General features: G+C 67.5%; 59 protein-coding genes and 1 tRNA gene. 23 read left to right on the top strand and 37 right to left on the bottom strand.

Annotated features, from left to right (window positions below):
- The 6 genes from ACMUOO_RS03475 to ACMUOO_RS03450 form a co-directional block, all read left to right on the top strand.
- Positions 1-491, top strand: a 491-nt coding sequence (locus ACMUOO_RS03475; protein ID WP_413854867.1) for an SDR family NAD(P)-dependent oxidoreductase, incomplete at its 5' end; no start/stop codon positions are given.
- Between the two features lie 154 nt (positions 492-645).
- Complete coding sequence (locus ACMUOO_RS03470) at positions 646-1539, top strand: fructose bisphosphate aldolase (RefSeq protein WP_301918753.1); 894 nt, start codon at positions 646-648, stop codon at positions 1537-1539.
- Positions 1540-1702: 163 nt separating this feature from the next.
- A complete protein-coding gene (locus ACMUOO_RS03465) occupies positions 1703-1957 on the top strand; it encodes an FtsB family cell division protein (protein ID WP_413854866.1) in 255 nt (84 codons plus the stop codon).
- Between the two features lie 202 nt (positions 1958-2159).
- Positions 2160-3149, top strand: coding sequence for a pyruvate dehydrogenase (acetyl-transferring) E1 component subunit alpha (pdhA, locus tag ACMUOO_RS03460; protein WP_301918751.1), 990 nt, complete (start codon positions 2160-2162; stop codon positions 3147-3149).
- A gap of 15 nt (positions 3150-3164) precedes the next feature.
- Positions 3165-4541, top strand: coding sequence for a pyruvate dehydrogenase complex E1 component subunit beta (locus tag ACMUOO_RS03455; protein ID WP_301918750.1), 1377 nt, complete (start codon positions 3165-3167; stop codon positions 4539-4541).
- A 12-nt stretch (positions 4542-4553) separates the two neighbouring features.
- The gene (locus ACMUOO_RS03450; protein WP_301918749.1) at positions 4554-5861 is read left to right on the top strand and encodes a pyruvate dehydrogenase complex dihydrolipoamide acetyltransferase; all 1308 of its coding nucleotides are present in this window, start codon (positions 4554-4556) and stop codon (positions 5859-5861) included.
- A gap of 66 nt (positions 5862-5927) precedes the next feature.
- On the opposite strand, the gene cysE is transcribed toward ACMUOO_RS03450, so the two are convergent.
- The 27 genes from cysE to fabD form a co-directional block, all read right to left on the bottom strand.
- Positions 5928-6737: a serine O-acetyltransferase gene (gene cysE / locus ACMUOO_RS03445; protein ID WP_301918748.1), complete on the bottom strand. Its 810-nt coding sequence runs from the start codon at positions 6735-6737 to the stop codon at positions 5928-5930.
- A gap of 84 nt (positions 6738-6821) precedes the next feature.
- A complete protein-coding gene (locus ACMUOO_RS03440; RefSeq protein ID WP_301918747.1) occupies positions 6822-7115 on the bottom strand; it encodes a hypothetical protein in 294 nt (97 codons plus the stop codon).
- A gap of 3 nt (positions 7116-7118) precedes the next feature.
- On the bottom strand, positions 7119-7829 hold the full coding sequence (locus ACMUOO_RS03435; RefSeq protein ID WP_301918746.1) for a DUF2793 domain-containing protein: 711 nt from the start codon (positions 7827-7829) through the stop codon (positions 7119-7121).
- Positions 7822-11721, bottom strand: a complete 3900-nt coding sequence (locus ACMUOO_RS03430) for a baseplate multidomain protein megatron (protein ID WP_301918745.1) — start codon at positions 11719-11721, stop codon at positions 7822-7824. Before ACMUOO_RS03430 ends, ACMUOO_RS03435 begins: the two co-directional genes overlap by 8 nt.
- A gap of 12 nt (positions 11722-11733) precedes the next feature.
- Positions 11734-12171, bottom strand: a complete 438-nt coding sequence (locus tag ACMUOO_RS03425; protein ID WP_301918744.1) for an NlpC/P60 family protein — start codon at positions 12169-12171, stop codon at positions 11734-11736.
- The gene (locus tag ACMUOO_RS03420) at positions 12168-13058 is read right to left on the bottom strand and encodes a DUF2163 domain-containing protein (RefSeq protein WP_301918743.1); all 891 of its coding nucleotides are present in this window, start codon (positions 13056-13058) and stop codon (positions 12168-12170) included. The genes ACMUOO_RS03425 and ACMUOO_RS03420 overlap by 4 nt, the downstream gene beginning before the upstream one ends.
- Complete coding sequence (locus tag ACMUOO_RS03415; RefSeq protein WP_301918742.1) at positions 13055-13690, bottom strand: DUF2460 domain-containing protein; 636 nt, start codon at positions 13688-13690, stop codon at positions 13055-13057. The genes ACMUOO_RS03420 and ACMUOO_RS03415 overlap by 4 nt, the downstream gene beginning before the upstream one ends.
- A 10-nt stretch (positions 13691-13700) precedes the next feature.
- Positions 13701-14381, bottom strand: coding sequence for a phage tail tape measure protein (locus tag ACMUOO_RS03410; protein WP_413854865.1), 681 nt, complete (start codon positions 14379-14381; stop codon positions 13701-13703).
- The gene (locus ACMUOO_RS03405; RefSeq protein ID WP_301918741.1) at positions 14350-14589 is read right to left on the bottom strand and encodes a rcc01693 family protein; all 240 of its coding nucleotides are present in this window, start codon (positions 14587-14589) and stop codon (positions 14350-14352) included. The genes ACMUOO_RS03410 and ACMUOO_RS03405 overlap by 32 nt, the downstream gene beginning before the upstream one ends.
- Entirely contained in the window at positions 14586-14906 is a 321-nt protein-coding gene (locus tag ACMUOO_RS03400; protein WP_301918740.1) for a gene transfer agent family protein, read from the bottom strand. The genes ACMUOO_RS03405 and ACMUOO_RS03400 overlap by 4 nt, the downstream gene beginning before the upstream one ends.
- Entirely contained in the window at positions 14906-15319 is a 414-nt protein-coding gene (locus ACMUOO_RS03395; protein ID WP_301918739.1) for a phage major tail protein, TP901-1 family, read from the bottom strand. The genes ACMUOO_RS03400 and ACMUOO_RS03395 overlap by 1 nt, the downstream gene beginning before the upstream one ends.
- Positions 15320-15411: 92 nt before the next feature.
- Complete coding sequence (locus ACMUOO_RS03390; RefSeq protein WP_301918738.1) at positions 15412-15819, bottom strand: DUF3168 domain-containing protein; 408 nt, start codon at positions 15817-15819, stop codon at positions 15412-15414.
- Positions 15816-16154, bottom strand: coding sequence for a head-tail adaptor protein (locus ACMUOO_RS03385; RefSeq protein ID WP_301918737.1), 339 nt, complete (start codon positions 16152-16154; stop codon positions 15816-15818). The genes ACMUOO_RS03390 and ACMUOO_RS03385 overlap by 4 nt, the downstream gene beginning before the upstream one ends.
- Complete coding sequence (locus tag ACMUOO_RS03380; protein WP_301918736.1) at positions 16151-16747, bottom strand: head-tail connector protein; 597 nt, start codon at positions 16745-16747, stop codon at positions 16151-16153. The genes ACMUOO_RS03385 and ACMUOO_RS03380 overlap by 4 nt, the downstream gene beginning before the upstream one ends.
- 159 nt (positions 16748-16906) lie before the next feature.
- Positions 16907-18103 (bottom strand): phage major capsid protein, encoded by a 1197-nt coding sequence (locus tag ACMUOO_RS03375; protein WP_301918735.1) that lies wholly within the window; start codon positions 18101-18103, stop codon positions 16907-16909.
- A gap of 37 nt (positions 18104-18140) precedes the next feature.
- On the bottom strand, positions 18141-18695 hold the full coding sequence (locus ACMUOO_RS03370) for an HK97 family phage prohead protease (protein WP_413854869.1): 555 nt from the start codon (positions 18693-18695) through the stop codon (positions 18141-18143).
- A gap of 13 nt (positions 18696-18708) precedes the next feature.
- Positions 18709-18945, bottom strand: coding sequence for a GTA head formation protein, RCAP_rcc01685 family (locus tag ACMUOO_RS03365; RefSeq protein ID WP_301918734.1), 237 nt, complete (start codon positions 18943-18945; stop codon positions 18709-18711).
- 2 nt (positions 18946-18947) lie between these two features.
- Positions 18948-20120 (bottom strand): phage portal protein, encoded by a 1173-nt coding sequence (locus ACMUOO_RS03360; RefSeq protein WP_413854864.1) that lies wholly within the window; start codon positions 20118-20120, stop codon positions 18948-18950.
- A 113-nt stretch (positions 20121-20233) separates the two neighbouring features.
- Positions 20234-21577 (bottom strand): DNA-packaging protein, encoded by a 1344-nt coding sequence (locus ACMUOO_RS03355; protein WP_301918732.1) that lies wholly within the window; start codon positions 21575-21577, stop codon positions 20234-20236.
- Positions 21528-21821 (bottom strand): hypothetical protein, encoded by a 294-nt coding sequence (locus tag ACMUOO_RS03350; protein WP_301918731.1) that lies wholly within the window; start codon positions 21819-21821, stop codon positions 21528-21530. Before ACMUOO_RS03350 ends, ACMUOO_RS03355 begins: the two co-directional genes overlap by 50 nt.
- A gap of 204 nt (positions 21822-22025) precedes the next feature.
- Entirely contained in the window at positions 22026-23195 is a 1170-nt protein-coding gene (gene mltG, locus ACMUOO_RS03345) for an endolytic transglycosylase MltG (RefSeq protein WP_301918730.1), read from the bottom strand.
- The gene (gene fabF, locus ACMUOO_RS03340) at positions 23195-24457 is read right to left on the bottom strand and encodes a beta-ketoacyl-ACP synthase II (protein ID WP_413854868.1); all 1263 of its coding nucleotides are present in this window, start codon (positions 24455-24457) and stop codon (positions 23195-23197) included. The genes mltG and fabF overlap by 1 nt, the downstream gene beginning before the upstream one ends.
- Positions 24458-24562: 105 nt before the next feature.
- Positions 24563-25306: a 1-(5-phosphoribosyl)-5-[(5-phosphoribosylamino)methylideneamino] imidazole-4-carboxamide isomerase gene (locus ACMUOO_RS03335; RefSeq protein ID WP_301918728.1), complete on the bottom strand. Its 744-nt coding sequence runs from the start codon at positions 25304-25306 to the stop codon at positions 24563-24565.
- Between the two features lie 275 nt (positions 25307-25581).
- Positions 25582-26103, bottom strand: a complete 522-nt coding sequence (locus ACMUOO_RS03330) for a GNAT family N-acetyltransferase (protein ID WP_301918727.1) — start codon at positions 26101-26103, stop codon at positions 25582-25584.
- 69 nt (positions 26104-26172) lie between these two features.
- Complete coding sequence (locus tag ACMUOO_RS03325) at positions 26173-26406, bottom strand: acyl carrier protein (protein WP_107662634.1); 234 nt, start codon at positions 26404-26406, stop codon at positions 26173-26175.
- A 203-nt stretch (positions 26407-26609) separates the two neighbouring features.
- Complete coding sequence (gene fabG, locus ACMUOO_RS03320) at positions 26610-27347, bottom strand: 3-oxoacyl-ACP reductase FabG (protein WP_301918726.1); 738 nt, start codon at positions 27345-27347, stop codon at positions 26610-26612.
- Positions 27348-27440: 93 nt separating this feature from the next.
- Positions 27441-28370 (bottom strand): ACP S-malonyltransferase, encoded by a 930-nt coding sequence (gene fabD / locus ACMUOO_RS03315; protein ID WP_301918725.1) that lies wholly within the window; start codon positions 28368-28370, stop codon positions 27441-27443.
- A gap of 253 nt (positions 28371-28623) precedes the next feature.
- On the opposite strand from fabD, the gene rpsF reads away from it, so the two are divergent.
- The 6 genes from rpsF to ACMUOO_RS03285 all read left to right on the top strand — a co-directional run bounded on the left by rpsF (position 28624) and on the right by ACMUOO_RS03285 (position 32218).
- On the top strand, positions 28624-29055 hold the full coding sequence (gene rpsF / locus ACMUOO_RS03310) for a 30S ribosomal protein S6 (RefSeq protein WP_301918724.1): 432 nt from the start codon (positions 28624-28626) through the stop codon (positions 29053-29055).
- A 29-nt stretch (positions 29056-29084) separates the two neighbouring features.
- The gene (gene rpsR / locus ACMUOO_RS03305; RefSeq protein WP_105514010.1) at positions 29085-29312 is read left to right on the top strand and encodes a 30S ribosomal protein S18; all 228 of its coding nucleotides are present in this window, start codon (positions 29085-29087) and stop codon (positions 29310-29312) included.
- A gap of 13 nt (positions 29313-29325) precedes the next feature.
- Positions 29326-29904, top strand: coding sequence for a 50S ribosomal protein L9 (gene rplI / locus ACMUOO_RS03300; RefSeq protein ID WP_301918723.1), 579 nt, complete (start codon positions 29326-29328; stop codon positions 29902-29904).
- Positions 29905-29979: 75 nt separating this feature from the next.
- On the top strand, positions 29980-30786 hold the full coding sequence (locus tag ACMUOO_RS03295) for a phosphatidylserine decarboxylase (RefSeq protein ID WP_301918722.1): 807 nt from the start codon (positions 29980-29982) through the stop codon (positions 30784-30786).
- Positions 30783-31565: a CDP-diacylglycerol--serine O-phosphatidyltransferase gene (gene pssA / locus ACMUOO_RS03290; protein ID WP_301918721.1), complete on the top strand. Its 783-nt coding sequence runs from the start codon at positions 30783-30785 to the stop codon at positions 31563-31565. Before ACMUOO_RS03295 ends, pssA begins: the two co-directional genes overlap by 4 nt.
- 17 nt (positions 31566-31582) lie before the next feature.
- A complete protein-coding gene (locus ACMUOO_RS03285; protein WP_301918720.1) occupies positions 31583-32218 on the top strand; it encodes a class I SAM-dependent methyltransferase in 636 nt (211 codons plus the stop codon).
- A gap of 9 nt (positions 32219-32227) precedes the next feature.
- On the opposite strand, the gene ACMUOO_RS03280 is transcribed toward ACMUOO_RS03285, so the two are convergent.
- The 3 genes from ACMUOO_RS03280 to ACMUOO_RS03270 all read right to left on the bottom strand — a co-directional run bounded on the left by ACMUOO_RS03280 (position 32228) and on the right by ACMUOO_RS03270 (position 34448).
- Complete coding sequence (locus tag ACMUOO_RS03280; protein WP_301918719.1) at positions 32228-32767, bottom strand: HD domain-containing protein; 540 nt, start codon at positions 32765-32767, stop codon at positions 32228-32230.
- A 242-nt stretch (positions 32768-33009) separates the two neighbouring features.
- Positions 33010-34344 carry a trigger factor gene (tig, locus tag ACMUOO_RS03275; RefSeq protein ID WP_301918718.1) on the bottom strand — a complete coding sequence of 445 codons (1335 nt, stop codon included), beginning with the start codon at positions 34342-34344 and terminating at the stop codon, positions 33010-33012.
- Between the two features lie 19 nt (positions 34345-34363).
- Positions 34364-34448, bottom strand: a tRNA-Leu gene (locus tag ACMUOO_RS03270).
- A gap of 169 nt (positions 34449-34617) precedes the next feature.
- Here ACMUOO_RS03270 and ACMUOO_RS03265 point away from each other — a divergent pair.
- Positions 34618-35136 (top strand): Hint domain-containing protein, encoded by a 519-nt coding sequence (locus ACMUOO_RS03265; RefSeq protein WP_301918717.1) that lies wholly within the window; start codon positions 34618-34620, stop codon positions 35134-35136.
- A gap of 77 nt (positions 35137-35213) precedes the next feature.
- On the opposite strand, the gene ACMUOO_RS03260 is transcribed toward ACMUOO_RS03265, so the two are convergent.
- Positions 35214-37025 carry an NAD(P)H-hydrate epimerase gene (locus ACMUOO_RS03260; RefSeq protein WP_301918716.1) on the bottom strand — a complete coding sequence of 604 codons (1812 nt, stop codon included), beginning with the start codon at positions 37023-37025 and terminating at the stop codon, positions 35214-35216.
- Positions 37026-37202: 177 nt separating this feature from the next.
- Between ACMUOO_RS03260 and ACMUOO_RS03255 the strand changes: the two genes are divergently transcribed.
- The 4 genes from ACMUOO_RS03255 to dddP all read left to right on the top strand — a co-directional run bounded on the left by ACMUOO_RS03255 (position 37203) and on the right by dddP (position 40942).
- Entirely contained in the window at positions 37203-37541 is a 339-nt protein-coding gene (locus ACMUOO_RS03255) for a P-II family nitrogen regulator (RefSeq protein ID WP_291338147.1), read from the top strand.
- 48 nt (positions 37542-37589) lie between these two features.
- Complete coding sequence (gene glnA, locus ACMUOO_RS03250) at positions 37590-38996, top strand: type I glutamate--ammonia ligase (protein ID WP_301918715.1); 1407 nt, start codon at positions 37590-37592, stop codon at positions 38994-38996.
- A gap of 177 nt (positions 38997-39173) precedes the next feature.
- Complete coding sequence (locus ACMUOO_RS03245; protein WP_301918714.1) at positions 39174-39377, top strand: hypothetical protein; 204 nt, start codon at positions 39174-39176, stop codon at positions 39375-39377.
- 224 nt (positions 39378-39601) lie between these two features.
- On the top strand, positions 39602-40942 hold the full coding sequence (gene dddP, locus ACMUOO_RS03240; protein WP_301918713.1) for a dimethylsulfonioproprionate lyase DddP: 1341 nt from the start codon (positions 39602-39604) through the stop codon (positions 40940-40942).
- Here the strand turns inward: dddP and ACMUOO_RS03235 are convergent, their stop codons facing one another.
- Positions 40943-41353: a DUF6314 family protein gene (locus tag ACMUOO_RS03235; RefSeq protein ID WP_301918712.1), complete on the bottom strand. Its 411-nt coding sequence runs from the start codon at positions 41351-41353 to the stop codon at positions 40943-40945. It lies immediately after the preceding gene.
- Positions 41354-41424: 71 nt separating this feature from the next.
- Between ACMUOO_RS03235 and ACMUOO_RS03230 the strand changes: the two genes are divergently transcribed.
- The 5 genes from ACMUOO_RS03230 (at position 41425) to ACMUOO_RS03210 (ending at position 46261) form a co-directional block, all read left to right on the top strand.
- Complete coding sequence (locus tag ACMUOO_RS03230; protein ID WP_301918711.1) at positions 41425-42378, top strand: glycosyltransferase family 2 protein; 954 nt, start codon at positions 41425-41427, stop codon at positions 42376-42378.
- 78 nt (positions 42379-42456) lie between these two features.
- Positions 42457-43761: an adenylosuccinate lyase gene (gene purB / locus ACMUOO_RS03225; RefSeq protein WP_301918710.1), complete on the top strand. Its 1305-nt coding sequence runs from the start codon at positions 42457-42459 to the stop codon at positions 43759-43761.
- A 99-nt stretch (positions 43762-43860) separates the two neighbouring features.
- Entirely contained in the window at positions 43861-44022 is a 162-nt protein-coding gene (locus tag ACMUOO_RS03220) for a hypothetical protein (protein ID WP_301918709.1), read from the top strand.
- A gap of 73 nt (positions 44023-44095) precedes the next feature.
- Positions 44096-45181, top strand: coding sequence for a flagellar motor switch protein FliG (locus ACMUOO_RS03215; protein WP_301918708.1), 1086 nt, complete (start codon positions 44096-44098; stop codon positions 45179-45181).
- 207 nt (positions 45182-45388) lie between these two features.
- Complete coding sequence (locus ACMUOO_RS03210) at positions 45389-46261, top strand: lysophospholipid acyltransferase family protein (RefSeq protein ID WP_301918707.1); 873 nt, start codon at positions 45389-45391, stop codon at positions 46259-46261.
- A gap of 9 nt (positions 46262-46270) precedes the next feature.
- Here ACMUOO_RS03210 and ACMUOO_RS03205 read toward each other — a convergent pair whose 3' ends face one another.
- Entirely contained in the window at positions 46271-47680 is a 1410-nt protein-coding gene (locus ACMUOO_RS03205; protein ID WP_301918706.1) for an aldehyde dehydrogenase family protein, read from the bottom strand.
- Positions 47681-47786: 106 nt separating this feature from the next.
- Positions 47787-48491, bottom strand: coding sequence for a DUF1223 domain-containing protein (locus ACMUOO_RS03200; protein WP_301918705.1), 705 nt, complete (start codon positions 48489-48491; stop codon positions 47787-47789).
- 216 nt (positions 48492-48707) lie between these two features.
- On the opposite strand from ACMUOO_RS03200, the gene acnA reads away from it, so the two are divergent.
- On the top strand, positions 48708-51458 hold the full coding sequence (acnA, locus tag ACMUOO_RS03195; RefSeq protein WP_301918704.1) for an aconitate hydratase AcnA: 2751 nt from the start codon (positions 48708-48710) through the stop codon (positions 51456-51458).
- A gap of 389 nt (positions 51459-51847) precedes the next feature.
- Here the strand turns inward: acnA and ACMUOO_RS03190 are convergent, their stop codons facing one another.
- From ACMUOO_RS03190 to ccsA, 3 genes are all read right to left on the bottom strand, one after another.
- Entirely contained in the window at positions 51848-52387 is a 540-nt protein-coding gene (locus ACMUOO_RS03190; RefSeq protein ID WP_301918703.1) for a DsbE family thiol:disulfide interchange protein, read from the bottom strand.
- Positions 52380-52535 (bottom strand): heme exporter protein CcmD, encoded by a 156-nt coding sequence (gene ccmD, locus ACMUOO_RS03185; RefSeq protein WP_301918702.1) that lies wholly within the window; start codon positions 52533-52535, stop codon positions 52380-52382. The genes ACMUOO_RS03190 and ccmD overlap by 8 nt, the downstream gene beginning before the upstream one ends.
- Positions 52535-52989: cytochrome c biogenesis protein CcsA (gene ccsA / locus ACMUOO_RS03180; protein ID WP_413854863.1), on the bottom strand; the 455-nt coding region annotated here is incomplete at its 5' end. The genes ccsA and ccmD, both read right to left, overlap by 1 nt.

Here is a 52989-nt window from a genome sequence, read left to right as displayed (position 1 = left end):
CCTTCGCCGGGCGCGACTTCGACCGCGAGATGTCCTCCGTCATGGTCAACGTCGCGGCACTGACCATCCTGACCAAGCGGGCGGTCGCGCACATGCTGCAACAGGGCGGCGGGCGGATCCTCAACGTCGGGTCAACCGCGGGGTTCATGCCGGGGCCGAACATGGCCGTCTATCACGCCACCAAGGCCTATGTGCTCTCGCTCGGCGAGGCCGTCGCCGAGGAACTGCGCGGGACGCCCGTCACCGTCACCACGCTCTGCCCCGGCGCGACCGCCACCAATTTCGCCAGGTCTGCCGGCATGGAGGGGATCACGCTCTTCACGGCGCTGAAGCCCGCCGGGGCGGCCCCGGTCGCGCGCGCGGGCTGGCGGGCGATGAAGGCGGGACGGCGCGTGAAGGTGACGGGGCCGCACAACTGGCTCTTCTCCGTCGGGCCGCGCTTCGTGCCACGCGCTGTCGTTCCGAGGATCGCGGCGATCTTCCTGAAATAGGGCCGCCCGGGTCGCTGTCCGGGCCGGATTGTTTCCGGCGCGACGGCCACCAACCGCACGTTAGCGCCACCACGTTTGCATGGCGCAGGCCGGTCGCCTAGAAGCGGGGCAAGGGGCGCGGGGCCCGGATGCGGCGATATCAGCGGAGGTCATCATGGCACGGCAAGAGCAGGCGGATCAGATGCGCGGGGGCAAGGGCTTCATCGCGGCGCTGGACCAGAGCGGAGGTTCCACCCCGAAGGCGCTGAAGCTTTACGGGATCGGCGCCGATGCCTGGAAGACCGACGCGGAGATGTATGCGCTCATCCACCAGATGCGGGCGCGGATCGCCACCTCGCCGGCCTTCGACGGCAATCGCGTGATCGGCGCGATCCTCTTCGAGAAGACCATGGACGCCGAAATCGGCGGCAAGCCCGCGGCCCGGTTCCTCTGGGAGGACAAGGGCGTCGTGCCCTTCCTGAAGATCGACAAGGGGCTGGAGGAGGAGAAGGATGGCGTGCGGCTGATGAAGCCGATGCCGGGGCTCGACGATCTGCTGAAACGCGCGGTGGCGAAAGGCATCTTCGGCACCAAGGAGCGGTCGGTCATCGACGCCGCCAACCCCAAGGGCATCGCCGCAAACGTCGCCCAACAGTTCGACGTGGCCCGGCAGGTGATGGCCCATGGCCTCGTGCCGATCATCGAGCCGGAGGTCACGATCTCCATCCCCGACAAGGCGGAGGCGGAGGCGATCCTTCTTGCCGAAATCCTGAAGAACCTCGATGCGCTGCCCGCCGGTGGCGAGGTCATGCTGAAGCTGACGCTGCCGTCGGTGGCCAATCTCTACAAACCCCTCGTCGATCATCCGAAGGTGATGCGGGTGGTGGCGCTGTCGGGCGGCTACACCCGGGCCGAGGCAAACGCGATCCTGGCAAGGAATGCCGGCGTCATCGCGAGCTTCTCGCGCGCCCTGACCGAGGGGCTTTCGGCGCAGCAGACGGACGCCGAGTTCCATGCCGCGCTCGATGCCGCGATCCAGTCGATCTACGACGCCTCGGTCGCGGGCTGACGGACGCACGGCGCGAATTTTCACGCGAAGGGGATTCCCTTCGCGGTTCGGCTGTGGCATCGTCCGCGGAAACCCGCCCGACAGAGGCGGTGCGACGAGGCGCGGGACAGCGAAGATGGGCGGACCCCGGAATCGGCCGGCAATAGGAGCAGTGCTTGCCAGCATGGCGGCGCTGAGCGTCGGCTTCTATTTCACCTTCGCCGCGGTGCAGGGAAACTTCGGCGTCTTCCGCCGGGTGCAGGCCACCGCGGAGAAGGAGGCGTTGCAGGCCGAGCATGCGAGGCTGACAGCCGAGGTCGCGCGGATGGAGAACCTCACGCGCCGGCTGTCGGACACCTATCTCGACCTCGACCTTCTCGACGAACGAGCCCGCAACGTCCTGGGCCTCGTCCGTTCGGACGAAATCGTGGTGCACTGACCGCGTCCGCTTCGGGCGATTGCGGAGCGTCCGTAGCCGCGAAATTTCACAGAATGAGCATGACCTTTGGACCAAGCCCGCGCATGATGGCGGAGCGGATCGAGGGCCTTCCGTGAGGTCAAATACGTCTCGCAACCCGGGCGCAATGCGGGTATAAGTAGTTTAACGTTGAACTATCTCTTGCCAATGGGAGGGTGCAGGAATGGCAGCGCGCAAGACCGCCGCGAAATCAAATACTTCGAAGGACGAGCTGCTCGCCTACTATCGCGACATGCTGCTCATACGCCGATTCGAAGAGAAGGCGGGCCAACTCTACGGCATGGGCCTCATCGGCGGTTTCTGCCATCTCTACATCGGGCAGGAAGCCGTCGTGGTGGGCCTCGAAGCTGCGGCAGAGGAAGGCGACAAGCGCATCACCTCCTACCGCGACCATGGCCACATGCTCGCCTGCGGGATGGACCCCAAGGGCGTCATGGCCGAACTCACGGGTCGCGCCGGGGGCCTTTCGAAGGGCAAGGGCGGCTCGATGCACATGTTCTCGAAGGAGAAGCACTTCTACGGCGGCCACGGCATCGTCGGCGCGCAGGTGCCGCTGGGCGCCGGGCTCGCCTTCGCCGACAAGTACAAGGGTAACGGCCGCGTCAGCTTTGCCTATTTCGGAGACGGTGCGGCGAACCAGGGCCAGATCTACGAGACCTTCAACATGGCCGCGCTCTGGAAGCTGCCGGTGATCTTCGTGATCGAGAACAACCAGTATGCGATGGGCACGGCGCAACGCCGCTCCACCTCCACGCCCGACCTCTACACCCGCGGCGAAGCCTTCGGCATTCCTGGCGAGGTGGTGGACGGGATGGACGTGCTGGCCGTGAAGGCCGCCGGCGAAAAGGCGGTGGCGCACTGCCGTGCGGGCGACGGGCCCTATATCCTCGAGGTGAAGACCTATCGCTACCGCGGCCACTCAATGTCGGACCCGGCCAAGTACCGCACCCGCGAGGAGGTCCAGAAGATCCGCGAGGAGAGGGATGCGATCGAGCATGTGCGCGAACTGATCCTTCAGGGCAAGCACGCAACCGACGACGACCTGAAGGCCATCGACCGCGACATCAAGGCCATCGTCAACGAGGCGGCAGAATTCTCGCGCGAGAGCCCGGAGCCCGACGTGTCGGAACTCTGGACCGATATCTACGCCTGAGGGGGAGGAAGAACCATGGCAACCGAAATCCTGATGCCCGCCCTTTCCCCCACGATGGAGGAAGGAAAGCTCGCGAAATGGCTCGTGAAGGAGGGTGACAAGGTCACCTCCGGCCAGATCCTCGCAGAGATCGAAACCGACAAGGCCACGATGGAATTCGAGGCCGTCGATGAGGGCACCGTAGGCCGCATCCTCGTGGCCGAGGGGACCGAGGGCGTGAAAGTCAACACGCCGATCGCCGTGCTGGTCGAAGAAGGCGAAAGTGCTGGCGCGACGCCGGCGCCGAAGGCTGCCCCGGCCGCAGCCCCCGCCGGGGTTGCAGCCGAACCTGCCGCCGTTGCCGCGACCGCGATCTCCGCCCCCGCGGCGCCGGCCGTGGATGCCTCACCCGATTGGCCGGCCGGCACGCCGATGAAGACCATGACCGTGCGCGAGGCCCTGCGCGAGGCCATGGCCGAGGAGATGGCGCGCGACGAGGACGTCTATCTGATGGGCGAGGAGGTGGGCGAGTACCAGGGCGCCTACAAGATCAGCCAGGGCCTGCTGGACCAGTTCGGGCCGAAGCGCGTGATCGACACGCCGATCACCGAGCACGGCTTTGCGGGCATAGCCGTCGGCTCGGCCTTTGGCGGGCTGAGGCCTATTGTCGAATTCATGACCTTCAACTTCGCCATGCAGGCGATCGACCAGATCATCAACTCGGCGGCCAAGACACTTTACATGTCCGGCGGCCAGATGGGCTGCCCGATCGTCTTCCGCGGCCCGAACGGCGCGGCGGCCCGCGTCGCCGCCCAGCACAGCCAGGACTACGCCGCCTGGTACGCGATGGTGCCCGGCCTGAAGGTGGTGATGCCCTATTCGGCCGCCGACGCGAAGGGTCTCCTGAAGACCGCGATCCGCGACCCGAATCCGGTGATCTTCCTCGAGAACGAGATTCTCTATGGCCGCAGCTTCGACGTGCCGGACATGGAGGGCTTCACCATCCCGTTCGGCAAGGCCAAGGTCTGGCGCGAGGGCACCGATGTGACGCTCGTCTCCTTCGGGATCGGGATGAGCCATACGCTTGAAGCTGCCGACAAACTCGCTGCCGAGGGCATCAGCGCCGAGGTCATCGACCTCAGGACGCTGCGCCCGCTGGACACCGGGACGGTGATCCGGTCGGTCATGAAGACCAACCGCTGCGTGACGGTCGAGGAAGGCTGGCCGGTCTGCTCGATCGGCAACCACATCTCGGCGGTGCTGATGCAGGAGGCGTTCGACTGGCTCGACGCGCCTGTCATCAACTGCACCGGCAAGGATGTGCCGATGCCCTATGCCGCGAATCTTGAAAAGCTGGCGCTCGTGACCTCCGACGAGGTGGTCGCTGCGGCAAAAAAAGTCACCTATCGCTGAGGGGGAAGAGACATGGCAACCGAAATCCTGATGCCCGCACTTTCGCCCACGATGGAAGAGGGCACGCTGGCCAAGTGGCTGGTCAAGGAAGGTGACGCGGTCAAGTCCGGCGACATCCTGGCCGAGATCGAGACCGACAAGGCGACCATGGAGTTCGAGGCGGTCGATGAAGGTGTCGTCGGCCGCATCCTCATCGCCGAGGGGACCGCGGGCGTGAAGGTCAACACGCCCATCGCGGTGCTGGTGGAGGAGGGCGAGAGTGCTGGCGCTGCGCCGGCGAAACCTGCGGCCGCTGCTGCTCCGGCGCAGGCAGCCTCGGCCCCGGCAGGCTCAGCGCCTGCCGCCCCTGCTCCTGCCGCCAGCGTGACCGCCCAGGCGCCATCGGTATCTGGCGGCGCGCGTGTCATCGCCTCACCACTCGCCAGGAGGCTCGCAAAGGAAAAGGGAATCGACATCGCGGCGCTGACGGGTTCCGGACCGCACGGCCGGATCGTGAAGGCGGATGTCGAGGCAGCCGGCACGGCGGCAACGGCGGCGGCGCCGGCAACCCCGGCCGCAGCAGCGCCTGCTCCGGCTCCCGTGGCCGCGGGTCCGTCGGCGGGCATGGTCGCCAAGCTCTACGAAGGCCGGGCCTACGAGGAGATTACCCTCGATGGGATGCGCAAGACCATTGCGGCGCGGTTGACCGAGGCCAAGCAGACAATCCCGCATTTCTATTTGCGCCGCGAGGTCCAGCTTGACGCCTTGATGAAGTTCCGCGGGGAGTTGAACGCGGGCCTGGAATCGCGCGGGGTAAAGCTCTCGGTCAACGACTTCATTATCAAGGCCTGTGCCGTGGCCCTGCAGGACGTGCCGGATGCCAATGCCGTATGGGCCGGCGATCGCATCTTCCGGATGAAGGCCTCCGACGTCGCGGTCGCAGTCGCGATCGAGGGTGGCCTCTTCACGCCGGTCCTGAAAGATGCCGACAAGAAGACGCTGTCGACGCTCTCGGCCGAGATGAAGGACCTTGCCCAGCGGGCTCGGACCCGCAAGCTCGCGCCACAGGAGTACCAGGGCGGCAGCTTCGCGATCTCGAACCTCGGCATGTTCGGCATCGACAACTTCGACGCCGTCATCAACCCGCCGCACGGGGCGATCCTCGCCGTCGGCGCGGGCGTGAAAAAGCCGGTCGTGAAAGCAGACGGCACGATCGGCGTTGCCACAGTGATGTCGATGACGCTCTCGGTCGATCACCGGGTGATCGACGGGGCGCTCGGGGCCGAGCTTCTGAAGGCGATCATCGGGTATCTGGAAAATCCGGTCGCGATGCTTGCCTGACCGGAGGTGGAAAAACGAATGGGGCTGGGCCTTGGCCCGGCCCCTTCTACGTCTACAAGAACAACGTCAGACACCGTCGTCGATCAACTGGTCCATCGTCAGCGCCGGCTGCTCGCAACCGGCCTCACCCACGATCTTCGCGGGCACACCGGCCACGGTCTTGCACGATGGCACGTCATGCAGCACCACCGAACCCGCGGCGATCCGGGACCGCTCGCCGATATGGATGTTGCCGAGGATCTTCGCCCCAGCGCCGATCAGCACTCCGTTGCCGATCTTCGGATGACGGTCCCCGTCCTCCTTGCCGGTGCCGCCGAGGGTCACCGAATGCAGCATGGAGACGTTGTCCCCGACGACCGCCGTCTCGCCGATAACGATCGAATGGGCATGGTCGATCATGATCCCCTTGCCGATCCGGGCATTGGGATGGATGTCCACGCCGAAGACCTCGCTCACCCGCATCTGGACGAAGTAGGCCAGATCGCGCCGGCCCCGTGTCCAGAGCCAGTGACCGATGCGAAAGGCCTGCACCGCCTGGAAGCCCTTGAAGAACATCATCGGTTGCATGAACCGGTGGCATGCAGGGTCGCGGTCATAGACGGCGACGATATCGGCCCTTGCTGCCTGGCCAAGCGTGGGATCGGTCGCATAGGCCTCGTCCGCAATCTCGCGAAGTATCTGCTCGCTCATCTCGCCCGAAGCGAGCTTCAGCGAGAACCTGTAGGAAAGCGCACGCTCGAGCGTCGCGTGGTGCAGGATGCCAGAGTGGATGAACCCGCCGAGGAGCGGCTCGTCCCGAACTGCGGCCTTCGCCTCTTCGCAGATATGCGACCAGACGGGATCGACGGTGGCGACCTTTGGATGCCGTTCTGCCATGATCCAGACCCTCCGTGCTTCGTGGTGCATCCATACCAGATAGGGCGTGGCACGAAAACGGGAAGTACCGCCAGTCTCCTCAATTCACCGTGCCCGTTGGCGCCAATCGAGGATCGTCTCGATGACCGTGCACATGGCCTCGAGATATCCCGAATCGGACAGCCGCGGCTCGCCCGCCCGGCCGCACTCGGTCAGCGCTGCCGCCATGAGGCTGCCGTTGCCCCAAAGCGGATGCGCCCTGCCGCAGTTTTTTCGGAAGCGGTCGGCCGCATGCGCCTTTTCTAGCATCGCGCGTACGGCGGCAGGCTGCACCACTGTAGGCAGACTCCAGACGGCACGCGCTGCTGCCGAAACATCGCCATGGGTAATCGCCCGCACGCCTCAAAGATCCGGAAGCGCGATCTGAAGGCAATGGACCGCAATCCGGACCGCGCCTCCCGCGAAGGTCCCGCCCACGGCATCGAGCTGCAGCGCCTCGGGTACGTAGAACGCCGTGGGCTGACCGAGAACTCCGCGGACGAAGGAACCCGCCGCGGTCCCCAATCCCATGCCAAAGCGCCCCGGAGCGCCGGGATTTCCCAAAGACCAACTGGCGAGCGTCCCGGTGATCGCAGACGTCACGCGCGCCGTGGCCCCTATCACGACCGAGTTCGCAGGGATCATCACGGCCGTGGTCGAAACCGCGCCGGCCGTCACCACATGCTCGAGTTCCACCACATGGGCGGAAAGCCCAGCATTGGCAGGCGAAAGTGTCAGCATCCCGCCACGCCAGGCGCTGCCGTCGAAGATCGCTTCAACGCCCTCGTCAAGGATCATAACACGCCAACCGCGTCTCGGGACAGCGAAGTCCCAGCCGCCATTCGTGCCGATGGCGATCCTGCCGTCCTGACCACCCCACTCGTTCACGGCGCCGGCCGGCACGCCGTAGACGGCCCCGTCAATGACAACCGTCGGCGGCGTGGCCAGCGAACGGGTGAGCATCGTCAGATTCACGAGACCGTCAAGCCGAGCCAGGGCCTCATTCACCGTGACATGCTTCTGCGCCTGCGCCGGCTGCAGCAGCGGCAGGCCGAGTTGATTGGTGTTAGACATCGATCACGATCCTCCTGAAAAGGCCCGGCCCGAAGCTGTCTGACAACTGGGCCACATGGATTTCGAAGGGCGGTGCGGCGCCGTCCGCGGCCTGCATACCGCCCGGATACGTCCATCCGGGCTGGCCGAGCGTGACTTCACGGAGAACCGACGCTCCCTGAACCACCCTGAGCAGATAGGCTTCCGTCGTCTCGCCCACCGGCACGTCGACCCCGGACCAGCTGTCGCCATCGACGCGCGTCCTGCGAATCCACGACATGGCCAGATCGCCGCCAGCCGTTCGCCGGGCAGACACATGCACCGGCGCCAGTGGCCGCAGCCCGACCCCCGCGAAAGCCTCGACCAGATGGACATAGGACGGGTCGTCGTAGCTTCGCCGTGACGGACCGATCCTGTAGTGACGCGCGAGGTCGCGCTCGGAAGCGCCAATCTCGATCTGTTTCGGGGCACCGTTCATCAGGACGACGTGGCTCCCGACCGGCCAGACGGGCGGCATCGCGGCATCGGTCCCGGCCTGCCCGCGAAGCCGCAATGTCAGGTCATAGCTGCCGGGCGCGACCAGCACCGCGTCCGCAAACTGGAAGAGCTCCCAGTTGGCAGGGCTTCCATCGCCGATGGCCATCAGGTTCTGGCCGTTCAGAAGCCGATCCGGGTCCACCGAGTCCAGCGCGCCGGACACCTTCACCCGCAACGCAGGTCCGCGGTCCCAGATGCCAGGCGCAGCCGACGAAAGCGCCGTCTGCGTCCGCCCGATGACGGATCGCGTCGCCAAAATCCTCTTGAGCGCATATCCCGCGTCCGTGTCAGAGGAATAGACGGCCACGGATCCGGGCCAGGGACTGGCCGACACCGCCAGATGCGGTTGGTGCGGCACCTCGTTCCCGCTCATAAGTGGCAGGTCCATAAACAGTGGAAGGACGGGTGCCGGGGCGACAAAGGTCCTCGGCGTGACCCGCTCCTCGGCCTCGTCCGACGGCTCATAGACGGCAGGTTCGACCCGGACGGCCTCTATCCCCAGGGCCCCCGCCTGCTCGACCCGGTCGATCCGGTATAGACCCCCCTCAAGCGTCACCACATCGCCCGCGCCGAGATGGCCAAGCGAAGGAGCCAGTGCGAACCTTGCACCGTCACGTGACACGCGCGCCTCCGCCAGCCAGCGCTCGACGATCCGCTGCCCCTCCGACCGCGTCAGCGCCAGCGAAAGCTCGGACTGGGCGACGCCTCGCGTCTCCTCGTCAGGAAAGATCGCCTCGACTGCACGTGCCTCGTAGTCCCCCTCGGCCTCGACGTAGCTGAGCCGAACCCTGCCGGCCATTTCCGCCTCGGTCGCCCGGGACGTCTCCACCCAGCCATCTGTCCCTTCGCTGACGGCGAGCGCATCGGATCCGATCTCGGCGACGGAGACCCCGTCGCGCATCCGGAACCGCAGTTTGCCGTCGCGCTCCACCGCCTCGAACCCGTATCCGAGCATCAGCGGCTGCAAGGCCGCACGGCCGGTACCGATGTCGGCCACAGAGTATCCGCGCACAAGCCCGTAAAGCCCGCTGACGTCGATATCGGCGACATCCGACCGGCCACAGATTTCGGCCACCACGCTCGACAACGGCTGCGCAGAGACGCGCCCCGTAATCCAGTGCCCACGCGCATAGTTATCCCCGTCCGCCCAAGTGGCGGTATTGGCAGGAAACTGCGGGAAGGGGCGCGCGTCCCAGGCCCAGACGTGTGCGCGGTCCATGTCGACCATCGACCCGCCGTATTCCTCCGACACCGGGTTCCTGGCAGGATCGCGCCAGAAGTCGATCATCGCGCGCAGGTACTGCATCTGGATCAGGTCGTCACGCCGCCCGTTGGAGTAACTGGGCAGCAGCGATTCCGATGATTTCGGGTCGAGGAACTTGTTCGGCTCGTTCGTGCCCTTGTCGATTGCCGCACAACCGAACTCGGTGAACCAGATCGGCTTCGACTGCGGCACCCAGGAGCTCGGCGCTCCCTTGACGCCGCCGATCCGGTCGTGGTGCACATTCTCCCACCACGATCTTATGTCTTTCACCCGCCAGACCCAGGCTTCATCATAAGTGCCATCGGTGATCGGCGTGCGGCGCTGTGCATCGCGTTCGGCCGGGCTCGCGTAGAACCAGTCGTAGCCCTCACCGCCCTCGATATTCGCCTTCAGATAGTCGATGTTGTAGACGGACCCCCAGTGCGCGTCGGCATGGTCCTGCCCGTCGCGCCAGTCGCTTAGGGGCATGTAGTTGTCGATCCCGACGAAGTCGATCTCCGGATCGGCCCAGAGCGGGTCCAGATGATAGCGCAGGTCACCCTCTGGCGTCTGATAGCCGAAATACTCCGACCAGTCCGCCGCATAGCCGATCTTCGTTGCAGGCCCAAGGATAGCGCGCACCTCGGCCGCGAGCGCCCGCAACGCCGCCACAGCCGGAAAGCTGTCCCCGGTAGTCCTGATCTGCGTCAGCCCGCGCATTTCCGACCCGACGCAGAAGGCATCGACTCCGCCTGCGGCCGCGCAGAGATGGGCATAGTGCAGGACGAAACGCCGGTAGGACCATTCGGCCGGTCCGGTGTAGCTGACGGTCGTGCCGCTGACCGCGAAATCCGACGCCTGCGCCGTGCCGAAGAAGGCCGCCACCTCGGCAGTCGCGGCGCTCGTCCTGTCCGGCGTTCCCGGCCGCCCCGGTGCCACGGACAACGTGATCCGCCCGCGCCAGGGCAGCACCGGCTGGTATGGGTTGCCCGTCCACGGGTCGGCCAGTCCGTTGCCGGCCTTCTGCTCCATCAGGATGAACGGATAGAAGACGACATGCTTCCCTGCCGTTCTCAGCGCCGAGATCGCCTCGACGACGGACTGGTCGGCAGGCGTTCCGCCATAGACCGGCCGCCCGGCATCCCGGATCACCTCATCGGCCGCCGCCCGGGCGATGCCGCCTGCCCGCCAGGGCATGCCAACGCCGTCCGTGGCGTTGTCCTCGACCTTTGGCTTCAGGTTGCACGCTCCGCACCGCAGATCGTCGCCGAACCACGACACGACGAGCGAAACCGAGCCGCAGCCGGGCAGTTCCTCGCCAAGGCTCTCCAGCGACACCGCAAAATCGGTCTTGCCCGCGGGGGAGTGGATGTTCGCCGAAACGTTTTCCCCGAGCCCGGCCGAAAAGTGGACCGGCGTCGTGGCCAGCGTGTACTCACCCGTCCCGGGGATCAGCGCGACACCGCTTATCCCGCGCACCAGGTCGGGTACGGAGTCGATCTGCCGCCCCTGCGCCGGGCGCTGCACCTCGAACGAGAACTGCGGTACACGGTTGCCGAACGCGCCAAGATCGAGGTCCTCGAAGACCACATAGGCGATGCCGCGATACGCGGGCACCTCGCCCGCGCCTTCGATTGCCTCCATCTTCGGATCGGGCAGCTGATCTTCGGAACCGGTGTAGACGCGCAGTGTCACGTCATCGCTGCCGATCTCGACGCCGTCGGCCCAGATTCGGCCGACGCGCGTGATCTCGCCCTCGCAGAGCGCGACGGCAAGGCTGACCGAATAGGAATACTCGGTGACCTTCGGCGTCGGCGGCGTCCCTTTCCCGCCTCCGCCCGAAGTCGTCGCGGTCTCAAGGAACCGCGAAGCCCAGATGACCTGCCCGGACACGCGCATCCGGCCCCAGATCTGACCGACCGGGGCGCCCTCCGAAGCTCCCGTCAGGCGGAAACGGTCGATCCGCCCGGTCTCCACCGGCTGCGAACCCGGACCCATCAGACGTTGGTCGATGATCCGGCCGAAAGTCGCGCCGACGGCGCGGCCGATGACGGCACCGGAAAGACCGAGGATCGATCCGCCGAAGCCCGCACCGATGGAGGCGCCGGCCGCGGACAGCAATATGGTGGCCATCAAGGCTCTCCTTCAGGGAAATGCGAAGCGCGCCACGACCCGCCGCGCCCAAGGGGCGGACAGCGCACTTTCCACCACTTCGTGCCCGGAATAGGCATGGATGAACGTGGGCCGGCGGCCGCATTCGGCGGCGATGCCCAGATGTTTCGCGACCGACCCGCCGCGCATGCGGAACAGCAACACCTCGCCGGCACGAAGCGGAGCCTGGGGATCGCAGGGGCGCAGATGCCGCCGCGCCGCCTGCCAGAGCCGCTCGGCCCCGTCGGGCTCGGACCAGTCCGCGGTATAGGCGGGCACCGGCTCCGGCTCCGCGCCGTAAAGCTCGCGCCAGACGCCTCGCAGAAGTCCCAGGCAATCCGTGCCTGCACCCTTCGTCGACGCCTGGTGCCGATAGGGTGTCCCGACCCACCCCCGCGCGATCACCACCGCACGCCTCGCCCGGTCGGTCATCCGCGCCGGCTCCCGCCGTCGTTCAGGGCCGCCCCGACGGGGTAGGACATCAGCCAGTCCTCGCCCGGAATATCCGGAAAGCCACGGAAATTGTCGTAGTTGGCGAACTTCAGGCGGCAAGTATCCGGCCGTTTGTCGCAACCGGCCTCGATCCGCACCAAGTCACCGGGCGCGGGCGCCGCTCCCAGAGCCTGCCAAAGCTCCACCTCACGGATGTCGCCGGCCCTCAGCCGGTCGTTCTTCACCGCTCCCACAATGCCCGCCGCCGTGCCGCTCAGCACGGCGAAGCGACCCTTCTCGAACCACCGGTCGTCATAGCCCCCGAACTCGGAGAATCGGAAGACGCGTGCCCCCGTGACCTCTTGCACGACACGCTCCTCCGAATAGCCAGGCTGGCGCAGGTCGAACCGGCAGCGCCCGTCGCCGAGAATGGCCGAACAGCGTGCGTGGTAGACGAGCCCCTCCGCATGGTTCAGACCTTCGGAAAGCCCGCGCAACTCGGCATTGAAGCTGCCTCCCCTCCGCACGACCTCGCCCAGCGTGCCACGAAACTGCAGCACGCGGACCGACACGTCGGCCCAGTTCACCAGCCATGACCGCACCTCGGCGCCGTCGTATCGCCCGGCAAGGATATCCCCCTCGGTGATGGCCTCGGACTTGAGCGCCCCGAAGGCCTCGCTGTTGTCGACCGACAGCCCGGTGGACTGCTGGATCGCCTTCGCTGTGAGACCCGAGTCGGCGCGAAAGAGTATCCCGTCAAACGAAAGGTCGCGGTCGTGGTCGGTGAACCCGATGACCACGCCATCCCTGCGCGTCACCGCAAAGCAGCGCGCAAGCGTGGTGACGCCCGTCGCCAGATGGTCCTTCAGAGCTTGCGGGTAGGTCATCCGAGCCGCACCTCCACCACCGGCACCTGCGGCACGTCGCCAGCCTGGAACGACGCTACGGAGACCTGGATGCGATCGGTATCGAAGCGCACGGGCACATCGAACTCGAAGCCGGCGGTGATCCGCTCGCCGACGGCCGGCGCGGTCGCGAAGGTGACGCTGCCGGTTGCCGCGTCCACCTGATAGTGTACGCCTTCCTGCAGCTCGTCCCCCTGAAGCCCGATGCGCACCGTGCCCGAAACCGGCTTTCTGATGATCCGTCGCTGCGCCGCGCCGCCCGATGCGTAGGTCTTGACGAGCTGGTGCGCCACGGTCACCCCATCGCCGGTCGCGATGACCTGGTCCTCGTAGCCGACGCTTTCGGACGGTTTACAGGACTTGTAGTCCGACCAATCCTTCCAGCGGAACCCGAAGAGCTGACCCTGCCGCGCCTCGAAGAACGCGATGAGATCGGCAATATCGTCGAGCGAGCGCAACCCCAGCCCCGCGTCGTAGCGGCGGCGCGCCTCGGCCCAGGGCGTGTTGCGCTCCTCAAACCCGTTCGTCAGCGCGACGACCTCCGTGCGCCGTTCCGGACCACCGACCGACCCGAAACTCAGGTTCGCGGGGAACCGTACGTCGTGAAATGCCATGTCGCTCTCCTCACCGGTTCCTGTCGCCACGGGCGAGCGCCCGCGCCATCTGCGCGGCGATCTGGCTCTGGCTGCGGGCAAAGCCCTGCACATCCGGCGTCGTGACGTTCATGACGATGTTGACCGGCCGCCCGCCGCCCTGCGCCTGGACGCCAAGCCGCCCGTCCGCGCCACGGGTCAGCGGCATGATCGCCTCGGGTCCCGCCTCGCCCATGAGGCCGCGTCCGCTCCGCATCGGGAATGTCGTCGGCGAAGACACGACACCGCCCCGCGCGAACGGCATCACTCTGCCCTGGGCGAAGCCGCCCCCTTTCTCGAACGGGAACAACCCGCTCAGAAGCCCGTTCAGCCCGTTTGCAACCGCGCCGCCCAAGGCGTCCTGCACCGGCTTCATCGCGACGCCATAGACGCTGTCGGCCATCGACTTCGCCACCTGGCGCAGCGCGTCCGACAGCTTCATCCCGTCGAAGACAAGTCCGTCGAATGCCCGCCGCAAGCCGCCGCCGATGCTCTTCGAAAGCGTCCCCACCTCGCGTCCGGTGAAGATCATGCTCTCCCGCATCCGCCCCAGTTCGGCGTCGAAGGCCGTCGTCATCGCCTGCGCCCCGGCCAGGCTCGTCTCCAGCGCGGCAGCCTGCGTCGCCAGCCCCTCGATCCCGTCAATTCCGTCCAGTCCGTCCGTCACCGGCATCTTCGTCGTCCTTCCTTTCCTCGGGCACCCGGTCGGGCCAGGCGCGGGCAAGTGCGTCCAGCCGCGCCCGGTTCAGCGGGGGAACGGCTTGCGGATCGCCGAGCATCAGCATCAGCTCCGCCGGAGTGAGTGCCCAGAATTCCTTCGGGGTAAGGCCTAACCTGCCAAGACCCGCGCGCATCAGCCCCGGCCAGTCGAGCCCGCTCATCCGCCCTCGGGCACCGTGAACGCCCGCGCCAGAAGCTCGGCGGCGACCCGTGCCGCCTCTACCGGGCCGCCGCCGATCTCGACCCGCAGCAGGTCATCGGCCGTCCCCTCCCAGCCGCCGCCCCTGAGGCCGGCGACGATCAGCATCAGCACGTCGCGGGCCGAAAACCGCCCCGCCTCGAACCGCTCCACCAGTTCTATCAGCGTGCCCGTACCGAGCCCTGCCTCCAGTTCCGCCAGCGAGCCGAGCGTCAGCTTGACGACGTGGCGCTTGCCGTCGAGCCTCAGCCCGACCTCGCCGGCCCAGGGATTGACCATCAGATCGCCGTGAAGATCAGCGCGCCGGCCGAGGCGAGCGAAAGCTCGTAGGTTGCCTCGCCGTTGTAGCTGCCCGCATACTCGATCGCAGTGATCTGGAACGGTCCCTCGACGATGCCGAAATCCGGAATGATCACCTGGAAGGTCTCCACCGTGCCGGCAAAGAAGATCTGGCGCGCGCGGTCGTCGGTGGCGCTGTCCACGAAGACGCCCGACCCCGAGACATTCGCGGACCGTACGCCTGCACCGCCGAGCAACTCACGCCATCCGCCCTGGCTCTCCAGGCTGGTGACATCCACTGTCTCGGCGTTGAAACTGATCCGCGTGGCTCTGAGTCCCGCGATCGTGGTGAAAAGCCCGCCCCCCGTCAGGTCGAGCTTGATCAGAAGGTCCTTGCCATTCTGCGCAGCCATGTCCGTACTCCGATTTGTCTGTGTTCAGGGTCGCCAAACGAACGACGGCACCCGAGATTGCACCATTCTTGCGGGCGCGGCCGAGTTGCCGCTCAGTCCTCTATTCGCGCCCGGAACGTCAGATCGATCCGTCGCATGTCGGCCTTCTCGACCCGCCGCGCCCGCGCCTTGAGAAACCAGAGACCGACGAGTCGCCCTCGCGCGAGAACCAGCGTCGCACCCGTCAGCGCGTCGGAGACGGCCGCCGCGGCCGCCTTGGCGTTCTGGAACCCCGCCTGATCCGTCACGACCGAGACGACGAATTCATGCAGTGCCCCCCGACCCACCTGGTCGGAAGCGTCCTGCACGTCCTCCGGCCCGATCGAGACATAGGTCCCCGGCACGATCCCCGGCGGCACGGAATCGTAGATCGCGCCATTCACCAGCGCATCGAGCGCGCTGTCCGCAGTCAGGCGCTGATAGATCGCCGCCTGCAGGGCGGCCGCCGCTCCGTAGCTCATGCCAGGACCTCCTCCTGCGCAAAGCAGGTCAGGTAATGCCCTTCCGCGTCCTCCTCCGTGACGGCGGTGATGCGGAAGATGCGCGCCCCCTCGCGAAACCGCTGCTCGGGTTTAGGCCGCGACGCGGCGCCCTGCGGCGCGGCGCGCACCGTGATCCGGTAGCCCACGCTCGACAGCGTGACGAACTCGCCCGCCCGCTCGTGTCCTGCCCCAGCCTCGACCAGTCCCCAGAGCGTGCCCAGTGCCACCCAGGTCAACCCATGGCCGCCCGCACCGTCCGGGACCCGCTGCGCCTCTTCCAGCACCAGCTTCCGGCTCAGCCTCGGCGCGCTCATGCCGAACCTCCGCCAAGCACGCGCACCGTTCGCCACCGCTCGATCAGCGCCATTACCCCGAAGGGCATCGCCTGTCCCGCGCCCGCCTCATGGCGGAACTCGTGGTACTGCGCGGCTAGAAGGAAGACCGCCTGCGCCAGATCGGCCGGCACGTCAGCCCAGACCGGGCCGAAGCCCGCCGTGAAGACCACCTCGACAGAGCCGCCGACCGGGATCCCCGGCAGCAGCGCGCCGGCCGCGACGAGTTTTGGCCGCTGCACGTCACGCACCAGACGGTAGCGCGCCGGGTCGATCAGTTCGGCCAGCCCGTCTCGGTCGCGGAGCGTGACCGAGACCAGCGCGCTCACCGGCGCCAGCGGCAGGGCCTGTGCATCCGGCCAGCGCCACGCATCGAGTTCGAGAAGGAACTCCCGCGCCACCAGCGCCTTGCTGACCCGCCCCTCGATCGCCGACACCGCGGCCCGCAGGTAGCTTTCCGCAAGCGCGTCCTGCACGGAGTCGTCGGCAAAGCCCGTGCCGAGCCTGAGATGGTCCTTGAAATCTGCCACCGGCAGCGCCGCCTGCGGCACCCCCGTCACTTCGCTCAGCATCATGTTCGTCTCCGGAAGTCACGCCCTCCCCCTCGGGGTTCGGGCGCGGGTCGGCCCCGCGTTGCTCGGACGGAGGGAGCAGCTAGACAACACGGGGGAAGTAGAAAGGGCGACCCGCGCCCGTCCGACCGGGACCCGAAGGCCCCGGCCGATCCGCGTCTCTTACGAGATCGCGAACTTCAGAAGCTTGATCGCGGCGAAATCGCTCACGTCGCCGCCCACGCGCTTGGAGGCGTAGAAGAGGACATGCGGCTTGGCCGAGAACGGATCGCGCAGCACACGCATGTCGGGGCGCTCCGCCACGGTGTAACCCGACCGGAAGTCCCCGAAGGCGATGGCATAGGCGTTGGCACCGATGTCCGGCATGTCCTCCGCGATCAGCACCTGATAGCCCATCAGCCGCGCAGGCTCGCCCGCGGCGAGCCCGTCCGACCACAGGAAGCGGCCGTCGGCGTCCTTCATCTTGCGCACGGCACCCGCCGTCTTCGAGTTCATCACGAAGGTCGCATTGGCGCGGTATTCCGCGTTCAGCGCATAAACGAGGTCGATGATCGAATCCGAGGCATTCGTGGCCGCGAAATCACCCGCCGCGCCCGTGGGCACATAGCCGAGCGATCCCCAGGCCCAGACGCCGTTGTCCACGGTGGTGTGGGTCAGGAAGCCCTTCGGCTTGTCCACGCCATCACCCGCCACGAAGGCCTGCGCCTCGGCCCGGGCGAAGCGGTCCGCGATGCGTTCGGCCAGCCAGCCCTCCACGTCGAAGGCACTGTCGTCCAGCAGGCGCTGGCTCGCCTTCGGCATCGCGGCAAGCTCGTGCAGCGGGATCGAGATGCGATCGATCTGCGGCGTCCCCGTCTCGGCAAGCGCCGCCGTCTCCGTCGCCCAGCCTGAACCGAGGTCCGTGTGGTCGACCAGAACGTCGAACGAGGTCGCCTCGACGTTGACCACGTTCGAGATCGAGCGCAGCGACGACGTCGCCTTCAGCACGCCGCGGATGCGATCCGATGTCTCGGGATCGACGAGGAACCCGCCGTCGGCGTTCACCTGCGTGTTCAGCGCCTTGCCTTCGAGGACAAGCCCGCGCAGACCGTCGTCATCGCCGGACCGCAGATAGGCCGAGAAAGCCTTCTTGTGCGGCACGTCGAGATCGACGGCGGTGGACAGCGCCGGACGACCGGCGGTGAAAGATTTGCGATCCAGCATGGTCAGTCGCTCTTCCTGTTGTTGCAGCTTCGATGTCATCTCGTCCTGAAAGCCCTTGAACTCGCTCAGAAACCCTGCGAGCGCATGCCTCACCTCCTCGGCCGGAGCGCCGGACACGACTTCCCCGGCCCGAGCCTTCGTCTCGGTCGTCTTCATTCCCATCACCTCACATCAGGGGTTGGTCGGGCGGGCCTCAGCGCCCCGCCAGCGTCCGGCGTGCCTCCTCGAACAGCGCCGCCAGGTCGCGCAACGTCTCCGCCCCGAGCGTCTCGCCCTTGGCGGAAACCCGCGCCTCGGGGAGCATCGGGAAGGTGACCAGCGACACCTCCCAGAGCTCCACTTCGCGAAGGAGCCGCTGCCCCTTCGCATCCTTTTCCGCCGTCACCGTGCGGTAACCGATCGACAGCCCGTCGATCGCGCCCGCCGCGACAAGGGCCGCCGCATCGCGTCCCTTCTCGATCTCGGTCAGGATGCGGCCCTTCACGCGCAGCCCCCGGCCGTCCTCGGCGATCTCGTCCCAGACCCCGATCGGCTGCGTCGCGTCATGCTGCCAGAGCATCCTGACGGCGCGGCTCTCCGCCTTCAACCGGGCCAGCGACTTGCCGTATGCGCCCGGCATCACCACGTCGCCGCCCTGGTCGGTCAGCCCGAAGAGCGAGGCATAGCCCTCGATCCGGCAACCCTCGGTCAGCGTGACCGCCTCGCCGATCCGGCAGAACTTCTTCTCCAGCCCGTATTCGCTTGTCATCATGTGCCCATTCCTACTTCGGCCCGAATTCGATCAGGGACTGCACCGCCTGGCTCAGGATCACCCCGACGACCCCGAAGACCGTCATCCAGAGCCGCTTTTCCACGCCGCCGACCATCGCCTCGATCCGCTCCAGCCGTTTCTCGACCGTCTCGAACTGCAAGGCCATGATCCGCTCTGTCGCCTCGAAGCGGTGCTCGTGTGCGCATTGGAAAGGCTCCTTGAGGTAGCGTGATCCCGGCCCCGCCATCGTCAACCCCCGGCTGCGAGCGGCGGGAGGCCGAGTATGCTGCGCTTCTCGGCATCGGTCAGGAACGACGCCTCGCCCACGCGCTTCCACTGCTGGTCGCGCTCGGCAGCCAGCGCCGGCACCTGATCGAGGTCGGGCCTGAGCTCCACCTGCTCGCCGAGATGGGTGGAAAGCCAGTAACTCACCGCCGCCGTGACGCGCGTGGCAAGCGGCAGCACCGTCACCCGGTAGAAGGCGCGGTTCGCCTCCTGATAGTTGGCATAGGTCGCCTCGCCCGGAATGCCCATCAGCATTGGCGGTACACCGAACGCCGTGGCGATCTCGCGCGCCGCCGCCTCCTTGGTCTTCTGGAACTCCATGTCCGAGGGACTGAACCCCATCGGCTTCCAGTCGAGCCCGCCTTCCAGAAGCATCGGCCGTCCGGCGTTGCGCGCGCCCTGATGGTGCATCTCCATCTCGTTCACCAGCCGGTCGTATTGGTCGCCGCTGAGCTGCCCCTGCCCGTCCGCTCCCTTGTAGACGATCGCGCCCGAAGGCCGCGCGGCATTGTCCAGAAGCGCCTTCGACCAGGCCGAGGCCGCGTTGTGGACATCGATCGCCACCGCCGCCGCCTGCATGGGCGACAGGCCGTAGTGGTCGTCCTGGGGATGGAACGACCTGATGTGCAGGACCGGATCGACCGGCCCTGCCATGTCGAACCGGTGCTTCCGTCCCCCGACGGTGTAGTCGTAGGCGACAGGCCAGCCATCCGCGCCGGGCACGAGACTCATCCGGTCGGATCTCAGCACATGCAGTTCGGTCGGCAGACCCGCACCGCCCACCGCCTCGACATAGCCATTCCCGCTGAGAAGGAGTTGGCCATAGAGCGCCTCGAAAAGCTCCGCCCGCCCCTGCCCCGCGTTCGGCCGCCGCATCAGGTCGATGACCGGATGAGCCTCATAGCGCCGTGCGCCGTCCTGGCAGACGAGCGGCAGCGCCGCCGCCGCCTCGGCGATAAGCTTCACCGCCCGGAACCCCACCGGATTGCCGGAAAACCCCGTCCGGGTCAGGCTGACCGTGTCGCGCGGGGACCAGATCACCCGGCCCGACGATCCCCAGGCGATCACCCGGCCCGTAGCCGAGGCCTTCTGCTCCGGCACCGCGCCCTCGGCGCGCCGGAAGATGTTCCATGCCATCGAATTCCTCCTCGCTGGGCCACCGCAAGCCAAGCTCCCGGACGGCGCCGGCTTTCATTGTGGTCCAAATACTCTCGGGGGGTGTTGGGTGGCAGACGCCTCCCCGCCCTCCGTCACAGACTCCTGACCTGCGGTCGCCGCCATTTCGCGGCCGGCTCCACCATCAGGTCCGTCAGCGCCCAGACGAGCGCGTCCACCCGGTCGGGCGATCCCTGCCCCTCATAACCCGCGACCGTCATCCGGCACATCTGGTCCTCGAGCGCGTCGAAGCCCCTGACGTGATGCACCCGCCCCTGGTCGTAGAGCGCGGCCACCGGTTCGGCCCGCGCGGTCTTCCCACGTGCGGCGCGCGCCGCGCGGAACGGCACCAGCGGGTCGATCTGCCGGACGACCGTCTCGACGAGATCGCCGCCCTGGTTGACCTCCGCCACAAGCCTGTCCGCGCCATGCCGGTCCATCGCCGCAATCGCCGCCCGCGCCCAGTCTGCCGGCGAGGCCGCCCGCACGCTCGCATCCTCCAGGACGTAGGCCCGCCAGTCCGTCGGCGGCCCCTCGGCCACGACGCCGGCCACGACGATCCCGCACTCGTCCGAACCCGCGTGCCCGGTGACCGGCGGATCGACCGCCACGACGATCCGGCTCAGCCCTTCCGGCGCCGCCTTGCGTCCGGCGTCAAGCCGCGCGGTGGACCAGAGCGCGCCCTCCGCATCTTCCAGCAGGACGCCGTCCAGTTCCTCGCGCGCCGTGCGGGTGCCGGCATAGCGCGCCCGTACCTCCTCGAGGAACGAGGCCGCCAGATAGGCGCGGTTCGCCTCGGTCGGCGCCTGCGTCAGCACCGTCGAGGGGTTCTTCAGGATCGCCTTCAGCACGCCCACGTTGCGCGGCGTCGTCGTCACCACCTGCTGCGGATGCTCGCCAAGCCTCAGCGCGAACTGGAGCATGTCCCAGCTCTCCTTCGCCTTCTTCCACTTGGCAAGCTCGTCGACCCATGCCGCATCGAACTGCGGCCCCCTGAGGCTGTCAGGATCGAAGGCCGAGTAAAGCTCCGCGACCGCCCCGTTCGGCCAGACAAGCCGCTTGCGCGTCGCCTCCCAGACCGGCTTGCGGTCGGGCGGCGAGCAGGCGAGTATCCCGCTCTCGCCAAAGACCATGACCTCGCGCGCCTGGTCGATCGTCTCGCCCACCAGCGCCACGCGCCGCGCCCGGCCCGGGTCGGCGGCACGCGCGCCCTCGACCTGGGCGCGCACCCACTCCGCCCCGGCGCGGGTCTTGCCCGCCCCGCGACCGCCCATGACGACCCATGTCCTCCATGCGCCCTCGGGCGGCAGCTGATGCGGCAGCGCCCAGAACTCGAAGAGCCACGGGAGCGCCATCAAGGCCGCGTCGCTGAGGCCGGCCAGGAAGGCGTCAACCGTCTCCGGCGTCGCGGAGGCGAGCCAGCCTGCGGCCGATCTCAACGCGGGCGGCGTCGAGATCGAGCGCCCGGTCGCCGCCGCCTCTGCCACCGTCTTCCTTGAGTTTCGCAACTTTCGCCCTTTCCTCGAACACGATCTGAAGGGCCGCGCGGAGGTCCCTGATCACCCGCACACCGTCCTTCAGGTCGCCCGGATCGCCCTTCCGCAACCTGTCCATCGCCGTGTGGATCTCCACGACGATCTGATCCAGAAGCCCCATCGCCTCGGTGACGAGGGGCCTCGCCAACGGCTCTCCGGCCGGTGTCTCAACGATCATGCAGTTTCTTGCCCGCCTCTCATGCCGCCCGCACGAGAGAAACGAAAAAGCGGCCCCGGGGTGCCCTCCCCGCGCCGCTCTCCCACTTCTTCTAGCTTGCCCGAAGGAATATCCCCGACCGCGCGCAAAGTCAAGAAAATAAGTGTAATCAGAAGGTTAATGGCGCGCGCGGCATCAGTTCCCGCTCGTGCCCTGTTCCTGCTGCTGGGCCTCGATCGCCCGCCACTTCGCCACGTTGTCGTTGTGCTCGGCCAGCGTCGTCGCAAAGACATGACCGCCCGTGCCATCGGCGACAAAGAAAAGGTAGTCGGTCGTCTCGGGCTTCAGTGCGGCGGCAATGCTCTCGCGGCCGGGGTTGGCAATGGGCGTCGGTGGCAGGCCGTCGATCACGTAGGTGTTGTAGGGCGTCCGTCCCCTCAGCTCGCTCTGCCTCAGACCGCGCCCTAGCACGCCTTGCCCCTTGGTGATCCCGTAGATCACCGTCGGGTCGGTCTGAAGCTTCATGCCATCCCGCAGGCGGTTCAGGAACACGCTCGCCACCCGCGGCCGCTCCTCCGGAAGCCCGGTCTCCTTCTCGACGATGGAGGCCATGATCAGCGCCTCATCCGGCGTCGCGTAGGGCAGTCCCTCGGCCCGCTCGGGCCAGAGCTCGGCCAGCACCGCCTCCTGCCGCGCCCGCATGTCGTCGAGAAGCGCCTTGCGATCGGCACCCCGCGCCACCTCGTAGCTGTCGGGGGCCAGATAGCCCTCGGCCGGTACCTCGCCCGGCTCGCCGGCCAGGAACTCCGCCCGCTTCAGGGCCTCGACGACCTGCCAGCTGGTGACACCCTCGGCGAGCGTGACGCGGAATCGCACGTCGGGGTCCTCGGCGCGGGCCAGGTAGTCCGCGGGCGCCTCGCCGGCGGCGGGGTCGAACTTCACCACCTCGACATAGGCATTCGCCGCGGGGTCGAGCTCGCGAACGATCACGTCCGCGGCGGCCACGCCGATCCGGTAGTTCACCTCCGTGCCGCAGGTGGACTGCCCGCTCCGCGTCACCGTGTCCACGATCTCACGCATCGAGGCATTGGGCTGGATGAGGAACGACCCCGCCTTCAGGCCTCCGGCCTTCTCTTCATAGTCCGCACCCACGCGGAAAATGTACGCGGAGCCGATCGCGCCGCGCGCCGCAAGATCGGCGGCGACGGTCCGCATGTTGGCCCCCCGCTCCACCTTGAAGCATATCGCTTCGGCAAGCGGCCCCGGACCGGCATACTGCCGCTGACCCCAGGCCACCGCACCGGCCGCCGCCACCAGGATGAGGATGGCGATGGTCAGGAAATTGGAGGCGATGTTGCGCCACATCAGTCCGGAATCCGGCGAAGGACGAGCGAGGCGTTGGTCCCGCCGAAGCCGAAGCTGTTCGACAGTGCGATGTTGATTTCACGCTTCACCTCCCTGTTCGGCGCCAGGTCCAGCTTCGGCTGCACCGCCGGGTTGTCGAGGTTGATCGTCGGCGGCGCCACCTGATCGCGGATGGCCAGCACGCAGAAGATCGCCTCCACCGCCCCCGCGGCTCCCAGAAGGTGCCCGATCGACGATTTCGTCGACGACATCGTCGCTTTCGCGGCCGCGTTGCCCATCAGCCGCTCCACCGCGCCAAGCTCGATCGTGTCGGCCATGGTCGAGGTGCCATGGGCGTTGATGTAGTCGACGGCGGACGCCTCGATCCCGGCCCGCTTCAGCGCCGCCGACATGCAGCGGAACGCGCCGTCGCCATCCTCGGACGGCGCGGTGATGTGATAGGCGTCGCCGGAAAGCCCGTAGCCGATCACCTCGGCATAGATCCGCGCGCCCCGTGCCTTCGCGTGTTCGTATTCCTCCAGCACCACGACGCCCGCCCCCTCGCCCATCACGAACCCGTCGCGGTCCGCGTCATAGGGCCGGCTCGCCTTTGTCGGATCGTCCGCCCGCTTGGTCGAAAGCGCCTTGCAGGCATTGAACCCGGCGATCCCGATTTCCGAGATCGGGCTTTCCGCGCCGCCCGCGACCATCACGTCGGCATCGCCCCACTGGATCAGCCGCGCCGCGTCGCCGATGGCATGGGCGCCGGTCGAACAGGCCGTCACGACCGCATGGTTCGGCCCCTTGAACCCGTAGCGGATCGAAACCTGACCCGAGATGAGGTTGATGAGCGCGCCGGGGATGAAGAAGGGCGAAACCCGTTTCGGCCCGCGCTCCTTGATCAGCACCGCCGTCTCGGCGATCGAGGTCAGCCCGCCGATCCCCGACCCGATCATCACGCCCGTGCGCAGCCTCTCGTCTTCCGAGGGAGCCTCCCAGCCGGCGTCCCTCACCGCCTGGTCGGCCGCGGCCATGCCGTAGAGAATGAAGTCGTCGACCTTGCGGCGGTCCTTCGGCTCCATCCAGGCGTCTGGATTGAAGGTGCCGTCGCTGCCATCGCCGAAGGGGATCTCGCAGGCATAGGTCGTGACCACGTTCGACGTGTCGAACCGGGTGATCGGCCCCGCTCCGGACTGGCCGGCGATCAGCCGTGTCCAGGTCTCCTGCACCCCGCAGGCCAGCGGCGTGACAAGGCCCAGCCCGGTAATGACAACCCGCCGCATCGCGTACCCCATTCCTCCTGCGTCCGGCCCTAGATACACGGGCCGGACGCGGACCGGCAAGGGCCGTTCCGACGCAAAGGCGGGCTCACGCCTCCCGGCCTCTGGTCACAGGAACGCGGCCACATGCGCGGTGTCGGACCGCGCCGCCGCCAGCGCCTCCCTGAGGTCGATGGTCCGGTTGAAAAGTGCCCGGCCGACGATGGCGCCCGACACCTCGCCCAGAAGTTTCAGCCGTGCGATGTCGTCGATTGTCCGCACGATCCCGCTCGCGATCACCGGAGTCCTGGTGCGCTCGGCGATGGCCGAGACGAGCCCGAGCGACGCATCCGATTCCCGGATGTCAAAACCGATGTCGGTGACGATGATCGCGGCGAAGGGCGTGTCGCGGAATGCATCAATGAAGGCCTCCGGCGTGTGGGAGGACTGCATTTTCCACATGTGCGTCATCACATGGCCCTTCCAGACGTCGATCGACAGAACGATCTGGTCGGGGTGACGCGTTGCCAGCTCCTTCACCAGATACGGGTTCTGCGCGGCGAGAGTGCTGACCACGATCCGCCCCGCACCCAGGTCGATCCATTCCTCGATCCGGTCGCGCGAGCGGAAACCGCCGCCAAGCTGCACCGGAATCCCGGCTCCCCGAATGATCTCAAGGATCAACTCGCGGTTGACGTTGCTGCCCTGCATCGCGTCGAAATCGGTGACATGCATCCACTCGGCCCCGGCATGGGCGAATTCCTGCGCCTTGGCGACCGGATCGACATGCCAGATCGACGGCTCCTCGACTCGCCCCCGCGGCAGGCTCACACAGTGGCCGTTCAGCAGTTCCATCGTTGGATAAAGGATCATCGCGCGCCTCCTTTCCGGCGCCGCGCGACGGCCGTCCCGGCGCTCTCCGGCGTTCCCGCCGGTCCAGGATGCCATGCCCTTCGCGCGCGCCCCCGCTCCCCGATCCTACCGCCACAGCGGGCGCAGCCAAAGCCCGAATCCGGGCCAAGGCGGCAACCGCGCCCGCGCCGAACGGAGCGAAAGCATGATGCGCGAAGGCGTCCTGCGCGGAAGGGTCGGAAGCGGGGATCACGGGGCCTCCTTCTTCGCCCACGCAAGGGCACGAGCCCTCGGCATCAGCGCAGGTCGCGCGCCAGCAGGATCACCGGGTCGCCCATGTCCTCCGCCTGCCGCAATTCCCGGTAGCCGAGCCCATGCGCCACGGCGAGCGAGGCGGCATGGCCGACCTCGATCATCGCCCGGCTCCGCCCGCCGAAGGGCTGCGCGTCGAACCAGCGATGCGCGGCCCCCACGGCCTCGCGCCCAAAGCCCTGCCCGTGGACGGATGAGGTAAGCACCCAGCCCGCCTCGGGCGCGTCGTCGAAATCGGGACCGAGACCGCGCATCGCTGTGAAGAACCCAGCCTGACCGAGAAAGGCATTGTCGGCCCTGCGAAAGATGCCCCACTGGCCGAATCCTTCGATCGCCCAGCTTCCCGCAATCCTGAGGAAGACCGCCCAGCTCTCGGCCAGGGGGCGCGGCTTGCCCCCGATGAAGCGCACGACCCCTGGCTCCTGCCAGATCGCCGCGAGCGCCGGGAAGTCCCCACGCGCCATCCCGCGCAGGATCAGCCGCTCCGTTTCGATCACCGGCACCATCGCCGCGCCCTCCCCATAACGAAAAACGGCGCCCGAAGGCGCCGTCCGCTGAACCGTTCCGATGCGCGATCAGGCGGCTTCGGTGATGAACTTCACGGCGTCGCCGAAGGTCTGGATCGTCTCGGCCGCGTCATCGGGGATCTCGATGCCGAACTCTTCCTCGAAGGCCATGACGAGCTCGACCGTGTCGAGGCTGTCGGCGCCGAGATCGTCGATGAACGAGGCGTTCTCGGTCACCTTGTCCTCTTCGACGCCCAGATGCTCGACGACGATTTTCTTCACGCGATCGGCGATGTCGCTCATGTCACTTCCTCAATAACAGCGGATGTCCCGCTTCCTGGTCCCTTGCTCGTTCCGAGCGGTTCTCCCCCGCCAGAAAGCGAAGGTGCCGGCAACGCTTGGGTTCCGTCCCGGCTGATCGTCGCCGCCTATACCACAGTCTATTCCCGAGGCAAACGCTTTCGCAACCGCGATCCGAACTGTCCGCCCCGCCGCTCCGCGCGACCTCAGATCATCGCCATCCCGCCGTTCACATGCAGCGTCGCGCCGGTGACGTAGCCGGCCTCCGGGCTGGCGAGATAGAGCGCCGCCGCCGCGATCTCCTCCGGCGTGCCCATGCGTCCAGCCGGGATCTGCGCGGCGATCCGCGCCTTCTGCTCGTCGTTCAGCTTGTCGGTCATCGCGGTGGCGATGAACCCCGGCGCGATGCAGTTGACCGTGATCCCCCGGCTCGCCACCTCCTGCGCCAGCGCCTTCGACATGCCGGCGATGCCGGCCTTGGCCGCGGCGTAGTTGCCCTGCCCGGGATTGCCCGTGGTGCCGACGATGGAGGTGACGTTGACGATCCGCCCCCAGCGCGCCTTCATCATCCCCCGAAGCACGCCACGGCAGAGCCGGAAGGTCGAGGTGAGGTTGACGTCGATGACCTGCTGCCACTCGGTGTCCGACATCCGCATGAAAAGGTTGTCGCGGGTGATCCCGGCGTTGTTGACGAGAATGTCGAGCCCGCCCATCGCCTCGGCCGCCCGCTTCGGCAGCGCCTCCACCGCACCGGCATCCGAAAGATCGCAGGGAAGCACGTGCGCGCGATCACCGAGTGCGGCGGCAAGTTCGGCCAGCGGCGCCTCGCGGGTGCCCGAGAGGCCCACCACCGCGCCGGCACCATGCAACGCCCGCGCGATCGCGCCCCCGATCCCGCCCGAGGCGCCTGTGACAAGCGCGGTCTTTCCGGTCAGATCGAACATGGCCTCATCTCCTTCATCCGTCCTGCAAGTCTCCCCGGGGGTGGGGGCCCGAGCGAGGCCACCCCCGGCCGCCGCCACGCGGCGCAGCCGAACTCAGCCCTTGGCCGCCGCCACGTCCTCGGGCGTGCCGACCGCCCGCGTCTCGGCATCCTTCGCGATCCGCCGGATCATGCCCGACAGCGCCTTGCCCGCCCCGATCTCCCAGAATTCGTCGACGCCCTGCGCCCCCATCCATGCCACCGACTCGCGCCAGCGGACCGAGCCGGTGACCTGCTCCACCAGCAGAGACCGGATGACTGCCGGGTCGCTCACCGCCCGGGCGCGCACGTTGGCTACCACGGGCACCGCGGGCGCCTTGATGTCCACCGCGTCTAGCGCCTCCGCCATGGCGCGCGCCGCAGGCTCCATGAGCGCGCAATGGAAGGGCGCGGAAACCGGCAGCAGCACGGCGCGCTTGGCGCCCCTCGCCTTGGCGATCTCCAGCGCCCGCTCGACCGCGGCCCGGTGTCCCGACACGACGACCTGCGCCGGGTCGTTGTCGTTGGCTGCCTGGCAGACCTCGCCCTGCGCCGCCTCCTGCGCCACCTCGCTCGCCGTCGCGAAGTCGAGGCCAAGGAGCGCGGCCATGGCACCCACGCCGACCGGCACCGCCGCCTGCATCGCGCGCCCGCGAAGCCTGAGGAGCCGCGCCGCGTCGGCGACGCTGATCGCACCGGCCGCGCAGAGCGCCGAGTATTCGCCGAGCGAATGGCCCGCGACGTATGCCGCCGAGGTCACCGGAATGCCCTCCGCCTGAAGCGCGTGAAGCGCCGCGATCGAGGTCGCCATCAGCGCTGGCTGGGCGTTCTCGGTCAGCGTCAGCGTCTCGATGTCGCCCTCCCAGATCAGCGCCGAAAACCGCTCTTCCAGCGCCGCGTCGACCTCGTCGAAGACCGCCTTCGCCGCCGGATAGGCTTCGGCCAGGGCACGGCCCATGCCTACGGCCTGCGCCCCCTGCCCGGGAAATACGAATGCGCGCGTCATGGTCCCTCCTGCCCGGAATTTCCCCACCTCTACCCGCAGCGAAGCGATGGGACAAGCGACGCGGGGGCGCTGCCCCCGCACCCCTGAGGTATTTGCGGCAAGATGAAAGGATCGGGCCGCCGCGCTTGCATCCGGCGCGTTTTCCTCTATAAGGCCGCATCCTTCCGCATTCACGGGAACCGGCGAAGCCTCTCGTGGCGGGGCGCGGAAGGGTCACCCCGCCTATGAAGCCGCCTGAGACGAAAGGGACCACATGCCGCTTTACGAGCATGTCCTCATCGCGCGCCAGGACCTGTCCAACGCGCAGGCCGAAGGCCTCATCGAACACTTCTCCACGGTTCTCGCGGACAACGGCGGCAAGGTCGTCGACCACGAGTACTGGGGCGTGAAGACCATGGCCTACAAGATCAACAAGAACCGCAAGGGCCACTATGCCTATCTCCGCTCCGACGCGCCCTCGGCCGCGGTGCAGGAGATGGAGCGCCTCGCGCGGCTCCATGACGACGTCATGCGCGTGATGTCGGTGAAGGTGGACGCGCACGAGGACGGGCCCTCGGTCCAGATGCAGAAGCGCGACGAGCGTGACCGTGGCGATCGCGGTGACCGTGGCGATCGCGGTGACCGTGGCGACCGCGGGGATCGTGGCGACCGCGGGGATCGCGGCGACCGCCGCGACCGGCGCTGATACTGGACCTGAGGAAAGGATCACAAACCATGGCGAACAAACCGTTTTTCCGCCGCCGCAAGGTCTGCCCCTTCTCGGGCGACAACGCGCCGAAGATCGACTACAAGGACGTCCGTCTGCTTCAGCGCTATATCTCCGAGCGCGGCAAGATCGTGCCCGCCCGCATCACCGCCGTCTCGGCGAAGAAGCAGCGTGAGCTCGCGCGCGCCATCAAGCGCGCCCGCTTCCTCGCCCTTCTGCCCTATGCCGTGAAGTAAGGGAGACAGGACAATGCAAGTCATCCTACTGGAACGCGTGGCCAAGCTTGGCCAGATGGGCGAGGTCGTCAAGGTCAAGGACGGCTACGCGCGCAACTTCCTCCTGCCGCAGGGCAAGGCGCTGCGCGCCTCCGAGGACAACATCAAGTCCTTCGAGACCCGCAAGGCCCAGCTCGAGGCGCAGAACCTGGAAACGCGGAAAGAGGCAGCAGCCGTCGCCGCGAAGCTCGATGGCCAGACTTTCGTCGTGATTCGTTCGGCCTCCGACGCCGGCGCCCTCTACGGCTCGGTCACGCCGCGCGATGCCGCCGACGCCGCGACCTCGGCGGGCTTCACGATCGATCGCAAGCAGGTCGTGCTGACCCGCCCGATCAAGGAACTGGGCATCCACGAGGTCGAGGTCGTCCTGCACCCCGAGGTCTCGGCCCAGATTCGGCTGAACGTCGCCCGGTCGGCCGAAGAGGCCGAGTTGCAGGCGACTGGCAAGTCGATCCAGGAACTCGCCGCCGAGGCGGAAGCCGCGGCCGACTTCGAGATCGCCGAGCTCTTCGACGACATCGGCTCTGCCGCGCAGGAAGAAACGGCGGAGTAATCCGCCCCAGGCGCCACAATCCGACCGCGCTGGCCCGTCCGGCGCGGTTTTCTTTTTCCCGGCCCACCCCGGCGGTTGCAACTATGTCGTATTCCGGTCACAAGGCGTCGCAATGCGCCGGCGACTCGGGGAACGCCGCCCCCGCCACGAGGCGCGTGCGTCACGCGGCCCGGACAGGAGGAACGCCCCATGTCGATGATCGCGACCGTGGTGAAGCCCATGCACCGCGAGGGCTATCGCTTCGTTCCGGTCTTCGCGGTGGCGACCCTGGTACTCTTCTTAGTCGCCCAGCCGCTCGGCTGGATCGGCGTCGGGCTCACCCTCTGGTGCTACTACTTCTTCCGCGACCCCGAACGCGTGACGCCCGCGCGCGAGCGGCTGGTGATCTCGCCGGCCGACGGCGTCGTCCAGATGATCGGCGATTTCGCCCCGCCGGAGGAACTCGGCCTGGGCACCGCGCCGATGACCCGTATCGCCATCTTCATGAACGTCTTCAACTGCCACGTGAACCGCGCGCCGGTCTCGGGGCGGATCGAGAAGATCGCCTACCGGCCGGGCAAGTTCTTCAACGCGTCGCTCGACAAGGCGAGCGCGGACAATGAACGCAACGGCCTCGCCATCCGCCTGGAAGACGGCCGCGCCATCGCCGTCGTGCAGATCGCCGGCCTCGTCGCCCGCCGCATCGTCTGCGAGGTGAAGGAGGGCCAGGCGCTCCTCGCCGGCCAGCGCTTCGGCATGATCCGCTTCGGCTCGCGGCTTGACGTCTACCTGCCACAGGGTACCGCGCCCCTCGTCGCCGTCGGCCAGACCGCCGTCGCGGGCGAGACCGTGCTCGCCGACTTCGCCTCGGCCGAACCCCGCCGGGCAGGAGCGGTGCGGTGAGCGAGGAGGACCCCGACCTCCCGCGCGAGGCGGAAGGCGACAGCCTGCCCTTTCTCACCCTCGTCCCGAACATGGTCACGACGCTCGGCCTATGCGCGGGGCTCACGGCGATCCGCTTCATCATGTCGGGGCAGTTCCTGATCGCGGTCTGGCTCGTCCTCTTCGCCGTCGTCGTCGACGGGCTCGACGGGCTCATCGCCCGGCGCCTCAAGGCCACCAGCGACTTCGGCGCGCAACTCGATTCGCTCTCCGACTTCCTGAACTTCGGCGTGACGCCGGGGTTTCTCGTCTACCAGATGGCGCTCGTACCCGGCGAAAAGTCGGGCGGCTGGATCTTCGTGCTCGTCTATGTCGTCTGCTGCTGCATGCGGCTGGCACGCTTCAACGTGGCACAGTCGCGCGCGGCCCTGAACGGCGACGCGAAGCCAGCCGGTCACTTCACGGGCGTGCCCGCCCCCGCCGGAGCGCTGATGGCGCTCCTGCCCGCCTTCCTGACCTTCGAGACGGGGATCGACGTCAGCGCCTGGCCAACCCTGGTCGAACTCTACATCGGCGCGGTCGGCCTCCTGATGGTCAGCCGCCTGCCCACCTTCTCCCCGAAGTCGATCCGCGTTCCGCGCGAGAGGATTGCCTGGGTCATGGTCGGGCTCGCGCTCGTCACCGGGATCATGCTCGCCGAGATCTGGCGCGCCCTCATCTCCATCGTCCTTCTCTACGCCGCGTCGCTGTTACATTCGGCGGTGAAAATGCTCCTGAACCGCCGTCGCGGACGGCCCTGATCCCCGAGAGGCAGAATTTGGAACTCGCGGCCGTCAAGACGTCCTACCGCTACTGGGCGCCGATCTATGACTATACCTTCGGGCGGATCACCGGACGGGGACGCCGGCGCACGGTGGACTACATCAACCGCCGCGCGGGCCGGGTGCTGGAGATCGGAGTCGGCACCGGGCTCTCGCTCGACCGCTACGCGACGCATCTCCAGGTGACCGGAATCGACGTCTCGGCCGACATGCTCGACAAGGCGCGCCGCAAGGTCGCGGAGCGGAAGCTTGCCCACGTGGTCCGCATCTCGGAGATGGACGCCCGCACGCTCGCCTTTCCCGACGGTCATTTCGACACCGTGGTGGCCATGCACGTGATCTCGGTCGTGCCGGAACCCGAAAAGGTCATGGAAGAGATGGCCCGCGTCTGCAAGCCGGGGGGTGAGGTTCTGATCGTCGGCCATTTCGCCCGCGACAAGGGTTTTCTCGCGGCACTCGAACGGCTCTTCGCGCCCCTCGCGAACGTGATCGGCTGGCACTCCGACTTCGAACTCGGCCGCATCCTGGGCGTGCGCTCGCTGGAGGTCACCCGAACCATGCCGATGCCGCCCTTCGGCATCTTCACCTTCCTGATCCAGCGGAAGGCGGAAGCAGCGCGGGCAGCTGCCTGAGGCGCGCGCTCAGCGCGGCCCGACCGTCACGCGCGCGCTTTCCAGCACCGTGCGGAACGCCGCCGCCGCAGCTTCCGGCAGGTCGCGCAGACCCGCGACGACCTCTTCGGCCCAGTCGAGATATGCGATCCTACGCGTCTGCGGCCAGTCATGCGGCGGCGTCTCGCCCACCGAGCGGACGTTGCCGATCTTGTCGCAGAGCTTGACCAGCGCGGCCCCCGGCGACTTGGCCCGCGCGGTCGCGACCTGAAGCCGCTTGCGTTCTGCCGCATCGAGGTTCTTGTCGTCGGTCACTTCCGCGACGATGGCGGCGACGCGGGGCCCGAATACCGTCTCGATCTCGGCGAGGCTGGTCGGCGGGCAATCCTCGACCGTGTCGTGAAGCCAGGCCGCCGCGACGACCTCGTCCTCCCCGCCGAACCCGGCGCCGAGGAAGGCGACCTCCTCCAGGTGCCTCCAGTAAGGCGTCCTGGCCAGGTCCTTGCGGGTCTGGCCGTCATGGCGGGCCAAGGCGAAGGCGCGCGCCCGCGCGACAATGGATGTCTCCATTCGCTCTCCTTTCCTGCGCGGGGCCGGGATCGCACCGGTTCCGATCGCACGAAGCGAGCCGGAAACGGCCGCTGGGGCCCCTGGCGCAGGTTGCTGATGTTATTGGGGAAGGGCACCGAAGTGCCCGAATTCACCGTAGCAATTCGCGCGCGCCGGTCAAGTGTCATCGCAGTGCCGAAACGAAAAGGGCCGCGCCCCGCGGCACGGCCCGTTCCCTGTCGCCTCGCGCAAGCGAAGCCGTCTCACATCTCGTCGAGCGCTTCGACGGCCTTCTGGAGCTTGTCCTTGGAGACTTCCTTCTCCGTCACCTTGGCGGCGGCGAAGACGAGGTCCACGACCTTGTCCTCGAAGATCGGGGCGCGCAGCTGCTGCTGCATCTGGGGATTCTTCTGGACGAACTCGAAGAAGGCGCGCTCCTGGCCCGGGTACTGCCGCGCCTGCGCCAGAACCGCCTGCGTCATCTCGGCGTCGGTCACCTCGACCTTCTCCTTGCGGCCGACCTCGGCCAGGAGAAGCCCCAGCCGCACCCGGCGCTCGGCAAGCTTGTTGTGCTCGTCCGTCGGTTCGATCGAGCCGTGGTTGTGGCCATGCTCCTCGGGGTGCTCGTCGTGCCAGAGCTGGTGGGCGATCTGGTGCGCCTCGGCCTCCACGAGGCTCGGCGGCAGGTCGAACTTGACGAGCTTGTCGAGCTCGTCGAGAAGCGCCCGCTTCATCACCTGACGCGCCGCGCCCGCATATTCCGCTTCCAGCCGCTCCGAAATCTGGCCCTTAAGCGCCTCGAGGCTTTCCGCCCCGAACCGCTTGGCAAGCTCGTCGTCGATCTCGGCCGGCTTCGCGCCCTTCACGGCCTTCACCGTGCAATCGAAGACGGCTTCCTTGCCGGCGAGGTGCTTGGCGCCGTATTCGGCCGGGAAGCTCACCTTCACCGCCACCTCGTCGCCGGCCTTGGCGCCGACAAGCTGGTCCTCGAAGCCGGGGATGAAAGACCCCGAGCCGAGTTCCAGCGGATAGTCCTCGCCCGCGCCGCCGTCGAAGGCCTCCCCGTCGATCTTGCCGACGAAGTCGATCACGACCTGGTCGCCTTCCTTGGCCTTGGTGCCCTTCTTCTTGTCCTCGAAGCTCTTGGCCGACTTGGCGAGGTTCTCGAGAGCCTCGGCCACAGCCTTTTCGTCAGCCTTCACCACGAGCTTCTCAAGCTTGATCTTGGCGAGATCCACGTCCGGGATTTCCGGCAGCGCCTCGTAGGACATCTCGACGATGACGTCGTCGCCCTGCTTCCAGGTCTCGCCGCCCTTCATCTCGACCTTCGGCTGCAGCGCCGGGCGGTCGCCGGTCGCGTCGAAATGCGACTTCATCGCGCCGTCGATGGCATCCTGCATCGCGTCGCCCATAAGCCGCTCGCCGAACTGCTTTCTCAGCATCGCCATCGGCACCCTGCCCTTGCGGAAGCCCTTCATCTCGATCTCGGGCTGCGCCTCCACGAGCTTCTCGGTGACTTTCGCGTCAAGATCGGCGGCCGGCACGGTAATCGTGTAGCTGCGCTTCAGACCGTCCTTCAGGGTCTCGGTGACCTGCATTCCTTCGTCCTTTTCCTCGTGGTGCGGGTGAAGGGACTTGAACCCCCACGCCTCTCGGCGCCAGAACCTAAATCTGGTGCGTCTGCCAGTTCCGCCACACCCGCAATGCCGGGGAGCGGCCCCGTGCTGGGACCGCTCCCGAAATCCGCGCCCTTCTAGCAAGGTTCGCCCGCGCATGCGAGGGGAAAAAGCGCCCCAGAAATTGCTCGCCGTGAACGCATTCTTGACATATTCTGAAAGAAAAAATCGAGGCAGCACATATAGGGGGACCCCATGTCGCAGAAGACGACGGGGCTTGTGCACGGCGCGGAAGACGCCGGCATGCGCCAGGTGGCATCAGGCAATTCGACGACAGGCATCGCGGCCGGGACGGTCGTGTTGACGCTGGACGGGGCGTTGCCCGTCGATTTCATCGAACCCGGCGACCGGATCATCACCCGCGAGGGGATGCGCGTCGTGCGCGAGGTGCGCGTCACGCGCTACTCCGGCCCCGCGATCCGCATCGCCGCGGCCGCGCTCGGCCGGGACCGGCCGGAACAGGACCTGATCCTGCCCGCCGAAACCCCGGTCCTCGTCCGCGACTGGCGGGCCGAGGCGCTCTTCGGCGCAAGGTCTGCCGTTGTGCCGGTGGAGCGGCTCGCGGATGGCGAGTTCATCGCCCCGGTGGCGGCGCTCTCGCTGCGGCTCTACGACCTCAGGTTCGACAGCCCCCAGGTGGTCTACGCCGAAGGGCTGGAGATCGCCTGCCCCGCGCTCGGCGCGGCGGACGCGACGCGGCTCGCAGCGGAATGACATCCGGCCGGTCGCCGGCCCGGTGGCGGCGGAAGCCTCCGGCGGGAGTATTTGCGCCACAATGAAAGCGCCGGCGCTCAGAGCCCGAGGTCGCGAAAGACGGCGGGAAGCTGTTCGGGCAGATCCTCCGCGATCAGTCCGGGGCCGAACTTCCGCGCGCATTCGACATGGAGCCAGGCGGCGGTTTCGGCCGCCTGCACCGGCGCGAACCCGCGCGCCAGGAGCCCCGCGATGAAGCCTGCGAGCACGTCGCCGGAGCCCGCCGTGGCGAGCCAGGGGGCCGCGCGGTCGTAGTGCGCGGAGTTGATGCTGCACCGCCCCGAAGGGTCGGCGATCACCGTGTCGGGCCCCTTGTAGAGAACGGTGCAGCCAGCGCGGGCGGCGGCCGCGCGGGTGGCGTCGACCTTGGAATAGGCGGGGCCCTTGGTGGCAGGTTCCGCCAGCTTCGCGGCGATGTCGGGGAAGAGCCGGGCGAATTCCCCGGCATGGGGGGTGAGGACGCAGCCTTCGTGCAGGGCGGCGAAGAGGTGCGGTTCGCGGGCGAGGATCGTCAGCGCGTCGGCGTCGAGGACGAGAGGGCGGCGTGCCCCCCTCCCTTCTTCCCTCCCCACGAGGGGGAGGGAAAGCGCCTGATCCTCGGGCGCCCCGCCCGATGCCGCGCGGCCCCCCTCCCCCTCGTGGGGAGGGGATGGGGGTGGGGGGACTTGGGCCGAAGCCCCGAGCGCCGCCGCCACCAGCGCCACCTCCCTCTCGCCGGTCCCGAGACCCGGCCCGAGGCAAAGCGCATTGATCCGCCCGTCCTCCAGCACCCGCCCGAACGCATCGGCATCCGCCACCGGCCTCAGCATCACCGCATCGAGCCTAGCTGCGTGCTCCGCCAGCGCCTCGGGCGGACAGCCGACGGTGACGAGCCCTGCCCCGATCCGGAGCGCCCCCCGCGCCGCGAGGCGGGCGGCCCCGCCTTTGCCGGGCGGCCCGGAGAGGATCAGGGCGTGGCCGTGGGTGTACTTGTGGGGGGTCTCGTGTTGAATATTGTCTTTGTCCAGACGCAGACGACGCCATCCAAGGTGGGACATTTCCAGACCACCTACGACCGCAGCGCCCTGAGGCGTCCAGCCAACGGGTCTTAGACCCAACCCCTTTACGACCACTTTCCTACAAAAGAGCGGAGAATGCGCCATGAAATGCCCGAACTTGGGCGAATGAAATGAAACCGTAAGATCACAACGAAGTGGCTTGAATGACGGCCCCCGAGTCAGCCGCCATTCAGGCGGCGCATTCTTGGTGAAGACATGCGCACGCTCAAGCGGAGGAGGCTCGAACAATAGTCGACCACTATCCCCGTCGATGCCAGTTGGCAGGTCAACTGCAACAACCTTTCCCGGCTGTTCATAGACCAACTCATTGAAGGACACCTCTATGCTTCGAAGCCACTCTGCAAGCTCAATCGAAATAGGGCGGCTAAGGCCTGTTCCAAACAATGCATCAATCCAGACGTTCGGGTGATCTTCGTCGTGTAGCATCCAAATGAACGAACGCTTGGTCTTATCGTCAATCTGGCGAACCTCCCCTATCCCCCTCCACCGCTCGTAATTCGCCCGCGCATCCGGCGGCAGCTTCTCGGGGTCGCCGTAGAGGAAGACCTCGACCTCCCAGCCCCACTCCTTCAACAGCCGCGCCACGACGAACCCGTCGCCGCCGTTGTTGCCCGGCCCGCAGAGGACCACTGCCCGGTGCGAGGTCGCGCGCAGCTCCGGCCATTCCTCGAAGATCGCCTCGACCACGCCGCGCCCGGCGCGTTCCATCAGTTCAAGGCCCGTCACCTCGCCGGAGGCGATCGCGGCCGCCTCGATGGCGCGCATCTGGGCGGCTGTCAGAAGCTCGGTCATGGCTTTCCCCGCAAAGTTCTCAAACTGCCCGCCTCGCAACCAATCTGCACAAAATTCAGGCACGACCACAGGATTCCCCGGCCCGCCCAGCGCCCCGGAACCCTAGCCAATTGTCCCTGCCCCGCGAAAGTGGTGACAGGGGCGCGACTTGAGAAAAAGGCAGGGAGAGTCGGCCCCATGAAGAAGATCGAAGCCATCATCAAGCCCTTCAAGCTCGACGAGGTGAAGGAAGCCCTTCAGGAGGTCGGGGTTCAGGGGCTTTCGGTGATCGAGGTCAAGGGCTTCGGCCGCCAGAAGGGCCATACCGAACTTTACCGCGGGGCCGAGTATGTCGTCGACTTCCTGCCCAAGGTGAAGATCGAGGTCGTGCTCTCGGACGACATGGTCGAGGCCGCGATCGAGGCCATCGTCTCGGCCGCCCGCACCGACAAGATCGGCGACGGCAAGATCTTCGTCTCCCCCGTCGAACAGGTCATCCGCATCCGCACCGGCGAGACCGGCGAGGACGCGATCTGAATCCCGGGCAACCGCCCGCCCCACGCTCCAGGAGAAGGACAGCACGAGATGAGCGTAAAGAACGCCCTTAAGCTCATGAAGGACGAGGAGGTCGAATATGTCGACGTCCGTTTCACCGATCCGCGCGGGCGGCTCCAGCATGTGACGCTGATTGCCGATCTCGTCGACGAGGACTTCTTCGAGGAAGGCTTCATGTTCGACGGCTCCTCCATCGCCGGATGGAAGTCGATCGACCAGTCCGACATGAAGCTGATCCCGGACGCGAACTCGGTCTACATCGACCCATTCTACGCGGAAAAGACGATGTGCATCCACTGCAACGTCGTCGAGCCGGACACCGGCGAGCCCTACAGCCGCGACCCGCGCGGCACCGCGGTGAAGGCCGAGGCCTACCTCAAGGCCTCCGGCATCGGCGACACGGCCTATTTCGGGCCGGAAGCAGAGTTCTTCATCTTCGACGACGTGCGCTATTCGGTGGCGCCCAACAAGGTCTCCTACCAGATCGACGCGGAGCACGCCGCCTGGAACACGGATGCCGAATTCGAGACCGGCAACCTCGGCCACCGGCCGACCTACAAGGGCGGCTACTTCCCGGTGAACCCCGCCGACGAAGGCCAGGACATCCGCTCGGAAATGCTCTCGACGATGAAGCGGATGGGGCTGAAGGTCGACAAGCACCACCACGAGGTCGCGACCTGCCAGCACGAGCTCGGGCTGATCTTCGGCGGGCTGACCGAACAGGCCGACAACATCCTGAAGTACAAGTACGTCATCCACAACGTCGCGGCGGCCTACGGAAAGACCGTGACCTTCATGCCGAAGCCGATGAAGGGCGACAACGGCTCGGGCATGCACGTCAACATGTCGATCTGGAAGGACGGCAAGCCGCTCTTCGCGGGCGACAAATACGCCGACCTCAGCCAGGAGGCGCTCTGGTTCATCGGCGGCATCCTGAAGCACGCCAAGGCGCTCAACGCCTTCACCAACCCCGGCACGAACTCCTACAAGCGGCTCATTCCGGGCTTCGAGGCGCCGGTGCTGCGCGCCTATTCCGCCCGCAACCGGTCGGGCTGCGTGCGCATTCCGTGGACCGAAAGCCCGAAGGCCAAGCGTGTCGAGGCGCGCTTCCCCGATCCCTCGGCCAACCCCTATCTCTGCTTCGCCGCCCTCCTGATGGCCGGCCTCGACGGGATCAGGAACAAGATCGACCCGGGCCCCGCGTCGGACAAGGACCTCTACGACCTGCCGCCCGAGGAACTGGCCGAAATCCCGACCGTCTGCGGCTCCCTGCGCGAGGCGCTGGAGGAACTGGAGAAGGACCACGACTTCCTCCTCGCCGGGGATGTCTTCACCCGCGACCAGATCGACGGCTACGTCGCGCTGAAGTGGGAAGAGGTCTACGCCTACGAACACACGCCGCATCCGATCGAATACCAGATGTACTACAGCTGCTGATCGGTAGCGGAAGGATCGGAAAGGGCGCCTCCGGGCGCCCTTTCTCTTTGCGCACCGCGGGGCCGGTCCGCCCGGTGTCGCGCCCCCCTTGCGGCCGACCACGAAAGTGCGCCGTATGCGGCCGAATTTCGCCCAGATTCGCGGTCAAACTGGCGGAAGGGAATGAAGGGGGCTGGCATGGATGCTACTCTCATCGGATCGACAGGGGCAGCGAAGCCGCCGGCGGCGCTCGTCCTTCATGGCGCGATCGCTCCCTGCAAGGGCGTGCGTCGCCTGGACTGGATCGAGGCCACGATGCGAGCCTGCGAGGTCCCGAGTGTCGTCGACATCGCCAAGCGCCCCGATGCGGGGCAACGCCTCACCCGGCTCCTCGGGCTCTGACCCTGCGGCTTGGACCGGTCGGTGGCTGGCCGGCTGGCGCACGGCGGGGGGCCCGGTCCCCGGCGCAAGGTAAAGCAAATCCCGCAGGATCGCGTCCATGGGCATCCGCCAGCAGGGCCATTGCGGCCGTCATCGGCGGAAACGGACGCGCTCCGCGTCGCATTCGGGACGGACCGGCCGGCGCCTGGCATCGGATGCTCGCCGCGCGAGGGAGGAGGCCCGGCATGACCGAACGTTACAGCGACCGCCGCAAGATCGACCCGACGAAGGGCGCGACGCTGCCCGACGGCACACCCAACGACAACGACCGGGTGGAGATCGGGCCGACCCAACTTTCCTTCCGCGAATGGGAGGCGGCAGGGCTCGCCCTGCCGAACCTTGCCGCGATGCGCGAATTCCGCTGGCGGAGGCTCACCGACGCCATCGTCGCGCGCGCCTGGGGCGGGCTTCTTCTCTTCGATCCCCTGAACATCCGCTACGCGACCGACACCACGAACATGCAACTCTGGAACGCCCACAACCCGTTCCGCGCCTGTCTGCTCTGTGCCGACGGGCACATGGTGATCTGGGAATACAAGAACGCGCCCTTCCTCGTCTCATTCAACCCGCTGGTGAAGGAACTCCGCTCCGGCGCCTCGTTCTTCTATGCCGTCTCCGGCGACCGGGGCGCGGCCGACGCCACCTCCTTTGCCGGACAGGTGGAGGAGGTGATGCAGGCCCATGCAGGCGCGAACCGCCGCCTCGGCGTGGACAAGATCCAGATCCACGGTCTGCGTGCGCTCGAACGCGCGGGGTTCGAGGTGATGGAGGGCGAGGAGCTGACCGAGCGCACCCGCGCAATCAAGGGGCCGGACGAGATCCGCGCCATGCGTTGCGCCCATCACGCCTGCGAGGCGGCGATTGGCGAGATGGAGGCGTTCACCAGAGAAAACGTACCGAAAGGTCGTGTCAGCGAGGATGATATCTGGTCGGAATTGCACAAAGGGAACATCCGCCGCGGCGGCGAATGGATCGAGACGCGGCTTCTCGCCTCCGGCCCTCGCACGAATCCGTGGTTCCAGGAATGTGGGCCAAGGATCGTCCGGCCGAACGAGATCGTCGCCTTCGATACCGACCTCATCGGCGCCTACGGCATCTGCATCGACATCTCGCGCACCTGGTGGGTGGGCGATGCCAAGCCCACCAACGCCATGATCTCGGCGATGCACCACGCGCTCGACCACATCCACGACCATCAGGCGCGGCTGAAACCCGGGGTGCCGATCCGCGACCTGGTGTTCGGCGGTCACCGGCTGGAAGACCAGTACTGGGCGCAGAAATATTCCTGCAAGATGCACGGCGTCGGGCTTTGCGACGAATGGCCCTATGTCCCCTATCCCGACGCCTGGGCCGAGGGTGCCTTCGACCACGTGATCGAGGAAGGCATGGTGATCTGCACCGAGGCGCTTGTCAGCCCCGAGGGCGGCGAGTTTTCCATCAAGCTCGAGGATCAGGTTCTGGTGACCGCAACCGGCTGCGAGAACCTGACGACCTACCCCTTCGATCCGGCGCTGCTCGGACGGTAGTCAGTCCAGGGTGCGCGAATAGACGCTCACCATCGTGTAGTCCTTCCGCGGCCCCCGAACCGTCCATTCCGCGTGCCACTCCGGCCAGCCCGCGAAGTCGTAGCACACCCGGTAGTCGTCGGGATCGCACCAGTGCCGGGCCTCGGGCAGGTCGGGGTCGAAGGTGTGGAACGGCCGCCCGTCGCCGTGCTCGACGACGATCCACGCCCCCTCCTCGCGCCAGAGGTAGTCCCTGACCGCCAGCACCTCGGGTCCCGTGCCAATCCTGAGTCGACCCTCCTCGCGGTAGGCGAGTCCCTCCGCCACCGGGCGAAACTCGGCCTCGCCGGTGAAGAGCCCGCTCATGCCGCCCAGACGGTCCTCGATCCGCCGCTCGATCCGCCAGCGCCCGGAGAAATCCTGAAGCCTCATCGCCATCCCCGATTGCATCCGTCGCCCCAGCCCCGGCATAGTGCCGCGACCGGCCCGCCGCTGCCAGAGCCATGCCAGACCCGACCGTCCACCTTCTCACCTGCATCCGCAACGAGGGGCCGTTCCTCCTCGAATTCGTGGCCCATCACCTCACGCTCGGCTTCGACCGCATCTTCATTGCCGCGAACGACTGCGACGACGGATCGGTCAGGCTTCTGGCGGCCCTCCAGTCGGCCGCCCACATCGACTTCCTGCGTCACAGCGTTGCCTCCGGCAAGGTGCCGCAGGCGGAAGGCTACGCACGCCTCCGCGACCGCTTCGACGTCGACGCGGCCGACTGGCTGATGATGCTCGACGTGGACGAATTCGTGAACGTCCACATGGGCGACAATTCGGTGAAGGCCCTCCTCGCCGCCGCGCCCGCAGACGTCGACGTCATCGCGCTCAACGCCATGACCTTCGGGCCGGGCGGCGTGGCGCAATGGCACCCCGGCCCGGTCACGCACCAGTTCCTTCACCGCCTGCCCGAGGGCCACAAGGCCAACGGCGCGCTGAAGACCTTGAGCCGCAATCCCGGCCACTACGGCGCGATCCACAACCATTCGCTGACCCGCTACCATGGCCCGAAGGCGCGGCTTACCGTCATGCGCGGCGACGGCAGCCTGCGCGGGATCGACGCGGGGGGACCGCTCTGGCGCGAGTTGCGCCATGTGCCCCGCGCCGAGATCCGCCACGCGCTGGCCCAGTACAACCACTACGCCACCAAGACGCCCGACGCCTACCGCCTGCGCCAGCTTCGCGGCCGCGGCGCTGGCCCGATGGGGGAACCGAACCTCCGCCACGACGCCAGCTATTTCGCCGACCGGGCGTCCGGGCTGATCCGCGACACCACGATCCTGCGCTATGCAGACCGCCTGGCCGCGACGATGGCGGCGATGCTTGCCGATTCCGACATACGCCACTGGCACCACCATGCCGAGCGCGTCTTCGCGCGCCGCCTCGCCGCTCTCCCGCCCGCCGGCTGAAACTGCCCGCCTTGCCAGCGCCCCCGGCGCGGTCTAAGGGACGCCCGCGCCCCCCCCCCGTGCCGAAGGAAGCCGCCGATGATCCCCCGCTATTCCCGCCCCGAAATGGTCGCCATCTGGTCGCCCGAGACGAAGTTCCGCATCTGGTACGAGATCGAGGCCCATGCCTGCGACGCGCAGGCGGCGCTTGGCGTGATCCCGAAGGCGAACGCGCAAGCGGTCTGGCGCGCAAAAGACGTTGAGTTCGACGTGGCCCGCATCGACGAGATCGAGGCGGTGACCAGGCATGACGTCATCGCCTTCCTCACCCATCTCGCGGAACACATCGGCGCCGAGGACGCGCGCTTCGTCCATCAGGGGATGACCTCGTCGGACGTGCTCGACACCACGCTGAACGTGCAACTCGTCCGCGCCGCCGACATCCTGCTGGCCGACATGGACCGGGTGCTGTCCGCGCTGAAGAAACGCGCCTACGAACACAAGGACACGATCAGGATCGGCCGCAGCCACGGCATCCATGCCGAACCTACCACGATGGGCCTCACTTTCGCGCGGTTCTACGCCGAGATGGACCGAAACAAGAACCGGCTGGAGAAGGCGAAATGGGAGGTGGCGACAGGTGCCATCTCCGGCGCGGTCGGCACCTTCGCCAACATCGACCCGGCGGTCGAGGAACATGTCTGCAAGATGATGGGTCTGCGCCCCGAGCCGATTTCCACCCAGGTCATCCCCCGCGACCGCCACGCGATGTTCTTCGCCACCCTCGGCGTGATCGCCAGTTCGATCGAGAACATCGCCATCGAGATCCGCCACATGCAGCGGACCGAGGTTCTGGAGGCGGAGGAGTTCTTCTCCCCCGGCCAGAAGGGGTCGTCCGCCATGCCGCACAAGAGGAACCCGGTCCTGACCGAGAACCTGACCGGCCTCGCCCGCCTTGTCCGCATGGCGGTGGTGCCGGCGCTGGAGAACGTGGCCTTGTGGCACGAGCGCGACATCAGCCATTCGAGCGTTGAGCGCGCCATCGGCCCGGATGCGACGATCACGCTCGACTTCGCGCTGGACCGGCTGGCGGGGGTGATCGAGAAGCTGGTGATCTACCCCGAGAACATGGCGAAGAACATGAACAAGTTCAAAGGCCTGATCATGTCTCAGCGGGTTCTTCTGGCGCTGACCCAGGCGGGCGTCAGCCGCGAGGACGCCTATCGGCTGGTGCAACGGAACGCGATGAAGGTATGGGAGAAGGGCGCGGATTTCAGGACCGAGCTGCTGGCCGATCCCGAGGTTACCGCCGCCCTTTCGCCCGCCGAGATCGAGGAGAAATTCGACCTCGGCTATCACACGAAGCACGTCGACACGATCTTTGCCCGGGTCTTCGGCGGTTGAGCCCACACGATTGCGTGAGAGCGAGCGTTTCCGCTACGGAAACGCTTGCCCGCATGGCGGCACGGCTGGCACCCTCATCGAAGACAGAAGGAGGATGCCATGCCGATCAGGACGCTTGCCGCCGCCCTCGCCCTTCTTGCCGGCCTTTCGCCTGCCTTCGCGCAGGGCGGCTGCAGCCACGAGCGCCAGGCCCAGATCAGCTGCGCCCAGGGCCAGAGCTGGGATGACGCCGCCCAGAAATGCGTGACCGTCGGCAGCTGAACCGCGGCGCGTAACCCCGGCTTAACCGCCTTGCGGGAAACTGCGACCCGAACCGCAGGTCCCGGAGGTCGGCATGTCGGCACTCACCACACGGCTTTCGCCGGGCGCGGCAGCGGCAGCCACCGCTGTGGCAAACGACCGGCCGGTTCCGGGCCAGATCGGCGGCAGGCAGAAGGCGGCGATCATCGTCCGGCTTCTGCTCGCTGTCGGCGATCAGGTGCCATTGCGCGACCTCCCCGACCATCTTCAGGCGGCGCTGACCGAACAGATCGGCCGGATGCGCGTTGTCGACCGCGCGACGCTCGATGCGGTGGTGGAGGAATTCCTCGCGCTTCTCGACTCCATCGGGCTCAGTTTTCCCGGCGGGATTGACGGCGCGCTGCAGATGCTCGACGGCCAGATCTCGGCGACGGCGGCGGGCCGGCTGAAGCGGCTGTCCGGGGCCTCGTCCAAAGCCGATCCGTGGGACCGCATCGCCGCGCTGGAAAGCGAGAAGCTGCTTCCCGTCCTCGCCGAGGAAAGCGCCGAGGTGGGCGCCGTCATGCTCTCCAAGATCGCCGTGTCGCGCGCGGCCGAACTTCTCGGCAAGCTCCCGGGCGAACGGGCGCGCCACATCGCCTACGCGATGGGCCAGACCGGCGAGATCGACCCCGAAACCGTGCGCCGCATCGGCCTGTCTCTGGCCGTTCAACTCGAATCGCGCCCGCTCCGCGCCTTCGAGGCCGAGCCGCACGAAAGGATCGGCGCCATCCTCAACGTCTCGCCCGCGACGACGCGCGACGAGGTGCTCTCAGGGTTGGCGGAGGCGGATCAGGGCCTTGCAGAGCGGGTCAGGAAGTCGATCTTCACCTTTGCCGACATCGCCGAGCGGATCGAGGGGCGCGATATCTCCAGGGTCATCCGCGGTGTGGAGCAGGCAGCGCTGGTGAACGCCCTCGCCGGTGCGCGGACCGGGGCCGATGCGGCTTCGGCCGAGTTCATCCTCGCCAACATGTCGCAACGCATGGCCGCCACCTTGCGGGACGAGATGGCCGAGCGCGGCAAGGTGCGCGAGAAGGACGCGGAGGCCGCGATGACTTCGATCGTCTCGGCGGTCCGGACACTGGTCGATGCCGGTGAACTGGTGCTGCGCATGACCGCGGACGCCGAAGAGGACTAGGCCGCCCGGGAAAGCCACGGCCCCGCCGGGCGCCCCCGGGGAGCGTTCCGGCGGCGCGCGCCTCCTCGCGCCATGGGCGGATGGCGGACGGTCCGCGGCCGAGGCCGACGGGTTTTCGGCGGCTTGAGATCGGCGCGCCGCACCTCTATGTCTGGCCCCTGACGCGCGGCCCCGAGCGAGCGGCCGTGCCGCAGAGCACGGGACACGATGGCCGACACCCCGCCGAAACCGACACTGCCGGACCGGCTGACCGATGCGGCCTTCCGCGCGATACTCGCGATCGCGCGGGCGCTGCCCTATGAACGACGGGTCCCGCTGGCGGGCTGGATCATCTCGCGGCTGGTCGCGCCCCTCGCCGGCTGGCGCCGGCGCATCCGCGAGAACCTCGCCCTCGTCTGTCCCGACCTGCCCCCGCATGAGGTCGAGCGGCTTGTCCGCGCCGTGCCCGACAACGTCGGCCGGACGATGATCGAGCTCTACTCGGGTGACGACTTCCTCGCCCGCGTCCGCGACCTGCCGATCACCGGTCCCGGCGCAGCGGCCCTTTCCGCCGCCCACGGCGCCGGAAGGCCGGTGATCCTCGCCACGGGGCATTTCGGCAACTACGACGTCGCGCGCGCGGCGCTCATTGCCCGCGGCTACCGGGTCGGCGCGCTCTACCGGCCGATGAAGAACCCGCTCTTCAACGCGCATTACCTCGATGCCATATCGACGATCGGCACCCCGCTCTTCCCGCGCGGCAAGCCCGGCATGGCGGCAATGGTCCGGTTCCTGAAATCTGGCGGCATGCTCGGGCTCCTGATGGACCAGCACATGCGCCACGGCGCTGCCACCACCTTCTTCGGCCATACCGCCTTCACCGCCACCTCGGCGGCCGACCTCGCGCTGCGCTACGAGGCCGATATCGTCCCCGTCTACGGCGTCCGGCGCGACGACGGGATCAACTTCGACATCGTGACCGAGGCGCCAATCCCGCGATCGGACCCGGAGACCATGACCCAGGCGATCAACGACAGCCTAGAACGGATCGCACGCCGCCACCTGGACCAGTGGTTCTGGATTCACCGCCGCTGGAAGTGACGCGCGCCGTCAGCGCATCATGTACCAGGCGAAGAGCCGCTCGAACCGTCCGCCCGTCCGGCCGAGCGGGATGAGACTGCGCAGCGGCTCGCGGAAGACGCCGCGCGCATGGGTCATCGCCTCGAACCCCTCGCGGCCGTGATAGGCACCGATGCCGCTCGCGCCCACGCCGCCGAAGGGGAGGCTGTCCACGGCATAGTGGGTCATCACCCCGTTGACGGTGACGTTGCCGCTTGTCGTGCGCGAGAGCACCTCCGCCCCGCCGGCCCTGCCGCCGTAGAAGTAGAGGGCGAGCGGCCGCGGGCCGGCTGCGACCTGCCCGACCGCCTGCGCCAGATCCCCGTAGGTCTGGATGGGCAGGACCGGCCCGAAAATCTCCTCCCGCATCAGTCGGCTGTCGGGCGATGCGCCGGAGACCACGGCTGGCGCGATCGCCCGGCCCTCCCCAGGCGCGCCGCCGATCCAGCGGACCTCGGCCCCCGCCGCTTCGGCCTCGGCGACCAGCGTCCGAAGCCGGTCCGCCCTTGCGGCGTCGATGATGCCCGTCATCCCGCCACGCGCGGTGAAGGCGCGCCCCAACTCCTCCACAAGCCGATCCCGGAAGGCCGGCGCATCGGCCCTGTGGACCAGGACATAATCCGGCGCGATGCAGGTCTGGCCGGCATTGGCGATCTTGCCCCAGGCGATGTCGCGCGACGCCTTGGCGAAGTCCGCGTCGCGGCCGAGGATCACGGGCGACTTGCCGCCAAGCTCCAGCGTCACCGGGACGAGGTTCCGCGCCGCGGCCTGCATGACCTTGCGCCCCACCCCGGTCGATCCGGTGAAGACGAGGTGGTCGAACGGCAACCCGGCGAAGGCCGCCCCTGTCTCCGGCCCGCCGAGCACGACGCCCACCTCGTCGGCGGGAAAGATCTCCGCCAGCAAGGTGGCCATTGCCTCGGCCGAGGCCGGGGCGAGTTCGGAGGGCTTGAGCATCGCCCGGTTGCCGGCGGCGAGCGCCGTCGCCAGCGGGATCAGCGAAAGGCCGAAGGGATAGTTCCAGGGCGCCATGATGCCGACCACGCCCTTCGGCTGGCGGATCACCCGCGCGCGGCCGGGCCAGAGCGTCACGGGCACGGCGCGGCGGTCAGGCCGCATCCAGCGGCCGAGGTTGCGCGCGAGATGCCGCGTGGCCTGGACGACGGGACCGAGGTCGAGGATCAGAGTCTCCTCCGCCCGACGTTGGCCGAAGTCCTCCGCCGCGGCGCGCACGAGATCGCGGCTCCGCGCCTGCACCGCCCGGCGAAGCATGCGAAGCCGTGCCTGCCGCGCCACGAGGTCGGGCGGGGGCCCGGCCAGAAAGGCGGCGCGCATCGCATCGACCGTCGCCCGCAGCCCCGCCTCATCGTTGCCGACGGCCCGGCCCATCGCTTCCGTCATCGCCCGCGTCCTCCGCCTGCCCCGACCGGCCGAGGAAGCCACCGCAGCGCGCGCCCGTCAACGCAGGCGGCGGGAACGATGGGCATGACGCTGCGGCACGCCCCGGCTAGCGCAGCACCGCCGCGGCGAGCACCGGGCCCGGCCCCGGCTCCTGCAGGATCACGACCACGGGATCGCCGCCCGGCGCATCCATGGTGAGCGAGAGGTCGGCCCGCCCGTCCCACTCGGCGACACGCCGCCACTCGGTCACGATGTTGCTGTAGTCGATGACCTTGCCGGCGTTCTCGCCCTGGCGGATTTCCACCCGTTCATGGCTCCGGTAGCGCACAAGCTGAACGACCGCGCCCCTCGGCAGGGGCGCCGCCCCGGCGGTGACGCGGACGCCCTCGCCCACACGGTCGAGGCGCAACGCGACGGGGGCGGCCTGCGCCGCGTGGCGCGCCACCAGCTTCGCAAGTTCGGCCGCGCGGACGCCGACGATGTGATCCATCCCGTCGACGATCATCTGCGGCGTGTAGATCGTTCGCGCGCCGGCCACCGCCGCATAGGCGCGCTGGCGCTTGGTGAAGGCCGGGTTGCCGAAGGTGTCTTTCCAGCCGATGTAGTCCCAGTAGTCGACATGCAGCGCCAGCGCGATCACATCGGAGCGCCCGGCCATCTCGCTGAGGAGATTGTCCGCCGGCGGACAGGAGGAACAGCCCTGCGAGGTGTAGAGTTCCACGACCACCGGACTTTCGGTGGCAGGTTGGGCAAGGCCCGCTCCCGCGAGCGTCAGCCAGAGGCCGACCGCGGTCGTAATCGTCCGGCGCATGAGTGTCTCGATCCCCTTTTGGCCCTTGATAGTCGAGAGCACGGTCCGACGCCAATCAAGCCTTTGCGACAGCGTGCGGGGGGGCACCGCGCCCCTTGCGGATAATTGTGCACAATGGTATACAAACTTCGCGAAATCGCTTGAACGCCTTCTGACGTTGCGGCATTAGGCGTGCGACCCACTACCGAGCCAGCCTCAGCCCGAAGGGAGATTCCCATGCCCATCGTCACCGGACAGGACACCGCGAAGACGCGCAAGACGCTCAGCGTCGCCGGCCAGACAGTAGCCTACTACTCGATCCCCGCGGCCGAGGCGGCCGGTCTCGGCCAGTTCTCCCGGCTGCCGGCGGCGCTGAAGGTCGTGCTGGAGAACATGCTGCGCTTCGAGGACGGCGGCCGCACGGTGTCCGTGGACGACCTCAAGGCGTTTTCCGACTGGGGAAAGGCGGGCGGCAAGAACCCGCGCGAGATCGCCTATCGCCCTGCGCGGGTGCTCATGCAGGACTTCACCGGGGTTCCGGCCGTGGTGGACCTCGCCGCGATGCGCGACGGGATCAAGGCGCTCGGCGGCGATCCGCAGAAGATCAACCCGCTCAATCCCGTGGACCTCGTCATCGACCATTCGGTGATGATCGACGAATTCGGCAACCCCCGCGCCTTCCAGCGCAACGTCGATCTGGAATACGAGCGCAACATGGAGCGTTACGTGTTCCTGAAATGGGGCCAGAACGCCTTCCAGAACTTCCGCGTGGTGCCGCCGGGGACGGGCATCTGCCACCAGGTCAACCTCGAATACCTCGCCCAGACAGTCTGGACAGACACCGACCAGAACGGACTGACGGTCGCCTACCCGGACACGCTCGTCGGCACCGATTCGCACACGACCATGGTCAACGGCCTTGCCGTCCTCGGCTGGGGCGTCGGCGGGATCGAGGCCGAGGCGGCGATGCTCGGCCAGCCGGTCTCGATGCTCATCCCCGAGGTTGTCGGCTTCAAGCTGACGGGCAGGATGATGGAGGGCACCACCGCGACCGACCTCGTCCTGAAGGTCGTGCAGATGCTTCGCAAGCACGGTGTGGTGAACAAGTTCGTCGAGTTCTACGGGCCCGGCCTCGACCACCTGCCGCTCGCCGACCGCGCGACGATCGCCAACATGGCCCCGGAATACGGCGCCACCTGCGGCTTCTTCCCGATCGACAACGAAACCCTGCGCTACCTGCGACAGACCGGGCGGGACGAGGCGCGCATCGCGCTCGTCGAGGCCTATGCCAAGGAGAACGGCTTCTGGCGCGGGGCCGACTACGATCCGATCTATTCCTCGACCCTGCACCTCGACATGGCCGAAATCGTGCCGGCCATCTCCGGCCCGAAGCGCCCGCAGGACTACACGCCCCTCAACATGTCCGCGAAGAGCTTCTACAAGGTGGTGAGCGAATTCCGCGGCGTCGATACGACCGAAGCGGCCAAGGACATGGCGTCGGAGGGCGACACGATGACCGCGCCCAACGATGTCCGCAAGACCGCCGCCGTCGATGGCGAAAGCTACAAGCTGCGCGATGGTTCGGTCGTGATCGCCTCGATCACCTCCTGCACAAACACCTCGAACCCCTACGTGCTGATCGGCGCGGGGCTTCTCGCCCGCAAGGCGCGCGCGCTCGGCCTCACCCGCAAACCCTGGGTCAAGACTTCGCTCGCCCCGGGATCGCAGGTCGTGTCGGAGTATCTCAACGCCGCCGGGCTGCAGGAGGATCTTGACGCGCTCGGCTTCAACCTCGTCGGCTACGGCTGCACCACCTGCATCGGCAACTCCGGCCCCCTGCAGCCGGAAATCTCGAAGGCGATCAACGACAACGACCTCGTCGCGGTCTCGGTCCTCTCGGGCAACCGCAACTTCGAGGGCCGCATCTCGCCCGACGTGCGGGCGAACTACCTCGCCTCGCCGCCCCTGGTCGTTGCCTATGCCATCGCGGGCGACATGAACATCGACCTGACGAGCGAACCGCTCGGCACCTCGAAGGACGGCCAGCCGGTCTATCTCAAGGACATCTGGCCCTCGAACAACGAGATCGCCGAGCTTGTCCACGAGGTCGTGACCCGCGATGCGTTCCAGAAGAAGTACGCCGACGTCTTCAAGGGCGATGCGAAGTGGCAGGGCGTGAAGGTGACGGAGTCGGAGACCTACGACTGGCCGCCGACCTCGACCTACATCCAGAACCCGCCCTACTTCCGGGGCATGGGCAAGGAAAAGGGCGCGATCCGCGACATCGAGGGCGCGCGCATCCTCGCGCTCCTCGGCGACATGATCACGACCGACCACATCTCGCCGGCCGGCTCGTTCAAGCCGACCACGCCCGCGGGCAAGTACCTGACCGAACGCCAGGTCGCGCCGAAGGACTTCAACAGCTACGGCTCGCGCCGGGGCAACCACGAAGTCATGATGCGCGGCACCTTCGCCAACATCCGCATCAGGAACGAGATGCTGGACGGCGTCGAAGGCGGCTACACGCTCGGCCCCGACGGACAGCAGACCTCGATCTACGACGCCTCGATGGCCTATCAGGCGGCCGGCGTGCCGCTGATCGTGGTGGGCGGCATCGAATACGGCGCGGGCTCCAGCCGCGACTGGGCGGCGAAGGGCACGAACCTTCTCGGTGTCAAGGCGGTGATCGCCGAGAGCTTCGAGCGCATCCACCGCTCCAACCTCGTCGGCATGGGCGTGATCCCCTTCGAGTTCACCGGCGGTGACACCCGCAAGTCGCTCGGGCTGAAAGGCGACGAGGTGATCTCGATCGCCGGGCTCGAAGGCGACCTGAAACCCCTGAGCGTGGTGCCCTGCACGATCCGCCATGCGGACGGGACCGTGAAGACAATCCAGATCAAGTGCCGGATCGATACCGAGATCGAGGTCGAATACGTCGAACACGGCGGCGTCCTGCACTATGTGCTGAGGAACCTCGCCAAGGCGTGACGCGCCTCCCGGATGCGACAATCGCCCCGCCCGGACCCTCCCCGGCGGGGCGTTCTTTCCGGGGAAGCCCACGATTCGGCTCGCTGCGGGCCCTCGATTGATCGGGTGTTGGCAATGATCCCCCGGCTTTGCCGTCCTTGTCGCGGCTCCCGCCATTGGGGCGGAACCAAGGTCTTCAAAAACCTCCTTATTTCATGGGGGATTTGTGAAAACGGCGATATCCGCGCTTCGTCGCGGCTGACGCTCGGGGTATCAACGGCGCATGAGGACGGTACGGACGAAACTGCACTTCATGCCGAGCATGCCGCTTCTTGAGGCGGCGGCTCTTCTTATCCTGATCGTCGCTTCGCAGATGCGTTGACGACCCGGGCCGTCGCGGGCTTAAGCAGCTACTCCGCGGCGGCCCTTTCCATCGCAGGCCGTATTTCGTTTTCCATCACGCGCTCGGTGATCGGGCCGGGAAAGCGCAGGACGACATTGCCGTCGCCGTCGATCACGAAGGTCTCGGGCACGCCGTATAGCCCCCAGTCGATCCCCATGCGGCCGATTTCGTCGGCGCCGATGGCGGCATAGGGATTGCCAAGCTCCGCGAGAAAGCCGAGCGCCGCCTCGGGCTTGTCCTTGAAGTTCACGCCAAGGATCGTCACGCCCTCGGAGCTGACCTTCTCAAGGTTCGGATGCTCGACCCGGCAGGGTGCGCACCAGCTCGCCCAGAAGTTCACGAGCTTCACCTTGCCGTCCCTCAGGTCGACGTCGGCGAAGGTCGGCAGGTCGCCGAGCCGCGCCATCGTCACGGCCGGCGCCGGCTTGCCGACGAAGGTCGAGGGCAACGCGTTCGGATCCTCACGGTTCATGCCCCAGATGAACATCGCGGCGAGCCCCGCGAAGATCACCGGTGGCAGCGCCATCAGCGGCGAAACCCTAGCCATTGCGCCCCATCCGTTTTTCCTGCGCCTCGAGCCGCCGGCGCATCTCGGCCCCGCGCCTGAGCGTGACCCAGACGAGCGCGAGCAGCAGCGCGATCGTCACCCCGTAGGCGCCGAGGACGGTGCCGGCATATTTGCCGAGTTCGACCATCACGCCATCCTTTCCCGCGCCTCGAGCGCGCGGAGCCGGCGTGCCCGGATCTCCGTCCGGGTGCGCAGCAGGACGAGCGCGACGAAGAGCAGCACGAATCCCGCCATGGTCACCCAGAGCGGCCAGGCGAAGACATCCGCCACGTGTTCCTCCTTGTCGAGCGAGAGCGAGGCGCCCTGGTGCAGGCCCTGGTTCCAGAAGAGGACCGCGTAGCGGCTGAGCAGCGCGAAGACCGAGCCGACGAGACAGAGGACCGAGGTGAGGTCGGCGGCGGTGTCAGGGTCCTCCACCGCTTCCCAGAGCGCGATATAGCCGAGGTAGAAGAGAAAGAGGATGAGGAACGAGGTGAGCCGCGGGTCCCAGGCCCACCAGGTCCCCCACATCGGCTGGCCCCAGATCGCCCCGGTGAAGAGCGCGATGAGCGTCATCGTCATGCCGATCGGCGCGGCGGCCT

This window comes from Albidovulum sp. (genome assembly GCF_041919395.1).
Classification (GTDB): domain Bacteria; phylum Pseudomonadota; class Alphaproteobacteria; order Rhodobacterales; family Rhodobacteraceae; genus Albidovulum.
This window is presented reverse-complemented; position numbering and strand designations above follow the sequence as displayed.

What these genes read in the sequence shown, in the direction of transcription:
- ACMUOO_RS03280 (WP_301918719.1), bottom strand. Translation starts at nt 32,767, where the DNA reads ATGGAGACATCCATTGTCGCGCGGGCGCGCGCCTTCGCCTTGGCCCGC.
- mltG (WP_301918730.1), bottom strand. Translation starts at nt 23,195, where the DNA reads ATGTGGCGCAACATCGCCTCCAATTTCCTGACCATCGCCATCCTCATC.
- ACMUOO_RS03425 (WP_301918744.1), bottom strand. Translation starts at nt 12,171, where the DNA reads ATGACCGACCGGGCGAGGCGTGCGGTGGTGATCGCGCGGGGGTGGGTC.
- ACMUOO_RS03380 (WP_301918736.1), bottom strand. Translation starts at nt 16,747, where the DNA reads ATGATGCTGAGCGAAGTGACGGGGGTGCCGCAGGCGGCGCTGCCGGTG.
- ACMUOO_RS03205 (WP_301918706.1), bottom strand. Translation starts at nt 47,680, where the DNA reads ATGACGGAAGCGATGGGCCGGGCCGTCGGCAACGATGAGGCGGGGCTG.
- cysE (WP_301918748.1), bottom strand. Translation starts at nt 6,737, where the DNA reads ATGGCAGAACGGCATCCAAAGGTCGCCACCGTCGATCCCGTCTGGTCG.
- ACMUOO_RS03420 (WP_301918743.1), bottom strand. Translation starts at nt 13,058, where the DNA reads ATGACCTACCCGCAAGCTCTGAAGGACCATCTGGCGACGGGCGTCACC.
- ACMUOO_RS03415 (WP_301918742.1), bottom strand. Translation starts at nt 13,690, where the DNA reads ATGGCATTTCACGACGTACGGTTCCCCGCGAACCTGAGTTTCGGGTCG.
- ACMUOO_RS03235 (WP_301918712.1), bottom strand. Translation starts at nt 41,353, where the DNA reads ATGAGGCTTCAGGATTTCTCCGGGCGCTGGCGGATCGAGCGGCGGATC.
- glnA (WP_301918715.1), top strand. Translation starts at nt 37,590, where the DNA reads ATGAGCGTAAAGAACGCCCTTAAGCTCATGAAGGACGAGGAGGTCGAA.
- ACMUOO_RS03330 (WP_301918727.1), bottom strand. Translation starts at nt 26,103, where the DNA reads ATGGTGCCGGTGATCGAAACGGAGCGGCTGATCCTGCGCGGGATGGCG.
- ACMUOO_RS03365 (WP_301918734.1), bottom strand. Translation starts at nt 18,945, where the DNA reads ATGGCGGGGCCGGGATCACGCTACCTCAAGGAGCCTTTCCAATGCGCA.
- ACMUOO_RS03375 (WP_301918735.1), bottom strand. Translation starts at nt 18,103, where the DNA reads ATGAAGACGACCGAGACGAAGGCTCGGGCCGGGGAAGTCGTGTCCGGC.
- ACMUOO_RS03370 (WP_413854869.1), bottom strand. Translation starts at nt 18,695, where the DNA reads ATGACAAGCGAATACGGGCTGGAGAAGAAGTTCTGCCGGATCGGCGAG.
- ACMUOO_RS03325 (WP_107662634.1), bottom strand. Translation starts at nt 26,406, where the DNA reads ATGAGCGACATCGCCGATCGCGTGAAGAAAATCGTCGTCGAGCATCTG.
- rpsR (WP_105514010.1), top strand. Translation starts at nt 29,085, where the DNA reads ATGGCGAACAAACCGTTTTTCCGCCGCCGCAAGGTCTGCCCCTTCTCG.
- ACMUOO_RS03210 (WP_301918707.1), top strand. Translation starts at nt 45,389, where the DNA reads ATGGCCGACACCCCGCCGAAACCGACACTGCCGGACCGGCTGACCGAT.
- ACMUOO_RS03465 (WP_413854866.1), top strand. Translation starts at nt 1,703, where the DNA reads ATGGCGGCGCTGAGCGTCGGCTTCTATTTCACCTTCGCCGCGGTGCAG.
- ACMUOO_RS03220 (WP_301918709.1), top strand. Translation starts at nt 43,861, where the DNA reads ATGCCGATCAGGACGCTTGCCGCCGCCCTCGCCCTTCTTGCCGGCCTT.
- ccmD (WP_301918702.1), bottom strand. Translation starts at nt 52,535, where the DNA reads ATGGTCGAACTCGGCAAATATGCCGGCACCGTCCTCGGCGCCTACGGG.
- ACMUOO_RS03190 (WP_301918703.1), bottom strand. Translation starts at nt 52,387, where the DNA reads ATGGCTAGGGTTTCGCCGCTGATGGCGCTGCCACCGGTGATCTTCGCG.
- ACMUOO_RS03450 (WP_301918749.1), top strand. Translation starts at nt 4,554, where the DNA reads ATGGCAACCGAAATCCTGATGCCCGCACTTTCGCCCACGATGGAAGAG.
- dddP (WP_301918713.1), top strand. Translation starts at nt 39,602, where the DNA reads ATGACCGAACGTTACAGCGACCGCCGCAAGATCGACCCGACGAAGGGC.
- rpsF (WP_301918724.1), top strand. Translation starts at nt 28,624, where the DNA reads ATGCCGCTTTACGAGCATGTCCTCATCGCGCGCCAGGACCTGTCCAAC.
- ACMUOO_RS03405 (WP_301918741.1), bottom strand. Translation starts at nt 14,589, where the DNA reads ATGAGCGGGCTCGACTGGCCGGGGCTGATGCGCGCGGGTCTTGGCAGG.
- pdhA (WP_301918751.1), top strand. Translation starts at nt 2,160, where the DNA reads ATGGCAGCGCGCAAGACCGCCGCGAAATCAAATACTTCGAAGGACGAG.
- ACMUOO_RS03360 (WP_413854864.1), bottom strand. Translation starts at nt 20,120, where the DNA reads ATGGCATGGAACATCTTCCGGCGCGCCGAGGGCGCGGTGCCGGAGCAG.
- ACMUOO_RS03410 (WP_413854865.1), bottom strand. Translation starts at nt 14,381, where the DNA reads ATGCCGGTGACGGACGGACTGGACGGAATTGACGGGATCGAGGGGCTG.
- ACMUOO_RS03430 (WP_301918745.1), bottom strand. Translation starts at nt 11,721, where the DNA reads ATGGCCACCATATTGCTGTCCGCGGCCGGCGCCTCCATCGGTGCGGGC.
- rplI (WP_301918723.1), top strand. Translation starts at nt 29,326, where the DNA reads ATGCAAGTCATCCTACTGGAACGCGTGGCCAAGCTTGGCCAGATGGGC.
- ACMUOO_RS03435 (WP_301918746.1), bottom strand. Translation starts at nt 7,829, where the DNA reads ATGTCTAACACCAATCAACTCGGCCTGCCGCTGCTGCAGCCGGCGCAG.
- ACMUOO_RS03245 (WP_301918714.1), top strand. Translation starts at nt 39,174, where the DNA reads ATGGATGCTACTCTCATCGGATCGACAGGGGCAGCGAAGCCGCCGGCG.
- fabF (WP_413854868.1), bottom strand. Translation starts at nt 24,457, where the DNA reads ATGCGGCGGGTTGTCATTACCGGGCTGGGCCTTGTCACGCCGCTGGCC.
- fabD (WP_301918725.1), bottom strand. Translation starts at nt 28,370, where the DNA reads ATGACGCGCGCATTCGTATTTCCCGGGCAGGGGGCGCAGGCCGTAGGC.
- ACMUOO_RS03215 (WP_301918708.1), top strand. Translation starts at nt 44,096, where the DNA reads ATGTCGGCACTCACCACACGGCTTTCGCCGGGCGCGGCAGCGGCAGCC.
- purB (WP_301918710.1), top strand. Translation starts at nt 42,457, where the DNA reads ATGATCCCCCGCTATTCCCGCCCCGAAATGGTCGCCATCTGGTCGCCC.
- ACMUOO_RS03455 (WP_301918750.1), top strand. Translation starts at nt 3,165, where the DNA reads ATGGCAACCGAAATCCTGATGCCCGCCCTTTCCCCCACGATGGAGGAA.
- acnA (WP_301918704.1), top strand. Translation starts at nt 48,708, where the DNA reads ATGCCCATCGTCACCGGACAGGACACCGCGAAGACGCGCAAGACGCTC.
- ACMUOO_RS03255 (WP_291338147.1), top strand. Translation starts at nt 37,203, where the DNA reads ATGAAGAAGATCGAAGCCATCATCAAGCCCTTCAAGCTCGACGAGGTG.
- ACMUOO_RS03470 (WP_301918753.1), top strand. Translation starts at nt 646, where the DNA reads ATGGCACGGCAAGAGCAGGCGGATCAGATGCGCGGGGGCAAGGGCTTC.
- ACMUOO_RS03400 (WP_301918740.1), bottom strand. Translation starts at nt 14,906, where the DNA reads ATGGTCAATCCCTGGGCCGGCGAGGTCGGGCTGAGGCTCGACGGCAAG.
- fabG (WP_301918726.1), bottom strand. Translation starts at nt 27,347, where the DNA reads ATGTTCGATCTGACCGGAAAGACCGCGCTTGTCACAGGCGCCTCGGGC.
- ACMUOO_RS03385 (WP_301918737.1), bottom strand. Translation starts at nt 16,154, where the DNA reads ATGAGCGCGCCGAGGCTGAGCCGGAAGCTGGTGCTGGAAGAGGCGCAG.
- ACMUOO_RS03230 (WP_301918711.1), top strand. Translation starts at nt 41,425, where the DNA reads ATGCCAGACCCGACCGTCCACCTTCTCACCTGCATCCGCAACGAGGGG.
- ACMUOO_RS03390 (WP_301918738.1), bottom strand. Translation starts at nt 15,819, where the DNA reads ATGAGCTACGGAGCGGCGGCCGCCCTGCAGGCGGCGATCTATCAGCGC.
- ACMUOO_RS03260 (WP_301918716.1), bottom strand. Translation starts at nt 37,025, where the DNA reads ATGACCGAGCTTCTGACAGCCGCCCAGATGCGCGCCATCGAGGCGGCC.
- tig (WP_301918718.1), bottom strand. Translation starts at nt 34,344, where the DNA reads ATGCAGGTCACCGAGACCCTGAAGGACGGTCTGAAGCGCAGCTACACG.
- ACMUOO_RS03265 (WP_301918717.1), top strand. Translation starts at nt 34,618, where the DNA reads ATGTCGCAGAAGACGACGGGGCTTGTGCACGGCGCGGAAGACGCCGGC.
- ACMUOO_RS03200 (WP_301918705.1), bottom strand. Translation starts at nt 48,491, where the DNA reads ATGCGCCGGACGATTACGACCGCGGTCGGCCTCTGGCTGACGCTCGCG.
- ACMUOO_RS03335 (WP_301918728.1), bottom strand. Translation starts at nt 25,306, where the DNA reads ATGATCCTTTATCCAACGATGGAACTGCTGAACGGCCACTGTGTGAGC.
- ACMUOO_RS03395 (WP_301918739.1), bottom strand. Translation starts at nt 15,319, where the DNA reads ATGGCTGCGCAGAATGGCAAGGACCTTCTGATCAAGCTCGACCTGACG.